Below are 57356 nucleotides of genomic sequence, written 5' to 3' on the forward strand. Positions count from 1 at the left end.
AGCGTAAGCTAGTAAGATCCCTGAAAGATGATCAGGTTGATAGGTCTGAGGTGGAAGCGCGGTGACGTGTGGAGCTGACAGATACTAATCGATCGAGGACTTAACCTAAATAGAAAAGCAGAAGAAGCTTAGCTTTTATCCATAGGGAATTGGAGCGATCGAGAAGAAGTCGTTCTTTGACTTCGTCCGAGAGAGTGAAATTACCGTAGGATTTGGCTTCTGGAGCTGGACAAATAAGCGAACGTCAGTGAATTGAATTGTAAAATCGTTATCTAGTTTTGAAGGAATATCCCTTCAAACTTAGTTTTTTATTTGGTGACGATAGCGAAGAGGTCACACCCGTTCCCATGCCGAACACGGAAGTTAAGCTCTTCAGCGCCGATGGTAGTTGGGGGTTTCCCCCTGTGAGAGTAGGACGTCGCCAAGTAATTAAGTTTACACTTAATTTAATCATTTTATATTGTCGCGGGGTGGAGCAGTCTGGTAGCTCGTCGGGCTCATAACCCGAAGGTCGCAGGTTCAAATCCTGTCCCCGCAACCAAATTTTCTTCGAAGTATTCACTTCGTTCTTAAGAAAAGTTCAAGGTTGTTTATTTTCACTTCTTTTTTCAAGATTAAGAGCAAGGATGTTTATTTTCACTTCGTGAAAAAAACTTGGTCCGGTAGTTCAGTTGGTTAGAATGCCTGCCTGTCACGCAGGAGGTCGCGGGTTCGAGTCCCGTCCGGACCGCCATACATATTTACACAACACGAAACATTGATGTTTCGTTTTTTTTATGTTCTTTTTTCTTTTAACCTATATAAAGATATCTATGATACGATAGAATGAATAAAACTTGGATAAACTATAATTATTAGTTAAACTTAATAGAGTTATTCCTTAGGAAATACATTCCTAAGGTTTTTTCATAAGAGTGTGTTTTTCATTTAAACACAATGGACTAAAAGAAATCGTTTCTCACCAAGGAGAAAAATATGGATGAATTTGATTTTATTAATAAAGTAAAGCCTAGTAAAACCTATCATAAACAAGTTGTGGTCGGAATTGGTGATGATGCTGCTGTTTATAAACCAACGGAATCCTTTAACCAAGTTATTTGTGTTGATACAATGGTAGAAGATGTTCATTTTTTAAAGCATTTATCATCACCAAAAGAAATTGGGTATAAAGCACTTGCGGTTAATCTTAGTGATCTTGCTGCAATGGGAGCTGTCCCCCTCTATTATCTTGTATCTATAGCGATTCCAACTACATGGACAGAATCAGAGTTAATAGAGTTGTATCTGGGAATGGATGAACTTGCTGAGTTATATCAGGTGGATTTAATTGGTGGAGATACCGTTTCTACATCTGCAAAGCTTATTATTACTGTCACTGTTATAGGTGAAGTTGAGGCTCATGTGAAGACGACGAGGAACTCAGCCAAGGATGGAGATATTGTTTTTGTTACTGGTACAATCGGTGATTCCTCAGCAGGATTATCTGTCTTGTTGGAAGAAATTGATCAAATCGATCCTACTATTGAAAACTATTTAATCAATCGTCATAAAAAGCCTACAGCTCGAATAGAGGTTGGTCGAATCATTTCTCAGCTAGAGCGAGCATCATTAAACGATATTAGTGATGGTTTAGCAAGTGAGCTAAATGAACTCTCTGAGGCAAGTGAGATCGGTATAATCATTAACGAAGAAGATCTTCCAATTAGTGAGGAGTTACTTTCACTACATGACCGATTTGATATTAAAAAATGGGCTTTATTCGGAGGAGAGGACTTCGAATTAGTTGGCACCACTTCTCAAGATGCATGGGAAAAACTAAAGCATAACTGTTTGGAATGTGGTATTAGCATTACAAAAATAGGATATGTAACGAAAAAACATGACAATGTTTTATTAAGGAATAAAAATGATCAAGTGATAGAATTAAAAAAATCTGGGTATAACCACTTCAAAGGTAAGTAAGGTGAATCAAGGTGGAACAATTTGAATTTATAACAAAAACAGCTGAAGAAACTTCAGCAATTGCCAGTAGCTTGTCTAAAAAAGTGATTGCGAGTGATGTGATTACTCTAGAAGGTGACTTAGGGGCAGGTAAAACGACATTTACAAAAGGACTTGCAAAGGGCTTAGGAATAAAGCGTAATGTGAATAGTCCTACTTTTACCATTATAAAAGAATATAAAGATGGAAGATTGCCATTATATCATATGGATGTGTATCGTGTAGAAGATGAGGGTGAAGATCTAGGTTTTGATGAGTATTTTCACGGAGATGGTATAACTGTAGTTGAGTGGGCTCATTTAATTAATGATCAACTACCATCAGAACGTTTAGATATTAAAATCTATTATGAAGATGAAACTACAAGGAAGATTACTATGACTCCTTATGGTTCTCATTATGTAGAAATATGTAAGGAGTTAATCAATGAAAGCATTAGCAATTGATACGACTAATAATGTACTTGGAATTGCATTAGTAGATGACAATAATGTCATTGGTGAATATATCACAAATTTAAAGAAAAACCACTCTGTTCGTGCCATGCCTGCTATCGAAAGATTATTACAGGATTGTGATACAGCTCCAAGTGAGCTAGATAAAATAATTGTTGCAACTGGTCCGGGATCATACACGGGTGTTCGTATAGGTGTCTCTATAGCAAAGACTTTAGCTTGGTCGTTAAACATACCGATTGTTGGTGTATCTAGCTTAGAGATTCTTGCTGCGAATGGAAGGTTCTTTAATGGTGTGATATCACCACTATTCGATGCAAGAAGAGGACAAATTTATACAGGTTTATTTCATTATAAAAATAAAGAGTTAGTTCGTATAGAAAATGATCAAAACCTATTATTAACTGATTGGTTAAATATGTTGAAAGAAAGAAATGAACATGTTTTATTTGTAGGTAATGATGTTAGTCTTCATAAGGAATTAATTATGGAAACATTAGGAGAAATGGCTGTATTCGGACAAGTCACATTACATAACCCCAGACCAAGTGAGTTAGCTCTACTTGGTTTAGTGAAGAACGAAACTGATGTTCATAGCCTTGTACCAAACTATATTCGTCTAGCTGAAGCAGAAGCAAAATGGCTAGAACAGCAAAAGTAAGATGGTGGCAAAATTGAATCAAAACCTTTCAATAAGAAGAATGCAAAAAGAAGATATCGATCAAGTGTATCAAATAGAATTACTCTCTTTTTCAGCTCCATGGTCTAAGGAGTCTTTGCTCTATGAATTAGAACAAAACTTATTTGCGAAATATTTAGTTGTAGAATCAGAGGAACAAATTGTAGGGTATTGTGGATTGTGGGTCATTATGGAGGATGCACAAATTACTAATATTGCTGTGCATCCTGAGTATAGAGGCTTACAAATTGGAGAGTCGCTTCTAAAGTTTGCGGTACAGTTAAGTAAAGAAATGAAGGCGAAAAGAATCACTCTAGAAGTACGTGTATCAAATCATGTAGCACAGTCGCTTTATAAAAAGGTTGGCTTTGTTACCGGTGGGATAAGAAAAAGGTATTATACAGATAATCAAGAAGATGCTTTAATAATGTGGGTGAATGTAGAATGAGTGAAAAAGATCAATATGTAATGGGTATTGAAACAAGTTGTGATGAAACAGCTGCAGCTATAATAAAAAATGGTCGAGAAATTGTTGCTAATGTTGTTGCTTCACAAATTGAAAGCCATAAACGTTTCGGTGGTGTTGTTCCTGAAATTGCTTCAAGACACCATGTAGAACAGTTAACAATTGTTTTTGACGAAGCGATGAAGGAAGCACAACTTGGATTTGAAAATTTATCAGCTATTGCTGTAACAGAAGGACCAGGACTAGTTGGAGCACTTTTAACAGGTGTCAATGCAGCAAAAGCATTAGCTTTTGCTCACAATATTCCCCTAGTCGGCGTTCATCATATTGCAGGTCATATTTATGCTAACCGACTGATTAAAGAACTGGAATTTCCACTACTGGCATTAGTCGTTTCTGGTGGTCATACAGAGCTTGTTTATATGCAAGACCATGGTAGCTTTGAAGTGATTGGTGAGACATTAGATGATGCTGCAGGTGAAGCGTATGATAAGGTAGCCAGAACATTGGGTCTTCCATATCCAGGTGGTCCTCATATCGATCGCTTAGCACATGAAGGAACTCCATCGATTGATTTACCAAGAGCTTGGCTTGGTGAGGGTTCATTTGATTTTAGTTTTAGTGGTCTTAAGTCTGCAGTTATTAACACTTTGCATAATGCAAAGCAAAAGGGTATTGAACTAGATCCCAAGGATATTGCTGCTAGCTTTCAAGAAAGTGTGATCGATGTATTAGTGACTAAAACTGGACATGCTGTGGATAAATATAAAGTAAAGCAGCTATTAGTTGCTGGTGGAGTTGCAGCAAATAAAGGTTTACGCACAGCGTTAGAAAAAGAATTTTCCACTAGAGAAGGGTTAGAGCTAATTATTCCACCTCTATCTCTTTGTACAGATAATGCAGCAATGATCGCAGCTGCTGGTAGTGTTTCATTTAATAAAGGTGTAAGAAGTGATCTTGCTTTAAATGCTAATCCTGGCCTTGAATTAACATCTTATTAACAGCTTTCGACTTGTCGAGGGCTTTTTTTATGGAGTAAAAGAGATTTTTTCGGGTATAAACATACTTATCCACAGAATATACACGATAATTGTAGAAATGTGTAAAAGTATAAAAAATGCTGTCATATCAATAAAAATTCGCCTGTGTATAAGTACTAAAAAAAAGCGTAAAATTGTGGACAATGTGCATAAGTCTGTTGATATGTTGGAAATAAAGGATTTCGATTGTGGATAAAGAACTGTTAAAAAATCTATTTTTGTGTAAATCTTACTATATAACTGATTAATATAAAAATGTGTCGAAATAACGTAGTCATTTTATTTCAACTCTATTTGTGCATGAAAAAAACAGCGAGATTTTCTCGCTGTTTTAATGTAACTGTTCCCATTCTGTCATTAAGTCTTCTAGCTTGGATTGAAGGAGCTCAGTTTCCGTATTTAGTTTTTGTACTTCTTCATGATTTTGATATACTTCAGGATCACATAGTAAGGCTTCGTTTTTTTCAATTTTTTCTTCGATTTCACTTATTTCATTTTCAATTTCTTCAATTCTGCGTTGTTTTTGTCTTTCAAGCTTTTTTAATTCTTTTTCTTGTTGGTAATTTAATTTTCCTTCTGCTTGAGTAACAACAGCTTTTTTTGAGGAAGAGCTTTCACGAGCGATTTGTTCCAGACGTTCATGCTCTAACTGTTCTTCTTGTTTTGTTAGATAATAATCATAATCACCGAGATATTCTGTTAATTGATGTTTTGAAAGCTCAAATACTTTTGTAGCAATTCTGTTAATAAAATAGCGATCATGTGAAACAAAAAGGATCGTTCCAGGATAATCTATTAAGGCATTTTCTAATATTTCTTTACTATCTAAATCTAAATGGTTCGTCGGTTCATCAAGAATGAGAAAGTTAGCATTTTGTAGCATAAGTTTTGATAAAGCAAGTCTGGCTTTTTCTCCACCGCTTAGTGTTGAAACGGGTTTTAACACATCATCACCAGAGAATAAAAAATTACCTAAGATGGTTCTAATTTCTTTTTCTGTTTTATGAGGATATTCATCCCAAAGCTCGTCCACAACTCGTTTATTAGAAGTAAGGTCGGCTTGTTGCTGGTCGTAATAGCCAATCTGTACATTCGATCCAAGGGCAAAAGTTCCAGTTAGCGAATCTAACTTTGAAACAACCGATTTCAATAGCGTTGATTTACCAATACCATTTGGTCCAACTAAAGCGATACTATCACCACGTGATATCGAGAATGATATATTTGAGATAATAGGTGAAGCCCCATCATAGGCAACGGAGATATTTTCCGCTTTTAAGACATCATTTCCACTTTGTCTTTCTATATCAAACTGAATATTTGCTGATTTTTCATCGCCTAGAGGTTTATGCATCAGATCCATTTTTTCTAACTTCTTTCGCCTGCTTTGGGCAAGCTTTGTTGTTGATGCACGTGCTAAATTTCGTGAAATAAAATCTTTAAGCTTTGCAACTTCCCCCTGTTGCTTGTCATAGGATTTCATTTCTTTTTCATAGTTTTCAGCTTTATGCTTTAAGTAGCTGCTGTAATTACCAGTGAATTTCATACTGGTATGTCGACTAATTTCGTAAACCTGTGATACAATTTTATCTAAAAAATAGCGATCATGTGATACGATTAAAATTGCACCAGGATAATTTTGTAAATATTGTTCAAGCCAAGTGAGTGTTTCGATATCTAGATGGTTTGTTGGTTCATCAAGAATGAGAAGGTCCGGACTTGTTAACAATAATTTTCCTAAAGCAAGTCTTGTTTTTTGACCACCACTTAAGGAAGATATCTTTGTGTTAGGATCAAATTTACTAAAACCTAACCCATGTAGAACCGAGCGGATATCTGCTTCATACTGATAGCCACCATTTTCTTTAAATCTCACCTGCAGACTATCATAATCTTTTAAAAGCTGCTCGAATGTTTGTGCGTCTTTATTTGGATCAACGGTCGCCATTTTTTGTTCGGTATTTCGCATTTCAACTTCCATTGATTTTAAGTCTTTAAAAACTAAATTCATTTCTTCCCAAATTGATAGTGTGGATTCTAACCCTGTATCTTGAGCTAGATAACCAATTGTTACATCTTTTGGTTTAATGATTTCACCAGAATCATATGACATGTAACCCGCTATTATTTTTAAAAGGGTAGATTTCCCTGCGCCATTACGACCGACAAGAGCGATCTTATCTCTTGTTTGTACTTCTAGCTTAATATTCGTTAAAATAGGATCAGCACCGAAAAACTTACTAAGTTGATTTAATTGTAGTAATATCATTTATTTCACCTCTACTAATGCTTTAAGTGTAGCTTAATAACTTCGTATGGGCAACAAAGAGACTGTGTGAGTTGGTGAATTTTATTAGGCTTTTTATATTACGTATCATGTGATTTTACTGAAAAGTAGCCAGTTACGGCTATTCAAATAATTGTCACAATAACAAAACAGACAGATGCTATAAAATAGTGTATAGTCTACATATAAGGGGACATGAGTATGTCAGAATTTACCCATTTTAATGATCAAGGCAGAGCGAAAATGGTTGATATCTCTGCAAAGGAAACGACTGTTAGAACAGCACTAGCTAAGACAAGTGTTGAATTAACAAAAGAAGTATATGATAAAATCACCAACCATGAAATTGGTAAAGGTGATGTTCTCTCTGTTGCTCAGGTGGCAGGTATAATGGCAGCTAAACAAACAGCAAATGTGATACCAATGTGCCACCCTATTCCTATTAAAGGAGTGGATATAGATTTTGAGTGGGACACTAGAGAGAATAAATACATTTTATTCATTTCAGCAACTGTTAAAACAAAAGGCAGTACAGGTGTTGAAATGGAAGCGTTAACGTCTGCAAGCATAGCAGCACTAACTGTTTATGATATGTGCAAAGCTGTTGATAAAGGGATGGTCGTTGGTCCTACTTACTTAGTAGAAAAAACAGGCGGTAAAAGTGGAGACTTTTTCCGAGATCATCGTAAATGAAATAAGGAAACAACAAACAAAGTTCAAAAGGTCCGTCGTACTTGGACATTAGGTTTTATGTCTATCTCTAAAGCACAGGACGTCACATATTTAAAGTGAGGGACTTTTTATAAGGCTTACGCTTTGCGTTTTGTATGAATGTGAGGGATAAGAGTGAATATAGAGCAATCAAAAATACCGCAGGCAACTGCTAAAAGATTACCGTTATATTATCGGTTTCTAAAGAATTTACATTCATCTGGAAAACAACGCGTTTCATCAGCTGAATTAAGTGATGCTGTTAAAGTAGATTCTGCTACGATTCGTAGAGATTTCTCATATTTTGGAGCACTAGGAAAAAAAGGGTATGGTTATAATGTGAATTATTTGTTATCCTTTTTTAGAAAAACATTAGATCAAGATGAAATCACAAAAGTTTGCTTGATTGGTGTAGGAAATTTAGGGACAGCTTTTCTTCATTATAATTTTACGAAGAATAATAATACGGTTATATCCATTGCTTATGATGTGGATAAAGACAAAATTGGAACAGAAATTGGTGGTGTACCTGTGTTGGATTTAAACCATCTCGAGGATACGATTGCTGATGATGTGACAGTCGCCATTTTAACCGTTCCAGCTCCAGTAGCTCAGGGCATAACTGATCGACTGATATCAAAAGGAATTAAAGGGATATTAAACTTTACTCCTGCTAGATTAAATGTTCCTGACGAAATTAGAATCCACCACATTGATTTGGCTGTAGAGCTTCAGTCATTGGTTTACTTTTTAAAACATTACCCTAATGAAGAAAAATAAATAGATATAACAAATATTAAAGCCCATTTAAGGAGGTGGATGTCGATGCCATCAGTAGGAATCGGTAGTCTATTATTAATCGTATTTGTTGCGTTACTTATTTTTGGACCAAAAAAATTACCAGAGCTAGGTAAAGCTGCTGGAAACACATTACGTGAATTCAAAAATGCAACAAAAGGTTTAGCAGATGATGACGATGATCAAGAAGCAAAAAAGAAAGAAACAAGGGAAGAAGTCAAGTAAGATAGGATGAATCCGATATGACACAAAATGAAATGTCGGTCATTGATCATATAACAGAGCTAAGAAAACGACTCGTGATTGTTGTCGTTTTCTTTTTCTTAGCTGTTATTGCAGGTTTTTTACTTTCAAGACCGATTATTATTTATCTACAGCATACAGAAGAAGCAAAATCGTTAACATTGAATTCTTTTAATTTAACTGATCCTTTGATGGTGTATATGAAATTTGCATTTATCATTGCCTTTGTTATTACATCACCAATTATTTTATATCAGTTTTGGTCATTCGTTAGCCCTGGTTTATATGAGAAGGAAAGAAAAGTAACATTAAGCTATATACCTATCTCTCTACTACTGTTTTTATTAGGTATTTCTTTTTCATATTTTATTCTTTTTCCATTTGTCGTTGAGTTTATGGAGAGAATTTCAAATGATTTAGATATCAATCAAGTTATAGGAATAAATGAATATTTCACCTTTTTATTACAAATCACGATGCCATTTGGTTTGTTATTTCAAATGCCAGTAGTCATCATGTTTTTGACACGATTGGGAATTGTCACACCGATGTTTTTAACAAAAGTAAGAAAGTATGCTTACTTTGTGTTGCTAGTTATTGCCGCACTCATTACACCACCTGAGATTACATCACATCTAATGGTGTCTATTCCAATGTTTATTTTATATGAAATTAGTATATGGATTTCGAGAATATCATATAGAAATGCACAAAAACTTCGTTTTGAAGAAGAAAATGCAAAAAAATGAGACTGATTTCAGTCTCATTTTTTATTGCTTTTCTTTTTTAATTTCTTTGATAAAGTGAACATCCTTATGGCTACACCGATATCAAAGGTTGCGATAAGCATGAGGATCATTGTTGGGAAGGTGAAAAGTCCTTCTGCTGCACTATTAATAGCTAAATAAGTAAATAATATTCCCATGATTAAGTAAAAAATCCCCATGGAAATTGGGTTGGCTCTCATCATAAAAATCCTCCAATAATCGCTTGCATTTGTTGCTCTAGCTGCATTTTTTCTAATATCTTCATCATTTCTTCAATCTTTTCCTTGAATACAGTTTGCATAATAACAACCATTGTATTCATTGCTACATGGGCGAAAATTGGGACAAGAATTCGTTTTGTTTTTACATAAAGAAATGCAAACGTAAAACCCATTGATGCATATAACAATAGATGCTGTGGCTCACCATGGAATAGTGAGAAGATTAATGAACTAATAATCCCTGCTATGAAGAAATTTGTTTTCTTATATAATACGCCGAAAAGGATTTTTCTAAAAACGATTTCCTCTAATATTGGTCCTAATATCGAAGTAACAATAATAACTAGTGGTGAAACTTCAATAATACGAATAATCATTTTTGTATTTTCAGAACCAGGTTCAACTCCGAAAAGGTTAATTTCGATATTAGCAGCAAGGGTTTGTGCAAAAATAGCTAAAAAGAAACCGATAATAGCCCAGACAACTGATTCACTAACAGAGGCTGGTTCTTCTCTAAAATCACTTTCCAGAGTACGTTCTTTTCTTAAAAGAAACAAAATAATAAGGAATGCTAATGTAAAGCTGAAGATGGTCCAGTAAGCAAATCTCTCTACAGTTGTTTCTCCTATATTGAGTAAAGAAAACAATCCAATTCCAACAATAGCAGAAAGCTGTAATAGCATATATGTAAGTAGAATCAGCCAGTAATGTTTTTTCATATAAGCCTCCTTTATCGTAAAGAGCAATAATCTATGTGGTCAAGCGGTTTGCTAATAACAACAAATTTTATTGTAACATAACTACTATTAGTTCTATGTATGATAAGGCTGTTTTAGTAAAGTTTGTTGATTCTAAAAATTTTGAGTAACTCTTGGGAAAATCATAATTCACCAATATACGACAATTTTGACTATAAAAGTGCTTATTTTTGATGTGAAAATAGAAAACAAGTTTAAAAATGAAATCTTTAACTAGAATAGAAAGAGAGAATCTAACATACTCTAAAAAGTCGAAGTGAGGAATAATAAAAAATTCTATAAAAAAGTGAACTTCATACTTGAAATTAAAAGAGAACTTATATAATATATAAATTGTGTTAGCACTCAAAGGTGTTGAGTGCTAATAAGGGAAAAATATCTAATTTTTAAGAATTTGAGGAGGTTGTTTCACTTGTTAAAGCCATTAGGTGATCGCGTTATTATCGAGTTAGTTGAATCAGAAGAAAAAACTGCTAGTGGTATCGTCCTTCCTGATAGTGCGAAAGAGAAGCCACAAGAAGGTAAGGTTGTAGCAGTTGGTACAGGCCGAGTTTTAGACAGTGGTGAAAAAGTAGCACTTGAAGTAGCAGAAGGCGATCGTATCATCTTCTCAAAATATGCTGGTACTGAAGTAAAGTATGAAGGCACTGAATACTTAATTTTACGTGAAAACGACATTTTAGCTGTTATCGGATAAGGTTGCAGCACACATATAATAGAATACTTTTTTAAAAACTTTGAGGAGGTTTTGTAAAAATGGCTAAAGATATTAAATTTAGTGAAGATGCTCGTCGTTCAATGCTTCGTGGTGTTGACGCATTAGCTGATGCTGTAAAAGTTACATTAGGACCAAAAGGACGTAACGTTGTTCTTGAAAAGAAATACGGTTCTCCACTTATTACAAATGATGGTGTAACAATTGCAAAAGAAATCGAATTAGAAGATGCTTTTGAAAACATGGGTGCTAAACTTGTTGCTGAAGTAGCTAGCAAAACAAATGATGTTGCTGGTGACGGAACAACAACTGCAACTGTATTAGCTCAAGCAATGATCCGCGAAGGATTAAAGAACGTAACAGCTGGTGCTAACCCAATGGTTCTTCGTAAAGGAATCGAAAAAGCGGTAACTGTTGCACTTGAAGAGTTACAAGCAATTTCTAAACCAATCGAAGGCAAAGAATCTATTGCACAAGTTGCAGCGATTTCTGCAGCTGATGATGAAGTAGGTCAATTGATCGCTGAAGCAATGGAGCGCGTTGGTAACGACGGAGTTATCACAATCGAAGAATCTAAAGGATTCTCTACTGAACTTGAAGTAGTAGAAGGTATGCAATTTGACCGTGGTTATGCATCTCCATATATGGTAACTGATTCTGACAAAATGGAAGCAGTTCTTGAAAACCCATATGTATTAATCACTGACAAAAAAATCACAAACATTCAAGAAATCTTACCAGTACTTGAGCAAGTTGTTCAACAAGGTAAGCCACTATTATTAATTGCTGAAGATGTTGAAGGCGAAGCATTAGCAACATTAGTTGTGAACAAACTTCGTGGAACATTCAATGCAGTTGCTGTTAAAGCTCCAGGCTTCGGTGACCGTCGTAAAGCAATGCTTGAAGACATCGCTATCTTAACTGGTGGTGAAGTAATCACTGAAGAGCTTGGTTTAGATCTTAAATCAGCTAACATCGATCAATTAGGCCGCGCTTCTAAAATTGTTGTAACAAAAGAAAACACAACAATCGTAGAAGGTGCTGGTCAAGCAGATCAAATCGCTGGTCGCGTAAGCCAAATCCGTACTCAATTAGAAGAAACAACTTCTGAGTTCGATAAAGAAAAATTACAAGAGCGTTTAGCGAAATTAGCAGGTGGAGTAGCAGTAATCAAAGTTGGTGCTGCAACTGAAACTGAACTAAAAGAACGCAAACTACGTATCGAAGATGCTCTTAACTCTACACGTGCTGCTGTAGAAGAAGGTATCGTTTCTGGTGGTGGTACGGCTCTAGTTAACGTATATAACAAAGTAGGCGCACTTCAAGAAGAAGGAGATACTCAAACAGGTATCAACATCATCTTACGTGCTCTTGAAGAGCCAGTTCGTCAAATCGCACACAACGCAGGCCTTGAAGGATCTGTCATCGTTGAGCGCCTGAAAAAAGAAGAAGTTGGCATTGGTTTCAATGCAGCTAACGGACAATGGGTAAACATGTTCGAAGCTGGTATCGTTGACCCAACAAAAGTAACTCGTTCTGCACTTCAAAACGCAGCATCTGTTGCAGCTATGTTCTTAACAACTGAAGCTGTAATCGCTGATAAGCCTGAAGAAGGCGGCGGCGGCATGCCTGATATGGGCGGCATGGGCGGAATGGGTGGAATGGGCGGCATGATGTAATAATCCGTCTCAACCCTTGATGTATAAGGATTCATATAGAATCTGCTAACAAAATGCTAACATTAGTATTATAAAAATAGGCTTCTCATGAGTTGGTTAAACTTATGAGAAGCCTTTTTCTTTTGCTCTGTTAAACTTTATGGTTGATTTCCAGTTACAGGCATTCGCTTTCCGCGAGCGGTCCGGAAGCCTCCTCGGCGCAAGCGCCTGGGGGGGCTCCCTTCGACACGCTTCTCCCACAGGAGTCTCATGCCTTTCACTCCAATCAACAAAGTTAAAAATCAACCTTAAGCTTTAACATAGCCTTTTCTTTTAGTGACGTTCAAAATGATGCGTATTAATAAAAATCACAATCACTCATTAGTCTGTGATTAGTGAGTGATTTATTCTAATAAATATAGAAAACTATAATTAGTTGCTTAGTTGCTGTACTGAAATGTTGAATTGAAATCAATTGCCTCCTTTAAAAATAATCTCTCTCTTTGTTCTCTCTATTCTTTATACAGTATAGTGAAATCTCGATCCAAACCTATTAATTATAGGTAATCCACATTTATACCTTATGTAATAACTGTTTGTGGAATCCCGCCTGTTGCTCCTACAAAAGCACTTAGAACGGTAATGAATTACTGGTTTTCCATTATTATTACTTTGATTTGATTGATGAATCAATGTAAAATTTCAGATGGTTTATAAAATTTTAGAAGTTGAAGAAGCTCTTGTTATAGCTTGTCAATATTATCTATGACTTCTCCACGTTCAAACACCGTGGCCTTTTATTTTTATTGTTGAGGGCTGAGCAAGTCCGTTCACTTAGTTAAAAGTGGGAAGCTAGAAACTGTGACAAGTAAATAATGAACTACAAAAAGAATTCCATAAATTAGAAGAGGTAAATACCATCTAAAAAAGGCTGCGTGAGTTATTGACCTTTTGAAAAGTGTTATGCTAGAATCATATATGAAAATGATAATTATTATCAATTGATATGTATAGTAAGTGGTATCTAGATGAATGTTTTTCTTAGAGCTAGATTGCTTTTTTTGTAATGATGAATTGAGCTAAAGTGTGTATGTTATCCGATAAAAAAGTATAACTAGCAAGAAATATGGATTAAGATACCGTGAAATTTCAGGTGTAGTATCTTAAAGATTTCGTTGTTGAAAACTAGAAAGTGTGACAGATACAGAAACTTTTTGAGCTAACAGATTTTCATACAAATGCAGAAGATAGTTAATTAGTGAAAGGGTGGAAATAAATGAAAAATATTGAGAAATATAGAAATGCATTTATCAATGTGCTGGACGTGAAAGAAGATGATCTAAGTGAAGATTTAGCTCTTGGAAAAGTTAGAGAATGGGATTCGATTGGACATATGGCACTTATTTCTGAGATTGAGGATGTTTTTGATGTCTCAATAGATTCAGAATGGATTACAGAATTCAACTCTTACCAGTCAGGAATTGAGCTCCTGGAACGCTTAGGAGTGGACTTTATTAATGAATAGTTTCCAAAAAATTGAGGAGTTTGGGAACCGCACCGCAGTATATGCTGGACGAAAATATTCTTACTCAGAAATGGTAGAAATCGCTGATGCTATCTGTGGTGAAGTAGGTGAGAGAACGCTCATTTTTTGCTTGTGTTCAAACAACAAAGAGTCTTTATTCGGCTACGTGGGTTTTATTAGAGGTGGTGTTGTTCCTGTACTTTTGGATGCAGCGATGCATTTTGATCGTCTGAGCAGATTGATTAACCTTTATAAGCCTACATATATCTGGGCAAGTAGTGAAAATCAAGACCTCTCAAAGATAATGGATCGTGCGTTTGTATTTGGTGACTACACATTATTTAGATGTCCTTCATTTTACAAACATGATCTTCATAAGCATCTTGCGCTACTTTTAACAACCTCTGGGAGTACTGGGAGTCCCAAATTTGTTCGTTTAAGTTATGAAAATATATTCACAAATGCTGAATCAATAGCAAAGTATCTTGACATTAATTCAGAGGATAAACCTATAACAACACTTCCAATTAATTACTCCTATGGTCTTTCTATCATTAATAGTCATCTTATATGTGGGGCTACAATAATTGTAACCGATGAATCTATCATGAAAAAAGAGTTTTGGGACTTATGTAGAGAGCAAGGAGTAACTACTTTTGGAGGAGTTCCCTTTGTGTATGAGATGCTCGATAGGCTGAAGTTTGAAGACTTTAATCTTCCAAGTCTAAAAAACCTAACTCAAGCAGGTGGGAAATTAAGCTCAAATCTATCGATTAAATTTGCTGAAGTATGTAATCAGAAAGGTATACAATTTTTTACCATGTATGGTCAAACTGAAGCAACAGCGCGGATGTCCTATCTACCTTATGAAAAAAACCTTGATAAAGTCGGGAGTATTGGCATTGCCATCCCAGGTGGAGAACTGATTTTGCAAGATGATAATGGCAACAAAATTACTACACCTAATGTTAGAGGTGAATTGATTTATAAAGGAGCAAATGTTTCTTTGGGGTATGCTGAGTCGTTATTCGATCTTTCGAAAGAAGATGAAAACAACGGTATATTGCGTACAGGTGATTTGGCTTACTTTGATCAGGATGGGTATTTTTTCATATCTGGCCGAATCAAAAGAATGATTAAAGTCTATGGAAACCGTATCAGCCTTGATGAAGTGGAAGGATTTTTAAATGAGCATGGTCATGATTGTATCTGCACTGGGGCTGATGAAAAAATGTATATTTACACATTAAAAGATGATTCTGATCAAATTAAAAATATAATTAAGGAAAAATTAAACTTAAAAGGCTTTAAGATTATGAGAATTGAGAGTATTCCACGTAACCATTTTGGTAAAATTCTCTATTCTGAGTTACCTAAAGATCGATAATGTATAGTCATCCGGATGAGTAACAGGATATAAATACTGAGTTCTGAAAACTGTGTTTAATTACTAGGTGAAACCTTGATAAACACGTTTTTTTGTGAGTTTTTCTCAAGCGTTACTTCAACCTGTTCTAGGTTTCAAGGCAACTCTGACATCGATAGGGTTGTCTCTTGATTTATATATGAAAATTAATTATTAGGTGATTGGATGACTTTTATATCAATTGAGTTTCTCCTATTTTTAGCAATAATTGTATTTACTTATTATTTAATCCCCCATCGATTCAGATGGTTTCTATTATTAATAGCAAGCTACGTTTTTTACGCGATCTTAAGTGTCCAATTTATACCTTTACTACTTACTAGCACGGCTTTTACTTATTTTACTGCAATTATAATCGAAAAACAGGAGACAAAAAAACAGAAGAAAAAAGTCCTCCTGGTTGGTCTTTCAGGATTATTGTTTTTTCTAGGTTGGTTTAAATATTTTAATTTTGTAAATGACTCACTTCAAGCAATTGCAAAATATATGGATTGGAATTATACCGTACCATACCAAGAGATTGTCCTGCCTTTAGCCATTTCTTTTTATACCTTTCAGGCAGTAAGTTACCTTGTGGATACCTACTATGGAAAACAAAAGGCAGAAAGACATTACGGCTATTTCTCAATCTATTTTGCTTTTTTTCCACAATTGGTTGCTGGTCCGATTGAACGTGCTAGGAAATTGCTTCCTCAATTTAAAAAGGAACAATCTTTAGACTATGAAAATCTAAATTACGGCATGAAACGAATTGCATGGGGGTTTTTTAAGAAGACCTTAATTGCAGATCGATTAGCTCCAATAGTATCTAGTGTATACGATAGTCCTAACCCGACTGGTTCAGAAATCGTATTAGCTACTATTCTGTTCTCAATCCAATTGTTCGCTGATTTTTCAGCATGCAGTGATATAGCCATTGGTTCTGCTAGAATGCTAGGGATTAAACTGACAGAAAACTTTAAACAACCTCACTTTGCCGTTTCGATATCCGATTTTTGGAGTAGATGGCATATCACGCTTTCTACATGGCTAAGAGACTATATCTTTGTTCCACTATGTAAGGGAAAAAAGAAGAGAAGTGAAATTTATGTAGCCATTGTGCTTACCTTTTTAGTTAGTGGGATTTGGCATGGAGCTGCTTGGACTTTTGTTATTTGGGGTCTCATTCATGGAATTTATCGAGTGTTTGGAGATTCTACAAAGTATTTCCGAGGAAAAATCGCTTCATTTATTAGATTGGATAGAACTCCAGAGTTGCATAAGTGGGTAAAAATTGCGATTACGTTTCTGCTGGTTTGCTTTTCAAGAGTGTTCTTTCGATCGGATTCAGTTACACATGCATTCGATAATGCTCAGCTCTTTTTAACCCTTAGTTCCTGGAGACCATCGGGAATAATAAAAGCATTTGAACTATTTTCTTTACTAGATTTAGTGATATTTATTTTATTTTTCATGATTGTACAACTATTTCACTATATCGAGAGAAAAAATGTTTCAGCATGGGAATTTCTATCAAAACGCTCGGCCTTTGCTAGATTTGCCTTTTATATTTTTATTATTTTCTCAGTCCTTGTATTCGGTGCAACGGGTAATGGGTTTGTTTATGGTGGATTTTAATCCATTCTCCAACCTTAAATTTGGTTGTTAGTTTTTGAGGCAAGAAGCATGCTAGTAATAGAAGCACTGTATGGAAAGGATTTACTATGAAACGTTTTTTTATTCAGGTAACAATGATCATACTTGTTGTGATCCTATTGTTTATACCAGTCAATCAATTTGTAAAAAACTCTTATGATTATAATATAGACCATGCCATACTGGTGTTTAAGAAGAATCCATATCCAGTTGATATTATTAATGTAGGTGCATCTCATTCCATGTATGGGTATTATTTTAAGCCCACTGGGTTGTCTCATCTGGATTTAGCACTTCCTGCTCAGACCATTCAATATGACTATAAATTGTTGAGAGAGTACGGTGAGTATCTTAAACCTGGTGGTGTAGTCATTGTTTCTGTCTCTCAAATTACGTTCACAAATTCTGAGGTCTATAACATTGGAAATTACTATAACATATTAGATCATACCGATATTGAACCGTTTCAACTTATGGATTATTACAGTTACTTGTACTTACCCGGGACAAATAGAGGGAGTCTGAATTCTGCAATCTCGGGTAAATTAAAAAACTTTAGGTGGAATGCTCATAAACCTTGGGCAAATAACGGTAAAAACTATTCGAGAAGAAAGTATGAGAGAGTAGATGCAGAATACAAAGAAGCGGTTGAAAGCAATAGCATTGAACGAAATGTGAAGCAATTAAAAGAGATTGTAGATTATTGTAACGAGAAAGGCTATCAAGTCATATTAACCATGGAGCCAGTGCATCAGTCTTATCAAGAATATTTTAATGAAGAAGTAATGAATAGACTTGTTTTTCAATACTTAAAAGCGCTTAATTTAGATGTTCAATTTTTAAATTATATGAGTGATCCTAGATTCATAGACAACAAAGAATATTTTATAGATCCCGATCATTTAAACAGTAAGGGAAGAAAACTGTACTCTTGGATAGTATATAAGGATCTTAAGAAATTAGGCTATTTTAGGTAAGGTAAACACTACTACGGCAATATCTGGAGTAAGTGAACAAATGAAAACAAACTATCTCCTAACATGCTAACATCATGCAAATAAAAAAACGAAAAACATTCGTTAAAGATTTCTATCAACAAGCACACTATTACAAATTTAAAAATTGACAACAATTATCATTAGCGCTTACAATGACAAACATAAGTGTTTGATAATGAATATCATTGTTAATTGCTTCATTTATTCATAGGGGGGAAAGTACATGAAGATATCTATGAAAGCCTTATTCGTTTCTTTAATGACAATTACAATCATCTTTATATCAGGTTGTGGGCAATCGAATGAAACTAAAACTGAATTTGCTACGGGGAAAAATGGAGCTGTAAACCTTTATACAAGTAGACATTATGATACAGATACTGCAATTTACAAAAAGTTTGAAGATCAAACAGGCATTAAAGTAAATGTCGTTCAAGGTAATGGCAGTGAATTAATGGAACGACTCGAGCGAGAAGGAGAAGCAACTGAAGCGGATGTGTTTTTAACATCTGATGCTGGTAATTTGGCTTATTTAAAGGAGAAGGGCTTAACACAATCCGTAACAAGTGAAGTATTAGCAACTAACATTCCTGAAAAACTGCGTGATATTGATAGTGAATGGTTTGGTTTAACAAAGCGGGCCCGCGTAATCGTATATGCGAAGGATCGTGTAAATCCAGCGGACCTATCAACATATGAAGCATTAACAGATGCTAAATGGGAAGGAAAAGTGCTAATTCGATCTTCCGAAAATATATACAATCAATCACTACTTGCTTCTTTCATTGAATTAAATGGTGAAGAAAAAGCGAAAGAATGGGCAGCTGGTGTAGTAGCGAACATGGCACGTGAGCCAAAAGGTGGGGATATCGATCAAGTGAAAGCGGTAGTTGCAGGTGAAGGAGATATTGCGATTTCCAATACCTATTATGTTGCGCGATTACTAAATTCAACGAACCCAGAAGATGCAAAGATTGGCGAGCAAGTAGGCATCTTTTTCCCTAACCAAGAGACGACGGGAACACACATCAACATAAGTGGGGCTGCAGTGACAAAGCATGCCAAAAACATGGATCAGGCTATTAAGTTCCTTGAATTCTTATCAGGTGAAGAAGCACAAGCAGCATTTGCAGAAGGAAATAATGAATATCCAGTAAACGAAGCTGTAGAGGCTTCTGAAACAATAAAGTCGTGGGGAGAGTTTAAGGAGCAGGACATTAACTTAACAATTCTAGGTGAAAACAATGCACGTGCTATCCAAATTTTCAATGAAGTTGGTTGGAAATAAAAGGTTGTAGAATGATGCCGTACTCTGAATATTAGAGTGCGGTTTATGTTTTAACCACTATTGGTGAACGATGTTGATTTTTTGCGGGTAGTCGATTTAAACACAAGACATCCCTAAAAATGCTTTGAATGTACGTAATCCTATAACGGAGTCAACAAACCCTTATTTTCAGGGTAGCTATGTTTTAAAATGACATGGAAAAGATTATATAAGATTGATAAAGGTCTATGAAGGTGGGTTAAAAATGAGGTTTGTTCATCAAGTGAAACGGCAACTTAATGTATGGGCAGTTCTTAGTTTTTTATTTGTTCTACTTATTTTGTTACCGAATCTTTTAATTGGTACACATTTCTTTACAACCCCCAATGAAAACTGGAAACATATAAAAGATTTTTTATTAAAAGATATCATAGTGAATACGTTAATTTTAATGAGCTTTACAGGATTTTTTACAACGATTATTGGGACGAGTTTAGCATGGATTGTTACTGCTTATCATTTTCCTTTTCGAAATTTTTTTAGATGGGGATTAATTTTACCCTTAGCCATTCCTCCATTTATTGGGGCTTATACATATCATGGAATCTTAAATTACACTGGAATTATTCAATCAACTTTAAGAAATCAATTTGATATAAAAGTGAACCAGGACTACTTCAATATAATGACGATACCAGGGGCTATATTTATTTTCACAATGTTTTTATTCCCTTACGTATTCGTTATATCCAAGAGCTTCTTTCAAAATCAATCATCTTCTATTGTCGAAAATGCGAAACTTTTAGGTGGGGGACCGTTTGAAATATTTTTCCGGGTCATCATACCGATTTCAAGAGCTGCTATTGTTGGTGGTGTAACGATTGTCATGCTAGAGGTCGTTAATGATTATGGAGTCGTTAAATATTATGGAATTCAAACATTTATCACCTCGATTTTTCAAACTTGGTTTGCGATGGATGATATTGATTCCGCCTTTAAGTTAGCTGGAACATTGATGATTGTGGTTATAGCCGTTCTTCTCTTAGAGAAATTCATAAGAGGAAGAAAAAGATTTAGTTATACTACTACAAAAATTAGACCGATACAACCCAAGGAGGTTCAAGGTTCCAAGGCTTGGCTGTTAACCGGTTACTGTTTATTGATTTTTACCTTTGCTTTTGCTATTCCGTTCGTACAACTCATTCATTGGGTTTTTATGACTTATGAAAGAATTATATCCATCGAATTTATCGAGTTAGTGAGAAATTCCTTTTTTGCTGGATCCATCTCAGCTGTTATGGTTGTTGTGATTGGACTAATTATCGCGAACTATACTCGTATACATAAGGGGATAGTTCCAAAGTTGTTCTCAAAAATAACGGTATTAGGTTATTCAGTTCCAGGAGCTATCATTGCAATAGGAATTATTACAATTTTCATAGCATTGGATCATTGGATCTACTCAATCTTTGCTTTTTTTGGTGGAAATCCTTTGATTGTTTTCCGAACAAGTATAGTGATGTTAATTTCTGCATATGTCATTCGATTTCTTACGGTTGGTTATAGTTCCATTGAAGCAGGGTTTGAGAAGATTGGTACTAATTTTACTGAAGCTTCGAGAACTTTAGGAGTATCAACTGTTAGAACCTTCTTTCGTGTAGATATTGTAATGATACGAGGGGCAATAGTGGGCGGATTTATCCTTGTCTTTGTAGATATTTTAAAAGAACTTCCCCTTACGCTGCTATTACAGCCCTTTAATTTTCATACATTAGCCACGAAAGCTTTTCAGTATGCGAATGATGAGATGATGAGTGAAGCGGCCTCTGCTTCCTTGATAATTATCTTCATCAGCGGAATTAGTATTTACTTCTTTCATAAAGTGCTTGATAAGGAGGGACAAAATTAGTGTTTGTAGATATAAAGAACTTAACATATAAGTATAAAAATACGAGCGAACCAACCATTAAGGATTTCTCCTTACAAATGAAAAAGGGAGACATTTTCTCGATTCTCGGTGAAAGTGGGAGTGGGAAAAGTACAATCTTACGATTAATTGCAGGGTTAGAAATTCCAATGAGTGGATCGATATCCATGAACAATCGAACGATTTTTGATGAACGGACGTATATACCACCTGAAAAAAGAGAAGTGGGTATGGTTTTTCAAGATTATGCACTATTTCCGCATATGACAGTTGCAAATAATATTAAGTATGGCTTACGAAAGATGAATAAAAAGGAAAAAATGGAAAAAATGGAAGAAATGCTGTCTTTAGTGAACTTATCCAAATATAAAGATCGCTACCCTTATGAGTTAAGTGGAGGACAGCAACAACGTGTTGCACTTGCAAGAGCATTAGCACCTGCTCCCACTTTATTAGTATTCGATGAACCATTTAGTAATCTTGATACATATCTCCAGATTAGAATAAGGGATGAGTTGAGAGAGATTTTAAAACAAACAGGGATTACATCTATTTTTGTAACTCATGATCAAGAAGATGCAAAAGTTCTTGCTGACGAAATAATCTATTTAGAAAATGGAAAAGTGATTTGGAAAGGCACTCCTGATGAATTACTTCCCTACTCACAAGGTAGCCATCTAAATCAAATGAAAGCAGAAAAGATGTATAACAGATAGAAAAAGTAGAAGAGTGTGCATAAGGTATACTCTTCTTTTATGAGGAGTTTAGGATAGGAATTTATAGTTCTTGATTACTTGGACAATGTGTTAATTATAACTGCCGTTAGTGTTGGTAAGCTTGCACGTATTTTAACGATTAAAGAATGACTTTATTAGTTAGTCGCAGGAGAAGTAGAAGGTCTAATAAATCATGTTTAAGTACAATAAATAGAAATGCTTAGTAAAAAACTGTAGAGTTGTCAGTAAGATCATTACACCAATCATCAGGTTAGCTACTATGCTAACATTTTGGTAACGCACTTCAATGAAAAGTGAAAAACGTTTGTTAAAGATGTTACAGACAGAATTTAACAAAACCCTGATATATCGCACTCTCCACACATCAGGTTAAAGATATTACACACTCTCACCTTAGGGGCGGCATGATGTAATGACGCCCTCAAACGCTTGATATGATTGGGTTTTAAAGTAAGATGAGAGTGGTTTGTTAACATTGAGGATTTTAATGGAGGCTTCTCATGAGTTCACCGAACTTTTGAGAGGCCTCTTTTTTCATTTCTTGGGTGACGTGTAGATACACATTTTTTGTAATCTGGTCATCAGTATGACCAAGACGGTCCATAATTTGTTCGAGTGAGACACGGGCTTCGGCAAGCAACGATGTATGAGTGTGCCTTAAACTATGGGGTGTTAAATCTTCATTTAGGCCAGCTATTTTAAGTAGCCTTTTCATGCGGTCTCGCACATTTTTTATGACGATGGGATAACCGAATTGGCGCTCTTTTTATGTTCTTTCAAAGCGTTGATAACATCTTCATCCACTACTTTTTCTATGGCTAAATATAACCACAATCGGTTTAAAGGAGGATAATCTTACTAATAGTAATTTAGTATGAGAAGTTGACTGAATATGTAGGAACAAGTATTATAAAATGGAAAAGTTGGTAATTAAAACCATAAAACTGGATAGATAGTCTATACAATGTAATATATTACTAGTTTTTATGTTTTTATTAAGAAATCTGAATCACATTAGATATGGAGTGCTAGAAGTTTTGAGATAATTGTAAAATTTTAAGATGAGCTTATTTATCCAAGTTTAGGGTAAAACCAACTTCTTCAAATAACTATTTAAGGGGTGTTTTAATGAAAAAACAATTTTCAAAAAAAGTTACATTGATATTTCTATCATTCATTTTATTGTTTTCTTATTCTTTTCCCTCATGGGGGATTGCAGAATCTAGTGCAAAAAGTAAAACCCAGCAGGTAGATGATATCAGTGAATATACAAAAACTTCTATCTCTAAAAAGATTGATACCCTACTCAGTAATGTAGAAAGTAACTACAATGAAGAAGATATTTTAAATATTACAACCGAAATAAAAGATTATATACCAGCTGAAAGCTATTTGGGGTTCAACCGTCTCAGTAGTCCTAAGCTTATAGAACTCATTAAACAATTAATACCATTACTAAAGGATAAGGAGGAAAAAAGAGAGTGGGCTTTAGTAGCGTTAGGCTTTAATAAAATTGTAACTGAGGATGTAGAAATCATTGTGTCAGGGACAACCTTAACAAAAAAGGCTCAGGCAGAACATTCACAGATAATTAAACAATACAAACAGGCAGTCAAACTTTACGAAGAACAAAATTATACAGCAACAATTAGTCATGTTAGGAACTCATTTTATAAATTCTTTGATATGTTATCTTCAATTAAGTTTGAATATAAATTAGACGGAGACAAAGACAAAGATGGCCTCTTAGAAATTGAAGAATTAACCTACAAAACCAATCCTCTAAAAGCAGATACTGATGGTGATGGACTATCAGATAGTTTTGAAATGCAGCAGTCTTATACCAATCCTCTAAAGATTGATTCTGATGGAAATGGAATAGGGGATGAGAGAGAAGATATAGACGGCGATAAACTCACCAATAAACAAGAACAAGAACTACATACGAATCCATTAAAGTCAGACACAGATGAAGATGGGTTATCTGATGGAGAAGAGGTAAAAGCAAGTACTAACCCAACAGAAGGAGATACGGATCAAGATAAACTGTTAGATGGAGAAGAACCGGCACTAGGTTTTCAACCAACTAACCAAGATACAGACGGTAATGGTATTATTGATGGCGATGAAATAGTAACGGTTACTACTCGACCAGAAAATGGCATACAAGATGAACTCGTTGTTCCTTCTGTCAAAATTAAATCATCAGCTACGGGTAGTAGTACAACTTCTATAACAAGTTTAAAAGAACGAAATACGTTTGTTAGTGAGGAAATACCTGGGTATATAGGGTCAGCTTATGAATTCGAAACAGAAGTAGAATTTGACGAAGCTGAAATGACGTTTGCTTATGACCGTTCAGTGGTAACGGAAGAATTCAGACCGGAGATATTTTATTATAATAAAAACACTCAACAATTAGAGCGGGTAGAAAATCAAACTCATGATTCCGATAATCATACAGTTACGGCAGATGTTACTCATTTTAGCACATATCTTTTGCTCAATGGAGTTGAATGGGATAAGGCATGGAGTAAAGAAGTAGGTTTACCTTCTGATAGAGATGAAGAAGATAATGGTGAAATCCAATATATTGATCTTGTATTTGCCATTGACTCATCAGGAAGTATGTCATGGAATGATCCAAATGAACTAAGAAAAACTGCTGTGAAGAATTTTATAGATACCTTGTTAGAAGAGGACAAAGGTGCTGTTGTTGATTTTGATAGTGATGCCAATATTGTAATCAGTCTCACTTCAGATAAACAAAAGTTAAAGGTGGCAGTAGATACTATAGATGATAGTGGTGGCACGAATATCTATAGCGCATTAACTACCTCACTAGATGAAGTACTAAAAGGTCAAAATAGTAAGAAATATGTAATACTGCTAACAGACGGTGACGGAACATGGCATGATTCTGCATTAAAAAGAGCAATTGATAATCAAGTTTCCGTTTATACAATTGGTCTGGGAAGTAGTATAGATATAAACTTATTAAAAAAGATAGCTAGTGAAACAGGCGGTAAATACTACCATGCATCTACTGCTAATGAATTAGGTGAACGTTTTGGTGAAGTAGCCGATGAAACTACTGGCAATGGGGATAAAGATTCTGATAATGATGGTCTGTCTGATTTACTAGAAACAAACGGCATTCGGGTAGGTAATGGTAAATTCATTAAAAGTGATCCGAATAACTCTGATACTGATGGTGACGGACTTTTAGATGGAGAAGAAATATTTATAGATAACTATAATAATAATCAGTATGGGTTAATGAGTTCCGAGCCGAATAAGCGGGATTCTGATAATGATGGCTTAGATGATTACACAGAAGTAGAGTTTGGTACAGATGCTTTCGATAGTGATACAGACGGTGACGGGTTAAATGATAGCAAAGAAATAAAGTCAGGATTTGACGCGTTGAATAACAACCCTGATAAAGATTCTTACCTTGATTCTGAGGAAATGAAGAATGGGACAGACCCATTCATTTATGACGCTACGACATGGGAATTTAGCCAAAATCTCTTACTTGGGGCTCTTTGGGGTGATGGTGGTAAAACTGCATTAGAATGGGGGATTATATCCTCAACAACCTATAATTCAATAGCGTTTTTAACTGGAAAAGTTCTTTCTGGTATAGTAGCAATTGGAGATATTAGAGATGCCGTTGGAAATTTAGTTGATGGAAACCCTTGGGGAGTAGTGCTTTCGCTTGTTGGTATTGTACCAGTAGTAGGTGATGGTACAAAGATAATTGCTGATATAGTTAGCTTTGCTAATAGGACAAGTAATAACTTAGATAAAGCAGTATATTTTGTAGACAAGATCCTAAGGAAGATAGATAATTCACTTGCTGATGAAGCACTATCTAAATTATTACGAACGTGTAATTGTTTTTCTGCAGGGACTAAGGTTTTAACGGATACAGGCCAAAAAAGTATTGAAGAAATCGATATAGGAGACCAAGTCCTTTCAAAAAATGATGAAACTGGGGAAACTGCATATAAGGAAGTCATAGGTTTATTTCAAAAGGATACAGATGAGATTTACTCATTGCAAATTGGTAATGAAAAGATGAAGGTGACTGCCGAGCATCCTTTTTGGTTAGATGAAAAAGGATGGACACAAGTTGAAGAACTTAAAATTGGTGATCTACTTGTTACGAGTGACGGCCAAAAACTACCAATCGAAAATATTACTAAAGAGAAAACAGAAGAAACTGTATATAATTTCGAGGTTGAAGGTTTCCGCTCATATTTTGTTACCAACTTAGGAATTTGGGTGCATAATTGTAATATTGGTACATTCGGTAGCAAAACAATCGAACATATTTTTCATGGACGTACAGATGGAGTAAAAGTATCAGGATATCACCATAAAAACATAAATTCTCCATATACACTATCTAATGTTAGCTCGCCAAATCAATTTGGTGTGTATAAGGCAAGAGTTACTTTTAATGGGCAATCTAAGTTTTCTACATTCTTTCCAGAAAATTGGAATAGAACAGATGTGCTTAATGCCATAAAAGAAGCAAAAACAAATGTAACTGTATCTGGACCAGGATGGTATGAAGGAACAACTCCTTCCGGTATGAAAATTAGAATGTGGATTAATAATAATGGGTTAATAGATACAGCTTTCCCAATTTATTAAGAAAGGTGCGATAATTTGAGATATAAATATTCAATCATTGAGGATCCTAAGAGTGAATATAAGAAGATTAAGCTACCAGATGAGCTAGCAGTTATTGAGTATCTTCTATATGATATGGAATCTTTTAGAGAAGCAATATTTTTAGAGAATATAGAAAATGTGTTACTAGGAAAATCAACTTCCGAATCAACAGGTGGTAACATTTGTACCCTTGAAATAAATAAAGAATATACAAAAGTGATAAATGATTATGTTCTAGAAGATGGACCTACTTCATGTATGATTGAGACTGAAGATTTAAAAAGTATAATTGAAATTTGGGTTATGGAAAACAAAGATGTCTTAAATAATAATTAGTCTTGAGGGATATGAATAGCAAAGCGGTGTTCAAAATCATCTGAAACGTTGATTTACCAACTATTTTCACTTAATGTTAACAATATTACACTCTCGCAGCTTACAGGTGGCATGATGTAATCATGCCCTCAAACCCTCGATATAAGGAAATTGAAGGATTTTGCTAACAAAAAGCTAACATAATGTTTAAATCTGAGACTTCTCATTTAGTTTTATAACTTTTGAGAAGTCTTTTTCTTGTGCTTAAGTGATAAGAAACATAATTTATAGCATTTCATTGATAACATATCGAAATCAAAAATTTTGCTAATTTTCGTAATAATTCTCTTCCTCTTTACATAAATTTCACCAAATTTCAACAGTTTTCCTACATTAATTTAACAAACATACCTTAAAGTGGAATTTGTATTTTGAAATTATAATAGAAAAGGAGAAATGACAGGTATGAAATTCATAAAGAAAATATCGATACTAGTACTACTTGCAGTACTAACTATGAATTCTTTTGAGCTTTCGATTTTGGCTGCTAGTCAAGATTCTGGTCAGGAGCCTTCAAAGCCTTCAAAGCCACAAGGGACTACTGGAGAAATAAATACAAATCCTTCTGAAGCTGAGCAACTATTTTCAGCAGTGGATAATGGCGGAAATGCTAGTGATTCGCACTTAAAGAATATAGCTGCGACTAATCCTTTTATTAGTATTTTAGATGGTTTTGATCAAGTCTGGTCTTTGAATCAACCAGATTGGAGAGACGGAACAGCGTTAACTGTACCAGGTGCAAATGGTAAGGTTGCTAAATACGGTGACGGACCTACCGTTTATTTTGATGGATATAAAAATGATAAAACAAAGGTAGTAGCGGATAAGAAAACATATGCTAACGAAGAAATTAGAGATTCAGAGACTTGGAGAGCTAATATTAAATATGTAGAAGACGTTACTAAAAACAGAACGGATGAAGAGGCGTTAGCGGCCTATTATGATGATCAAAGAGATAAGATATACAGTATGATGGAAGCTTATGGGCCTTTAGCGAACACTTATGTAGATATCGTTAAACCGATCACAAGTGTTGTCAGATCAAAAGAGGACATGAATGTAGTATTGGAAGAAGCGACTGTTGAGGATCAGAGTCAAGGAATGGGGCAATGGGAGGGGACTAAACTATCAGATGCAATGGATTTAGTTAGTTTAATTAGATTTAGAAATCCTTCTTCCTCAAATCCTTCTAAGTACTTTTTCTCATCTCCAAGACCTTACAGAATGAATTCAAATGGAGAAGTGAAAGAAGTTGTTGATGAGAATGGTTTACCTAAATGGGCGACAATTGGTAGTGGTGAAAGTAAAGTAGAAGAATTACCTTCAGGAGGAAATAAAGAAACGGGAGAAAAACATTACCAACAATACGAAACGAATGTAAAAGTCATTCCTGCATTAGAATATGTAAAAAGAAAAGCGGAAGACGGGCGAGGTAAAGACGGAGCTTTTCCAAGTGGACATACAAGTGCAGCTTATTTGTCAACATTCGGATTTGCATACGCAACCCCTGAAAGATTTGCTGAATTTTTAACTAGAGCAGCTCAAATGGGAGAAAATAGAATAGTGTCTGGTATGCACTCGCCACTTGATGTTATAGGAGCAAGAATACAATCAACTGCAATGACTGCCTACGCATACAACCTTACCGAAAACCAAGAGGTATTAGATAAGGCATATAAAAATGCTGGAGAAGTATTCGGTGAATTGGCTGCATCAAAAGGAATGAGCTTGTACGAATATGCACATACAGTAACAGAGGATTATACGTTTGAAAGTGCATACGATGAACAAAAATGGGAAGATCATGAAACAAATAAAGCATTCTACCGGGAGAAACTTACATACGGATTACCTCAAACTGGTGTAAAAGGTTTAGATCCTGTAGTACCTAAAGGGGCTGAAGTTTTATTGGAAACTCGCCAGCCATATTTAACTGATAAACAACGTAGAGAAGTATTGTATACGACAGAAATTGAATCAGGCTATCCTGTAATAGATGAATCAAATGGTTGGGGAAGAATTGATTTAGTAACAGCATCTGATGGATATGGTGCGTTTTTAAGCAATGTAACAGTGAACATGGATGCTTCAAAAGGAAGATTTAATGCCCATGATTGGTGGAGAAATGATATAACTGGCAGTGGTATGCTTACCAAGCAAGGGACAGGTACACTTACATTGACAGGAAGTAATAGTTATTCAGGGGGAACATTACTGCAAGGAGGAACGTTAGAAGCTACTTCTGCAACTGCTTTTGGTGAAGGCGATCTTTATGTAGAGAATGGTACAGTTTTAGTTAATGTAGAAGAACCTCTGAATTTAAATGGTAACTTAACAATGGAAGCTGGAAGCCTAGATATTGCAATGGATAATGACCAAACTCAACTAAGTGTAGATGGACTAGTATACCTTGATGGTGGGGATCTGAATTTAGATCTTTCTAATTATGAAATAGACAAGGCTACGGATATTACTTTAATGACTGCTGACAAGGTGGAAGGTAAATTCGATCATGTAACTGCAGATGATTACGAGGTATCGGTCACTTATAACAATAATAGTGTTGTTGCACATATCAAAGCAATCGGTACTTCTGATCCAGATTTACCAAATCCAGAAGATCCAGAAAGCCCTGTCAACCCGGAAAATCCTGTTGATCCTGAAGATCCCGAAAAACCTGTTAACCCGGAAGATCCTGAAGATCGAGAAAACTCTGTCGATCCAAAAGATCCAGAGGACTCAGAAGCTCCAAAGAAACAAACCAGTGTTGATTTAACGCAAAAGTCTGTAACGAATGATGGACAAAAACTACCGGAAACTGCCACTACGCACTATCAGTACTTATTAGCAGGGTTTTTACTGTTCTTAAGTGGCTTGTTCTTCCTCTTCATGAGAAAAAGAATAGCATAAGCGTTTAGGTAGTTAAACATATGAAAATATCAAACTGATTAGAAAACCAAATCTCGAATGATTTGGTTTTTTTTTATTTTGTATTCGTGTTAATCATTACCATATGAAATCAAAGATCAATCTATTTCTTGTGTTGATTGACGATCCTTTTCCTTATAAGGAACAACAGTCCTTTTTGTCAGTTCATCCTTTAACTTAATCTTTAACACATGCTAAATTCAATGGCTGTAGTGATAAAAACTATTTAGCTATCTTTAGAGCATTACGGAGAATCGATAGAATATTTTTAAGACTTAACCTTAGAGAGGGTTATCGTTAGAATAGTGTTTAGTTTGTAGTTAAAAAAGTTTTTCATAAGTTGACCAAACTTGTGGGAAGCTTTTTTTGCGAATATTCGACACTGTACAGATTATTCTACTTTCCATACAGAATGTATTAACTTAACTTATGTTTTTATAGGATAATTTTTTGGACTAGGTAGAAATGTTCAACATTAACAATGACTGTAAACCAGAGCTTCTTGATAGGTATATACTTTGAACAACATGTACTTACAAGTTAAAGGTAATGATAAACCGAGTTGTCATAATGAATAGTAAAATAATAGTTTTTGTTAAAGTTAATTATAAAGAGTTATTTATATTAATATGCAACAAAATTAGACATTTTTTTCACAATTTACAAATATTTAGAAAATGCTTGAAATTCAATATTTAGTTATTTATAATAAAAATGTAGTAACACATACGTACGAGTTATTGGTAAATGAGTTTTATATTTGTTCGTACAAAAAAACTTGTAATGATATTGGTACGTATGAAATGTTTCTTTGATGGGGTGTGTAAGCGTTACCAATAAATATATCTCGAAGGGGTGGTTAAATCTAATACAGCTATTATAACTAGCATGACATTCATATTTCTATTCTAGTACTCATTTCGATCTCGCTTTAAACTGTCTTTGATCCAAAATATCCAAGTATTTAATGTGAGTTTTTGGCATGCACTTAAGAGGTTTTAAGCTACTATGTATCAAAGGGAGGTTTTTAACATGTTACCTACTTCAAAGAATACATCACCTGAAATGACTGTAACAGCAAATAGACCAAATAAAGTGTTGAAATTTCTTAATTCTAAAAAAGTTGTACCTTATATTTTTGTTTCTCCTTTTATTCTTTCTTTTTTGGTTTTATCTTTATATCCTTCTATACAAGCAATCATCATGAGCTTTCAGCGAGTACTTCCAGGACAAACAACATATATAGGAATGTCTAATTATTCTAGGGTTCTTAATCCAACCTTTTATAAGGCACTTTCAAATACATCAATCTACGTTTTACTAACCGTTCTCATCTTAGTTATCACACCAATTATTCTAGCGGTATTGCTAGATTCTAAGCTTGTGAAATTTAAAACATTATTCCGTGCATCTTTGTTTTTACCTGCATTAGCTTCAACGATTGTAGCTGGTATGGTATTTAGACTCATGTTTGGTGAAACGGATACAGCTGTGGCTAACCAAATCTTAAATTGGATAGGTCTAGAGTCTGTTGATTGGAGGTATAACGCTTGGTCAGGTATGTTTCTAATGGTTCTTCTCTGTAGTTGGCGTTGGATGGGTGTGAACATTCTTTATTTCTTAGCTGCTCTTCAAAATGTTCCTAGAGAATTATACGAAGCAGCAGAAATGGATGGTGCATCAACGGTTAAGAAGTTCTTTTATGTCACATTACCATTTTTAAAGCCAGTGACCATCTTTGTAACAACCATTTCGGTTATTAATGGTTTTAGAATGTTTGAAGAAAGCTTTGTCTTCTGGGAAGCTGGTTCCCCAGGAAATATCGGATTAACTGTTGTTGGTTATTTATATCAGCAAGGAATTCAGCAAAATGATATGGGATTTGGCGCAGCAATCGGGGTTGTTTTAATGTTAATTATTTTTGCGGTTAGCTTCATCCAGCTTATTTTAACTGGAGCATTTAAGAAAGGGGATGAGTAAATGAAAAAGAAAAAAAATACACTAGTCGTTTGGTTAATTAACATAGGCTTTTGCATCATTTCATTTATTGCACTGTTCCCTATTTTAAATTTGTTAATTTCGTCACTTAGACCTTCTTCCGAATTAATGAGAAATGGAATTAGTTTGGTTTTTGATCCTAGTACATTAAGTTTTAATAACTACACGTATATTTTTACACAAGCTAGTAATTATTGGGGCTGGTACATGAACAGTTTGACCATTTCAGCAATTACGATTATTTTATCGTTATTTTTTTCTTCAATGGTCGGGTATGCACTTGCGTTATATGACTTTAAAGGAAGGAATGTCATTTTTGGGTTTGTGCTATTTATTTTAATGGTTCCTTTTGAAATTCTTATGCTTCCACTATTTCAATTAATGATTAGTTTAAATTTAATCAATACATACACAGCTGTTATTCTACCTGCTGTAGTTGCACCTGTAGCCGTATTCTTCTTCAGACAATATGCCATTGGTCTTCCTAAAGAATTAATGGATGCTGCAAGGATTGATGGAGCTACAGAGTATGGAATTTTCTTTAAGATTATGCTACCGCTAATGGGACCATCGATGGCAGCGATGGCAATTCTTCAAGGATTAGGAAGTTGGAACAATTTCTTGTGGCCATTAATTGTTTTAAGATCGAACGATATGTTTACATTACCGATCGGATTAGCAACGTTATTAACACCTTACGGGAATAATTATGATGTACTCATTGCAGGTTCTGTTATGACAATTATCCCAATCATTATTCTTTTTATCTTTTTCCAACGTTACTTTGTTGCAGGTCTTACAGTTGGTGGAGTTAAGGGGTAAATCTATTGCGATAAAAAGAGGTGGAATATTGATATGAATGGTAAAGAAATTGTATCAAAGTTGGATTTTATTCTTCAATGGATTTACCGCCTTGTCGTACTAAATGTAGTCTGGATTTTCTTTTCAGTTCTTGGATTATTTGTGGCAGGTATCTTTCCTTCCACTGCCGCTATGTTAAGTGTAGCTCGAAAGTGGATGTTGGGTGAACATGAGATTAAAATATTCCAAACATTTAAGAAAACGTATCGTCAAGAATTTGCTACAGCCAATATATTGGGATGGGTTTTAACGATGACCGGGGTTATTCTGTACTTTAATTATCAATTAATGAAGAACTCAGTAAGTGCATTCTCTATTGTAACTCCTTTCGCCTTTTACTTAATGGTTTTCTTCTATATGATTCTATTAATTTGGGCTTTTCCAATGCTCGTTCATTATAAGGCTACGTGGAAACAACATATTAAGAATGCTATTATTGTAGGTTTATCAAAAATCCATTATACCTTCATGTGCGGCTTGGCGATTTATTCAATATTGTATCTATCTTTAAGCTATCCAGGGATTATTCCGTTTTTCACGATTAGCACCTTAGGAATAGGAGTGATGTGGGTTACATTACGGGTTTTTCATAAAATGGATCAGGGACTAAAGGTGAAGTCGCTGTAAAATGTTTTAGTTCCTATTATTTCCTACCTGAAGTGAAAATGTGAAAATAAATTCAGCTAAGAGTATGCATAATTGTTAATTTGTAAGCGCTTATCCTATAGTTAGCGGACTTAAGGGAGGTGAATCTATCGAATTCAACTCATTATGAAAGAACTCTAGGCTTTTAAAAATGATAACCAAGGGGGAAGAAAATTGAAAAGGTCATTATCAGTATTTATAGGGTTACTTATGTGTTTTCTATTAGCAGCATGTAATGGAGGAGACTCAGCATCTGGTGAGGCAACTGAAAAGGAAGTTATAGGTGGAGATGTTGAAAATGCAACGGAATTAAAGTATTGGACATTTGTTGAATTGCACATGGATTTCTTTAAGGACGCAGTTCCACGATGGAATGAACTTCACCCAGATAAACCAATTAAGCTTGTTGCTGAAACATTCCCTTACGATCAAATGCACAACAACTTATTATTAGCGCTACAAGCTGGTAAAGGTGCACCTGATATTTCTGATATTGAAGTAGGTCGTTTTCCGAATTTTTTACAAGGCGAACCACAGCTTTTACCTATGAATGAATATGTAGAACCTGAGATGGATAATTTCATTCAATCAAGATTTGACATATATGCTAAAGATGGAAATTACTACGGTATGCCTACGCATGTTGGTGCTACTGTCATGTATTATAACAAAGAAATTATGGATCAAGCTGGCGTTGATATTGATTCAATCAAAACGTGGGATGACTATGTAGAAGCGGGTAAAAAAGTTGTTGAAAATACTGATGCTGTTATGACTACAGTTCATACTGGTGATGCAACTACTTTCCAACAAATGATCAGTCAACAAGGCTCTGATTTATTTGATGATGAGGGTAATTTAACAATAGATAGCCCTGAAAACATCAAAACACTATCTTTGTTAAATGATATGCTTACTACACATAAAATTGCTGAGTTAACACCTGGTGGTGAACCACATGCTGAAGAATTCTATGCATTTATGAATGAAGGAAAAGCAGCTTCTATCTCCATGCCGATGTGGTATATGGGACGTTTCACTGATTACATGCCTGACTTAAAAGGAAAAATGGTGATTCGACCAATGCCTGCTTGGGAAGAAGGTGGGGATCGCTCAGTAGGTATTGGTGGAACAGGTACAGTTGTCACAAATCAAACAGAGCATGCTGAGCTAGCTAAGGAATTCCTAGCATTTGCAAAACTTTCTAAGGAAGCAAATATTAAACTATGGACAGTTCTAGGGTTTGACCCACCTCGCTGGGATGTTTGGGAAGATCCTGCAGTTCAAGAGGATAACAAATTCTATCAATACTTCGGTACAGATATCTTTGATACATTACTAGAGGTCAAAGACGAAATTAGTGGAATTAACGTGACAGAACAATATCCAGATGTTCTAACAGAATTAAATACCAATACATTAAATAATGTACTAAGGCAGAAATCTGAATCTCCTGAAGAAGCTTTAAAGAAAGCGCAGGAAACAGTTAAAGCAAATATGCAGTAGTTAGTTTAAAGGGTTGAAACACTTTGTTTCAGCTCTTTTTTGTATGCCAGTATGTTCATCAACTAGACGGTGGAAGTCCGTTATCGGCGTTGGGATATGCGAACCTATTAGTCAAAAGCAAGGGTGTCCATGGTGACGTGGAATCTGAAGGAAGCTCTAGTCAAATCCTCGCTCTGAGGTATACGAACTATATTTGAGGTTTCTATTATTAGAAAGAACTTTTTTATACTACTCTCTCTGAAGGGCTATAAGGTCTCTCTTCTAATACAAAGGCTGAATTTAATTATTATAATATTTCTTATTATCACTCGACAAAATTATACAATTTACGGGGGGTGACAGGCACCAAAGAGAAGGCACCAAAGAGAAGTAGGGATTATCCCTACTCCTCTCCAATTTTAATAGCTTGATGGATTCGTATTCTTGAAATCATTCCAATTAAAATGCCTAATCCAACAAGAAGTAATATTCCAGCAAAAGAATAAACAAGCCACTCATCGCTTTGTTTGAAAACCATACGAAAAGGAAGCAATTGTCCTTGACTGCCTAGTGAGTTTTGCAGAAATGGAATGAACAACGTACTTGTTAGTTTACCGATCCATACTCCTAATATAACGGCCATTCCTGTTGTTAAGATTTGTTCCCAGAATAGCATGTTGAAGAGTTGGCGAGTTGACATTCCCATCGCTCTAAAAACACCATACTGCAATGTTCTGGATTTAAGTGATAGAACCCAGTATAACAGAAAGCCGATAAAGGTTATGACTAAAGCAATGAGAAAGCCTAGTGTTAACGAACCATTTAAGCCAGTTAAATAGGCATCGTTTTTTAAATGGATTAAATCGTCTTGAACATCTTGGAATCTCGTAAGTCGAAGTCTTTCTTCTTCAAATCTTGCCGATAGTTCTGCTCGGTCTGCATTGTCTTCTAGGCTAATCCATAATTGATAAGGTTCGATGGCCATTGAATTTTGAATATAAGAAAGATTTCCAACAACAAAGTATGGATGGGTATCAGGATTCCATGATGGCCAATAATCGATAATGTCATAGACAACAAAATGGGCTTGTTGGGCCCCATCCCATCCCATGGAAATGTATTCACCAGGGTGTACATCAAGTTTATCAGCTAGCCCTCTCGAGATCAGAACTGAACTGGTCTGGCTAGCCATTAAATTTAAGTAGTCAAACCAATGGCGATCAGGAGATAAGAGGGATGATCTAAAAGATACTGTTTCCCCAAACGATTTCGTATCAATTCCCATAAGTCGAGTTTCTTCGTACTTATTGGAATCAGCATCAGCGGAATTTGCTACATTGACTTGATTTCTCGTAAACACTCTTGATATTTGCTTAATGCCAGGCCACTCTTTTATATGTGAAGTATCAGGTTCATAGTATAAAGTTCTCACATTTTCTCTTCGTTCCTCTTCAGGAAGGAAGCCTCCAGCCTGAGTCAACTCGAATGGGACTTCTCTATCCCAATATTGTTGTAGGACAATATCAGCGCCAGCTTCATAACGAATTTGTTCCTCTAGGTTTTGATTCACGGTTTGAGCGGTATTGGCACTGAACAAACCAATAGAAATAGCCATTACTAGAAAAAGCATAAAAAACTGATATTGTTTGGAGGTACGTCCAATTTGTAATAAGGTTGTATACATATGAACAGGCCATATCTTTCGTCCAAGCCAAGTGATAAGAGCGATGATCCACGGGTAAATACGGAAACATAATAAGGTAAGTCCAATGATAAATAGACCCGGAATAAGTAACAAAAGAGGATCAATTGATATATTACCGTATGCGTCATTAACGATCGTACGATTTTGATGTAAGGTATACCAGCCATAGCCCGTAATTAACAGTAGAACGACATCAATAAACAACCTATGCCAAATCGCTTGTCCATTACCACGAGAACCTTGCCTTTTTAATGATACAATATTTGTTTTTGTAGCCATTAGTACTGGAACCATGACACTTATTAAACAAACTGCGGCAGCTAACCCAGCATACATATACGTATCTAGTGTGAGTTTTACAGGTAAAAGCTCGCGTTGTGTGAACTCCATAAAGCCAGTTGTAGAGCCTAACATTTTACTCATTAGTAAACCTAACAATGGTCCAATAAGAACAGCTATTCCGCACAGGAATAATGTTTCTATAAAGTAAATGAAGGCAATTTGTCGCTTACCTGCACCACGACTTCGTAGGACAGAAATTTCTGCATGTTGTCTTTCAACGATTAACCTTGAAATCATAAATAAGTAGATAAGCAACATGGTTAAAACAGGGATAAAGAGTGATAAAGTCATCAGACGAAATCGGTTTCCTTCTTGCAGAAGCTGATTAACAATTCCAATCATAGGACTGCTAATTTTCACTTTATTATTTTCCGTAATACGTGTAGATTCAATTCGTAACATACGTTCAACTGGCAATAGTTTTGATGCATCATTTATATTCAATCCAGTATAATCAAATGTGCTGTAAATAAGAACATTGTTAACTAGGTTATCCATATGAAGTAATTTTTCCCGGAACACTTTATCCTCAACGATAAACATGTTTTTAAAATGCTTAGGTGATTCTGGCCAATACAATTCTGAACCTTCAGCTGCTTTAAAGGTACCCACTGGACGGATAATAATGTCTTCATTCAATGTTTCTTGACTCAATCGGATTTCTTCTCCAAGAAGTATATCCAAATCAATTAACGTCTGATCTTGAAGATAGACTTCAATTACATCTTGATTGTCACTGTTTTCTGGCATTCTACCTTGTTCTAGAGTAATATTCTCCTCAAATCCTGAAAGGCTACCTAAAAAAACTCTACTCAAGTTAGCTTCCCCTGAATCACGCTTCCATTGAAGGGCAATGGATGTTAGCATTGTCCCTGATTCCACTTTAGGCATGATAACCTGGCGATTCAAAACATCTTCATTTTTTTCTTCTAACCGTTCTAATAGTTCTTCACGATCAAATTGGGGATTTAACTCTCTCCAATTCAACTCATGTTTAAACATTCCAGGGTAGGTTTCCGTTCTTTTTTGGTAGCGTTCTGACTCACCTACAACAAGGCTTTGTAAAGAACCATCTGTATAGATGGGGATGGAGGCGACTAATGTGATAGTAACCAAGATTCCGATAAACAAGCTGATAACTAACCAATAGTTTTTTAAAATTTTTCTGGCTATCATAGTTAAAATGTTCAAGGTAATACCCTCCTAACGCAAGATGATTTGATCGCCTTCTTCCAACCCACTGATGACTTCAACACGTTTATTTGCTTCCAAGCCAGTTTGAACACCAACCTCTGTTAAATTATCACCATCTAAAATACGAACAACCTGTTGTTCTTCATAGTTACGAATAGCACTTGATGGAATAGTGATTGCATTTTCGCGAATGTCAAATACAACTCTTATATCGGCTTGCTTTCCTAAATCTACTGATGAAGGAATATCTGTGACTTCAATGCTAATATTTTTTTCAGGTGCATTTTTGTCAGGTAGATCAAATATTTCGCCTGATAATTCTTGATTATCTATTGTCACAATAACTGCCATCCCGACGCTTAGTTCTTCTACTCTATCTTTTGGCTTCGAAACTAAACGCAACGAACTAGGATCAGAGATGGTGAGTAACGTATCAAAAGGTTCAATTGTATTGCCTGCTTTAAGGTCTGCTAAAGAAGTGATGATACCCGTTATAGGAGCAGTAATTTTAGTAGCATCTAGTTTTGCACGGTAATCATCCAATTGATTTTGTTGACGTTTTACGTTTAATTCCGCGAGTTGAATTTCTCGCTTTAGGTCAGATATATTTAATTTTTGTGGTTCCTTCATATTTATTTCTTGTTCGTTTTGCTGTTGCTCTTGTTCCAATGTAGCTAATGTAGCCTGTAGTTCTAATATTTTTTGTTCACTTGCTGTTTTCTTTAATTTATTGTTCATATTTTTAATTTCTTTATTTAACTTATCTTGTTCATCTTTTAGTTTGTTAATTTCAGATTGAAGTTTTTCTTGTTCATTTTTCCTTACGGTTGCACCTTCTACTTGAAGTTTAGCCTCGCTTAATGCAATTTGTTGCTGTTGTATTTGAAATGCAAGATCTCCTTGCTCCAGTTCTATTAATAAATCTCCTTTTTTTACACTTTGGTTTGGTTCAACATGCACTTCCTTGATTCGTTGACCAAGCTCACGGTAAAGCACGTCAACAGAATTTGTTGATTGGAATTCAGCTTTCCCCTCATAAGAATCAATTAAATCAATACGTTTCACTGTTTCTGTTTCGTATTTCGTTGCTGCTGGTTCGATTAATGGAGGAGCAAGTGCTTCTTGTTCCTTTGGTAGCAGTGCACATCCACCAAGTATAAGAACAGATCCAAAACATATGGATGTCAGTTTCAAATAGTTTGAAAGTTTCAAAGAGATTCCACCTTTCTTGTCAGTAATTATCCGTATTTAAGCATTTTTTTTAGATTGCTGAGGTTTGATGACAATTTGTCCATTTTCTTCTTCGATTTGTACAAGGTTCTTGGTGTTATCTTGTAGGTTTAATATATGGAGTAGGCCCTCTGGTATTTGTAAACGTCCTGCTTGATCAATAACTGTGTATTCTTTGTGTGTTTCATCTTCCGTAGGTTCTCCTTGTTTCATCTGATCTTCTATTTCTTCGGGTTGGATACGAAACATTTCAGTAGACGTTTTTCCATCTCGAATAGATACCACTCGATCGACCTTTTTCGTTAATTGAGTATCATGTGTAACGATCACAATTGTTGTATTTAATTTCTTGTTAATTTCACGAAAAACATTTAATAATTGATCACCCGTCTTTGTGTCGACACTTCCCGTCGGTTCATCTGCAAGCAACAGAGGAGGATCATTAGCCAATGCAATGGCTATGGCGACTCTTTGTTGTTCACCGCCAGATAGTTGATCTAATCGGTTATTCAAGCGGTGGCCAAGTCCGACCATATTTAGCAGTTCTTTCGCTTTATGAGATTGTGCTCTTCCTTTGAGGAGCATGGGTACCTCTACATTTTGTTGTGCGGTTAGATAGGGAATTAAATTTTTCGCTTGATTTTGCCAAACAAATCCGACGGTCAATCGTTTATACATAGTTAACTCTTTCTTGGTCATTCGTAGAAGGTTTTTTCCATCGACCAATAGTGATCCTGCTGAAGGACGCTCAAGTCCACCTAATAAATTGAGTAAGGTGGATTTTCCGCTTCCACTGCTTCCTATAATGGCCATGATTTCACCTTTTTCAATGGTAAGGTCCAACCCCTGCAAAGCGAATACTTCCAATTCATCTGCTTTATATATTTTGACAACGTTTTCACAAACGATCATGCTCACGGCTAATCCCTCCTTTTAAAGAACATCAAGAAACCACTTCAGAATCTAATAACTGACCATCCTTTAATTCAAAAATATGATCTGCCAGCTGTAAAACGCTAGGGTCATGTGTTGTTAAAATGATTGTCATGTCCTGTTCATCAACTAATGAACGAAACAAGCGCATGATTTGGAGTGTTCGCTTCGAATCAAGTTCTGCAGTTGGCTCATCAGCTAGAATTAATGATGGGCGATTGGCTATTGCTCTAGCTATCGCCACACGTTGTTGCTCACCACCCGATAACTCTGAAGGTCGGTGTTTCGCTCGTTTAGACAGACCAACCCATTCTAATGCTTCCGTCACTCGTTCGTCCCATTCTTTCGGTGGTTTTTCAGCAATACGAAGACCAAATTCTACATTTTCAGTTGCAGACATCATGGGTAATAAAGCAAATGCCTGAAAAATAAAACCGATGTGCTTTTTTCGAAACTCATCTGTTTCTTTTTGGCTAAGCTTAGCTAGGTCTTGTCCTAAAAATGTAATGGTTCCTTCTGTTGGTGTATCAAGCCCACCTAAAATATTCATTAATGTTGTTTTTCCTGAGCCAGACCTTCCTTTAAGGATCACTAATGAGTTTTTTTGAATGGTCATGTTAATGCCTTTTAAGGCGGAAACCGATTTCCTTCCATTGCCGAATGTTCTAGTAATATTGCTAGCCCGAAGTATCGGTTCTAACATTTTTTCATCACCTCTTATTTTGATTCTTTATTTTTGTTGATAATCTAAGTGCTTAACTTAATGAGGGTTTCTACTTATCATCACTTGAGATATGCCAACCATTATTGTTAGATAAATAGGTGCAGAAGAACGGTGAAGATATGTCTGTAGAAATAGTAGACCAGGAATAATGACAATCCTTTTTTGTTACTTTAGCGAAGAAATACTTGATTTTATACGCCGTTGTTCTTGCTTTAAATTGAAAAGAAAAAGTAGTTATTGAAATATTCCAAAAGTTTATAACGATAAAATTTCCTCATTTTTTTATATTATATAATAAACTTCTCTAATTTTGTTAGCTGTTAACAAAAATTGTATCGGTGCCTGTCACTACCCGAATAATGGCGAATTTTGTCGAGTGATAAAGATGAGCTTTCATTATTTTTGTAATTACCTTCTACGGCTTTCTCTAGTACTCTCAGGTATCTCTTCAATAAAAATAGACTAAACTTAATAAAAATGTTTCCTATGTTCACTCGACAAAATAATACAATTTCCGGGGCGTGACAGGCACCTGATGAATAACATAGATGATCCGTTGGATATGATAAGAGAAAAAAGGAAGTCTGAGTAATGCCTAACTATATCCCCTATCTGATTCTTGCTGTAGTAAGCATAACTATATTAATTACGGTCATTGTTCGCAAACGTCAATTTGGTCTCACTGTTCTTTTTCTGTGTTTTTCTGGAATAGTATATATAGGAGAATTAATTGTCATGATTGTCGGAAATAGTTACTTTTATGTTCCAGAAGTTTTTGAAGTAAGATATTACGATAACGCACTAGGGGCAATTGTCTCGAATTTGTTTGTCATTCCTGTCTTAGGAGTAGTAGTCGCGGTTTATCAGCTTCGATTTCGCTGGCTTGTACTTTTTGCATTGATTTTGATGGGATTAGGAGAGTTATTTGAATGGCTTGATATTTATTACACAAACTGGTGGAGAAGAGAATATACATTCATTTCTGTTATCATTTTCCTCTTGTTAAGTAAGTTCTGGATGCGGGCTCTTGAGTTAGGTAATAAATGGATAAGGTTTCTATCGTTGTGGATGCAAGGGTGGGGAGGTGCAGGTACTGTGATGTACATATTGTCCGTTCTTGCTATTCGACATTATGAATATGGTTTTTTTGAAAATGTTTATCGTGATAACATTTTTATTTCATCTATTATGGGCATGATGAAAGGGTTAATTTTCAGTGTGGCTATTATGTTTTCCCATAAGCTCCACTGGCGTTTATTAGCACCTGTTTTGGTTTTCGGAGTTGACTTACCATTGTATTACATAGGTGTATTAGTCATTGAAATACCTTTTTGGATCTATACTATTGTTTATCTAGTACTGGCAACTCTATTGCTCAGTTGGACACATTATTCCAACTCTTTTCTTACAAAAATAGCAAAGTAATAAAAAGTCACCTAATATTTACTAAGGTTGTCGGTAACATAGTAAAGAGGCTTCTTAAGAGAAGCCTCTTACTTTTGTGGAGTGTGATATTACACTTTTTTGTGTACAGTTACTCGCCTGACTCCACACCAAAAGCTTCCGGAATCATCGTAAATCCTTCAATCACAGTATCTTCTTCCACTTCGATCATTAGGTAACGTTTGTTGTTTAAGTTGACTTGTTTTACATATCTTAAATCTTGGGGACTGATTGAAATGTTCGCGATTTTTGTTTGGATTTTAATTGATTTTGATGTGAACTTCGGCAGTATGCTGCTTGCTTTTAGTTCGTATTTATCATCATCAATTATTTTTTTGAATGCAGATTCTACCTTTTCTGTGCTTATGTCTTCTAATCCACTCATTTTTAAAACACGTTGAACATCAGTGGAATCTAATTTTGGTTGTTCTTCCTCTTCATTTTCTTGAATCATCAAATTGATTTCCTCATAAACGTTGGAAAGAGTGGATGTATTTAATTGATCTCCTGTAACATCTTTGATGATTTCCTCGAAAACGATTTTATCATCTTTTGCTGTCATCGTCTCTTCACCATTTAGTACTTCTTCAATAAATTGGTGATCAGGTTCATGCACTTTTCCTGCTGAATAAAGAATGTGATTCACATCTGCTGCATGATCAGTAAAACACGGGAAGAGGAAGCCGGCGATTGGAGTAGTAAGGTTGATAATTGGATCAACAACAAAGCTGTACTTAAATTCCCTCTCAACATAATCAAAAAGCAATTCCTTTTTTGGCTCTTGTGTATTATTGATACTACATAAAATAAAGGGATGTGAATAAACAGTATCTCTGTCACTTTCCTCCGATTCTTCACTTCGACGCTTTGTTGGTTTTAAGTACTCTCCGCGAATAAAAGTGATCACAATATCCATCTCATATTGTCTGTTAGCTAACATTTTCTCTACAATTTGCAGCATTTGCTCTTTCCAGCCATCCACATCTTGACTAAGTAATCCTTGATGCAAAATAAGCTGACTGCTATTTTCGGCATCACGTTGAAATTTAAGCTCGAATAGTTTTTCATCTAAATGCCCTGCAAGTAGCTTCTTAAAGTTATTCATAAAAAGCTCTTGCTGATCTTGATCAAGCATTTCAAAAGGCTGACTTTGGTGATGATAAATTTCACTTGTTTCTTTCATAATATATACATTAAATATGTTGGAGATTTGGAGTAAATCATTATCTATTTTAAATTGCTTGCGAATTTGTGCTATGTCTTTTTTATTCACGTAAAACCTCTCCTAAACCACGATAATTTGAATTTACTAGATAATACATACTGATAGAAAATGGAGAAGATATGACAAAATTTAAGGTAACAGCCTTTTTAATGAATCTCCATTTTAACGGATTCTTTTATTTTAACACAATCTGTATTTTGTCATGAAAGTAATGAATTTATGAAAAACTCATAGTCTCAAGAAGAAGGCAATTTCTCGACATAAACTTCCTTTTAGTTTTTGCATTAGAAGTGGAAATTGTCAAAGTGAGATATAAAATATTGTGTGAAAAGTGAAATTCAAGAATAATCTTAAGATTTATTTTGTAATACATATTAAAAGGAGTGGTGAAAAAATAGCTTGTCTTGATTGAGAGAGAAAGAATGTATTACATCATAGTGGCTTTTTTATCTTATAAGAATAGGTTTTTCGACATTAAGTGACATGTTTCTAAATGGTAAACTAGTAAAATACTTGTTAAAAGGTCGGGGTTTTAAATATACATGTTGAACAGATCCTGTATTCGATGAAACCTTTCATGTGATCATTGCTGAAGAATTGTATGTAGAAAGTGATGATGTTCATTTTTGAGTAGCGAATGATACATTGTATCAAGCGATCGTTGAAAATCCAACCCTTGCTGCTGAATTAGGTTTCACACAATCTGATGTAGGGGCATTAGCTAACGGTTCAAACACCAGAAGGCTAGACTTGGCATCATCACGAGGAGCCTGGTACCCCATACAGTTAGTTGATGAAGAAGAACATGCCAATACGGCTCACACTGGTGGAAGAACGATTTGGGGTGACGGAAGTGAGTTTCGTTAAAGTATACATAGTACAATACCTATTACTTTAATGATTAATAATACACAAATGCGATAATCTTAATAATAAGATTTAGTAAACTTTGTTGCTTTGACATTCTTAAGGAAACAGGATTGTCTTAAGTCTTGTAGCATCTTTTCTGTAAGAATCGTACATTTTTATGCGATAAAAGGAATGATTTCAACAGATGATTAATTTATTTAACAACAATCTTGCAGAAAAGAGCCTATACAAATGATTTAAGATAGTAGAGTGGAAATTTCTGCAGAGAAGAGATACATTCTACTTTTACTCGAATTTTAGGAGGACGAACATGATAAAACAACCTAAAGCCATTTTTTTAGATATGGATGGTACGATTTTAAATCACCAAAATTTAGTTACTTTGAAAACAAAGGAAGTTATTGATCAGCTGCGTAGAAAAGGAATTCTTGTTTTTATCGCCACAGGAAGATCATTTGATGAAATTGAGGCTTTAGTGCCTGAAGGTTTCCAGGTTGATGGATTTATTAGCTCTAACGGAATGTCTGCTCATGTTGACGGTGTCGCTATTATGGAGCATTCGTTACCACTTGAGTTAGTAGAGAAAGTAATTGAGAAAGCAAGAAAGAATAAAGTTTACTATGAGCTTTTCCCAAATAAGGGATCAAGATTTACATTAAAAGAAGATCGTCATTATATTGAAGATGAAATACGTGAGCCAAGAGTGGAAACTGTCGGAATCAATGAATGGATGTCACGTAAAGAAGCGATCAAGAATGAAATTGAATGGAAAGATGTTATCGAAGGAGATAAGTTTTCTAAATTTTACTGTTTTAGTCGCTCTAAAGAACATATCAATGCGTGGAAAAAGGAGCTCGAGGAGTTGAAGAAGGAAATAGATTTTACCATGTCTATTTCATCAGAACATAATGTTGAAATCATGGTTGCAAATGTGAACAAAGCAACAGGTATTGAGTACATATTAAACAAGCATCACTTAACAGCAAACGATATTGTCGGGATTGGTGATAGTGATAACGATATTCCAATGCTTAAATTTGTTGGACATTCTGTTGCAATGAAAAATGCACCGAATCATATAAAAGAATTAGTTGATGATGTAACAGATTTCACTTGTGATGAAGATGGTGTTTCACAGTATCTTGAGAAGCATTTTTTTAAAGGCTCTTTTTGAAGGCTCTTTTCTGAAAGATTGTGGCTAATGTTACGAAAACCTCTTTTCTGAAAAAATGTTATTAATTAATTTAAATAGATGGTGTATTTGTATAAAAGTTTACTTAGCTTGAGTAGTAAGACTTTCTAAAAGTTCCTTGGACTTTGGGAAGTCTTTTTTTTGCACGGAAAAGAAACTTGAAACTATTTTATCACCCTAATCGTCAAATACGCGAAAAAATAGAAAACGTTGAAGGAAAGGAGACCAAATGGATAAACATGAAAAAGATAAACTGCTTGAACAAATAATGATTGACCATGGAAGTGAATTAGTACGATTGGCTTTTACATATGTAAAGGATAAAGAAACAGCGAAAGATATGGTGCAAAATGCATTTGTTAAGTGTTATGAAAATCTGGATGGATTTCGCCATGATGCCCAATTAAAAACATGGCTTTATCGGATTACAATTAACCAGTGTAAAGATTATCTTAAGAGCTGGCATTATAAAAAAGTAAAAACGTTACATTCTATACAAGAAACGGCAAAATCTTTTTTACCATCAACAGAAAATAAAGTAGTAGATTACTATGAAAAACAAGAAATATACGAACATGTTTCTTCGCTCCCTGATAAGTATCGCGAAGTTATTTACCTTTATTATTTTAAATCCTTAAAAATAGAGGAAATATCAGAAATGACAAATATTCAACTAAACACGGTGAAAACTCGTTTAAAAAGAGCAAAGAAAAAGCTGAAAATAAAATTAGAGGAGGCAGAGGTTTATGGATGAAAAAGAACTTAAGAACTCACTAATTTGGGCTAAAGACAATGATGATCTTGAGTTTACCAGTGAAGATCGGCAGAAAGTGTTTAATCGATTAGAGAATGATGACAAAAAAGAGCAACAGGAAAGAAAGCCCTTTTTAAGACATCATATGGTCCCTGCTTTAAGTCTAGTATTATTACTACTTGTTTTTACTAGTATATTATTACCTTCAATTCTTACAGGTAATAAAAATCAACATGCCGACTCGGTGAATGAAACAATTGTTAACCGGGATGAGGAAGTTCTCTCTATTTTGCTTATGGGTATTGATGCAAATAATCGAGCTGATGCAAATGTTTTACTAACATATAATCCCAAAAGCGATACTGTGAAGTTAACTTCCATTCCGCGTGATGCATATGTTTCGATCATTGATAAAGATGGGAAGGAAATAAAAAAGGACAAATTTACGCATGCCTACACATATGGTGGTGTGGAGTCTGCAGTTGAAACGGTTTCTAATTTCATGAATGTACCGATTGATTATTATGCTGTAGTGAATATGGAAGGGCTTATTTCAATCATTGATTCATTAGGTGGGATATCTTATCAGCTAAACGAGTCTGTTAGCTTAACACAAGCTAATGGAGGTACGAAAAAGATTGATAAAGGAGATCATCATTTTAACGGTGAGGAAATTCTAGCATTATTGAGAGAGAGAGTTTCCCGACCAGATGGTTCTTTAGGCAGAGAAAAGGAACATGCTAAATTTGTACATTCATTAATCAGTTTGGCAAAAAAAGGAATGTCACTTCAACAAGTGAAAGAATTGGCTCAATATGTTGATACAAACATGCCTTTGGATACATTATATTCGGTGGTATCTAAAGCGGAGGTATATTCTTTTCATACTCTGGATCTTTCAGAAAGTTCAGAGGGTGTTAACAAGGATGGGCAGTATTATTTGGAGCTTAATAGCTATATAGTAGAAGAGGTTTCTAATGAGTTTTTATCACATTTGGATGAGAATAAATATATGGAGAGCTTCTCACAATAGTGAGAGGTTTTTTTGTTTGGTATGTAGGTGGCGTGGTCGGGAGGGGTGGATTTTGTCGGAAATTGTCTAATCGCTGATAAATCCTGAAAATCGCTGATATTTTTCAAAAATCGAAGATAAAATTTTGTGACCCCTTCCGCAGTGTCTACTTTTGAGGGGAATTTCTAATTGAGTACGCTTTCAATCGTTGTTCATTATGATCATTCTCAAAAAAAGACAATCTTCCCTGTGCGCGCAGCCACTTCCTGAGGATAGCTGCCAATTTAGATACGCTTTCACGTACGGCCGGAACCAAAACCAAAACTAAAAAAAAGACTAGCAAAAGCTAGCCTTATTATATCAAAATATAGTGCATGCTAAGTTTTTAGCCACAAATCGTCGCTAAAACTTTTTGAACATCATAAATGCTACTATCTTTTTTGAATTGTTTTGCGACAGCGGGTGTTTGTGCGCCGGAAATCCAGATTTTAAGTTCAGCATCGAGGTCAAAGTGTCCTGCTGTTTCGATACTGAAGTGGGATATGCTTTTGAATGGAATTGAGTGGTATTCAACCTTTTTTCCTGATATCCCTTGTTTGTCTACTAATAGTAGGCGCTTGTTAGTAAATACAATTAAATCTCTCACTAATTTAAAGGCAACATCAACTTCCTCTCCGTGAGCTAAAAGTTGTTGTAACTCTTTTGTTACTTCTTCGTTTGACATTGTTGAAGCATTTCCTAATAGTCCGTCTAAAAAGCCCATACTTTTCTCCCCTTTCATTCCTCTTATTAACTCATTCTATAAAAGATAAACGTTCCCTTTCTTTTTATATTATTAAAATTTCAATATATTACTAAAATCAAGAGGATTTTGTTAAGTTAATCAGAATATTATAATGAGGAAGAAAGATAGAAATTCATCTCAGGAGGAAGATCATGTCTCAATACGAAGCAATGCATCCAAAACTCGGTCGAGTTATTAAAAATATTGAAAGTGTTATGGTTGGAAAAAGAGATGTTAGTTTATTAAGTCTTGTCGCGATCCTTGCGAATGGTCATGTTTTACTTGAAGACGTACCTGGTGTTGGGAAGACAATGATGGTTAAGGCGCTTGCTAAATCTGTAGGTGCTGAGTTTAAGCGAATTCAGTTTACGCCTGATTTACTTCCGTCTGATGTGACGGGTGTTTCAATATATAACCCTAAAGAATTACGATTTGAATTTCGGGAAGGGCCTCTTTTCGGCAATATTGTTTTAGCGGATGAAATTAATCGAACGTCTCCTAAAACCCAATCTGCTTTATTAGAAGGAATGGAAGAAGGAAGTGTGACGGTTGATGGTAATACAAGAATCCTCGCGAAACCATTTTTTGTTATGGCCACACAAAACCCCGTTGATTATGAAGGAACATACCCTTTACCTGAAGCACAGCTTGATCGTTTTTTATTTAAGTTAAGAATGGGATATCCAACTAAGGCTGAAGAATTTGATGTTCTAACATTAGCTGAAAAAGAAAGGCCGATTTATAAAATTGAAAGTGTCATTACAAAGGAAGAGCTAGCTGAGCTTCAGGATGAGATACAAAATGTATATGTTGATGAAACAATTAAGAACTATATTATTGAAATCACTAGTAAAACGAGAAAACATCCATCTGTTTATTTAGGTGCAAGTCCACGTGCTTCAATTGCTTTAATGAAAGCTGCTCAAGCTTATGCATTTATTTTAGGAAGAGATTATATTGTTCCTGATGATATTCAATATTTAGCAGTTTACACATTAGCACATCGTATTATCTTAAGATCTGAAGCTAAATTTGAGGGGAAATCACCGGAAGATCTTATTGGAGAGATTATCAGCCGAACATCCGTACCTGTTCAAAGGTCGTTAAGTAGCAAATGATCTCGTTTTTTAAAAGGTTTTCCGTTGGATGGAAGCTGTTTTCTCTCTTATTTCTTACACTTGCGGCATTTAGTTATGCGATGTTTCAAGGTGGCTTTGTAAGTTGGTTTCTTTTTTATAGTTTTTTACCGTTTGCCATTTATTCAATTTTATTAATGCTCTATCCGATTCGAGCGTTTCAGGTAACAAGGAAGGTCAATCAAGAACAGTTTACAGCTGGACAGAGGTTAATAGCGACGATCACCGTGAAAAGGTCATTCCCCTTTCCACTTTTTTATCTTTTAGTTGAGGATGAACTCAGTGAACGGATGAAAGGAGCTAAAAAGCTGGAAGAGCCGAAGAAACTATTTTTTCCTTGGTTTAAAAAATCTGTTACGTATAGTTATGCTTTGTTAAATATGCCTAGAGGAGAGCATCAATTTGGAGCGGTTCGAGTTCGAACGGGTGATTTATTTGGTTTAATTGAAAAGGAAATAACATTTAAAGTTGAAAATTACTTTTTAGTGTATCCATCACTTATAAATGTAGATTATCGTCCTAATGAGAAACAATATGAACAGGGATCTGCTTCAACACAAACGAAATATTGGAAAGATTCAACTATGGCAGTAGGAGTAAGAGAATATCAACCAGGAGATAAATTTGCTTGGATTGATTGGAAAGCTACTGCAAGAAGAGATTCGATTATGACAAAAGAATTTGAGCAATTGCAAAGTCGTGATGTTGTGGTGTTTTTAGATCGAACAAAATCTGCTTTATTTGAATCGGTTGTTACACATACTGCTTCATATATTAAAGCAATCGTGAAAAGTGGGGCAAGAGTAAGTCTTGTATCAATTGGATATGATCAACATGTGTTTGAACTACAATCAGGTGAACAACATATTAGAAGTATGTTTTATCATCTCGCAAAAGTAGAATGTGATAGTCATAAACCTTTTTCGGCATCTCTAGATAGTCCTCGGTTAAAAACAGATATGAGGCAAGTCACTAATATTATCTTTACTAGTAACTTGAATCTAGATTTAGTTAGAAAACTCGAAGGACTTGTAGGGCAGCAACAAACCTATAAAGTGTTTGTGGTTAAGACTTATTATGACCAGTTAGCGAAAGAAGAGAGTGTATTGATCGAAAGGCTCAAAAACCGACAAGTTAGCGTGGAGATTTTACAAAATCGAGATGCTGAAAATGGATTAAAAGAGGTGAGCAGTTCGTGAAACATCAACCAGAAAATGATGGGAAAACAATTGCTTTTATCTACTATATCTTTGCTTTTATTTTGTTATGGGAATGGCTAAGACCCTTAAATGATTATACAGATACAGCAAATACTTTTATCTTTAGCTTTTTTATAGCTATTTGCTTTTTGCTCATCTTTTTCAAAATAAGATGGTTTTACACATATCCTATAAAGCTTTTTATTATAGCTTTTATGCTACACGGATTATATTTTGATGGCGTGTTTTTTAGCTTTATTTGGCTTAAGGATTTAGGGAGGGACATCTATTTCAACCTAGGATTAATTCCTAATGCAGATTGGTTGAATATGACGTCATCGTTTCGATCGCTTTTGTTTTTTACATTGCTATGGCTATTAGTTTATTTGATTCATTATTGGATTTTGTTTCAGCGCAGAATTATGTTTTTCTTTGTTTTAACACTGCTGTATATTACGATATTGGATACATTTACAGCATATGATGCGACATTTGCGATCGTTAGAACTGTGTTAATTGGCTTCTTTATGCTTGGGTTGCTTTATTTTGATCGATTAAAAAGGCTTGAGAACTTAAAGGTAAAGAAGGTTGCATCACTTCGTTGGATTTTACCACTTGTTGCGTTTATTATGGTTTCGATGGTTCTTGCGATTCTGGCACCAAAGGCTTCCCCGCAATGGCCTGATCCTGTTCCATACATTACTGCAGTTGGTCGGGAAGATGATGAAGGTGGACCAAAGAAAATTGGTTATAGTCAAAATGATGAAAAGCTAGGTGGAGGATTTGTCGGGGATGATACCGAGGTTCTCACACATATCTCATCTGATAGACATTATTGGCGAGTTGAAACAAAAGATGTTTACACAGGTAAAGGCTGGCAGGCGTCAGATCCTGATGCTGTAAAAGAAGAAATAACAAACATTCAAGAGGAGTTTAATTGGGTAGATGAAAGAGTGGAAACAAAGCAGCTTTCATCCTCCATTACGATTAACGAAAGGTATAAATATCTTCATCTTATTTATCCTTTAGGCTTAACATCTGTTGATACGGAAAATGATCTACCACTTTATGTGAATAAAAATATAGAGCAAATTTCCCCTTTTCCAGATGATGAAGGGACCAGAGAAGAGTTTTTAGCGTATACCATCGATTACGAAATTCCGTTATATCCTATAAATGAAATGAAGAAGGAACAAACATTTTCAAATGTACCTGAAGGCTTTATTGAAAGATACACTCAATTGCCTGAGGATTTACCACAACGGATTAGAGAATTAGCAGAGAAAATTACCGAAGAAGAAGAAAATCAATTTGATCGCGCGAAAGCAATTGAAGAATATTTAGGTTCTGTAGCCTTTTCTTATGAAAAAGAAGATATAGCGATTCCAGAAGGAAATCAAGATTATGTTGATCAATTTTTATTTGAAACGTTAACAGGATATTGCGATAATTTTTCAACATCCATGATTGTATTATTACGTTCAATTGATATCCCAGCAAGATGGGTGAAAGGCTACACAGAAGGTGATTTTGTTAGAGCGACCTCTAATGTGAGTAAAGAATACAGAATCACGAATAATAATGCCCACTCATGGGTGGAAATTTATTTTGAAGGTGTAGGTTGGGTACCGTTTGAACCAACACCAGGGTTTGTCAATCCTTATGAATTAACAAGTGATTATAAAGATACGGATAAAACGAAAGAGCAAGATGAACAAGCAGATCCTGTTGCTAAAGAAGAAGAACCGAAAGAAACACCTGAAAAACCTGTACAGGAAGAGCAAGATGAAAGCTCAACAACTTCAAAAAGTAAATTTGCATTAGACATTCGACTTGGTAGCTATGGACTTTATGGCATTTTGCTAGCGGTTGTTGTTATAGGATTTATTATCTATAAAACGAGAATAAAGTGGTTAGGTAAACTACTTCTATTAAAATACAGTAATCGAAGAGATGAAGATGTGTTTTTTCTGGCTTATGAATCGTTATTGAAGCAGTTTGAAAGAATGGGGATAAAGAAGAAGCCTGATCAAACTTTGCGCGAATTTGCTCATTATATTGATCGCTATTTTCAAATGGTCCATATGACTGCTTTAACGAAAAGTTATGAAAGAGCATTATATCGTCGTGATAGTTCAAGCGAAGAATGGCAGAAGTCAAATGAATTGTGGGAAAATTTAATTAAAAAAACATCATCTTGACCTTTTATGCAATAGACTGATAGAATAGAAAAAATTATATTGTCCCTTCATATATCCTCGATAATAAGGATCGAGAGTCTCTACCGGGTAACCGTAAATAACCTGACTATGAAGGCAGAATAAAGTTCGTTATGTAACTAGCATTCTGCCTTCTTTTTTAAATAGAAGGACAGAAGTCTAGTTTTTTTGCTGTTTTAGATAATATTTCCTGGGTTATGAAGACTAGTTTGGAAAGTAGAAATGGCTTCATTTTCAAATTTTACGCTTAAAACTATTTCATTTGGACACAGAATCTTACATGAAATATGAGTAAGCAAGGCTTGTTTTAGTATAATAGAGATATAGTAGTTAAAAAACGATGAGGTGACGATGTTGGCGAACATTCATGAAATGGTAGTAGTATTGGACTTTGGTAGCCAGTACAATCAATTAATTACAAGACGTATCCGTGAGTTTGGAGTGTATAGTGAACTACACCCACACACACTAACAGCAGAAGAAATTAAGAAATTAAACCCAAAAGGTGTTATTTTATCTGGTGGACCTAACAGTGTATATGGAGAAAATGCATTTGACTGTGATGAAGCAATTTTTGATTTAGGCATCCCAGTTTTAGGGATTTGCTACGGAATGCAGCTTATGACACATAAGCTAGGTGGAAAAGTAGAATCAGCAAGTCATCGTGAATATGGTAAAGCAACCATTAATATTAATGGAAAGCCAAGTTTATTCAATGATTTACCAGAACAACAAGTTGTATGGATGAGCCATGGAGATCTTGTTAGAGACATTCCTGAAGGCTTTACTGTAGACGCTACAAGCACGTCATGTCCATATGCGGCAATGAGTAATGAAGACCGCAAATTCTATGGTGTTCAATTTCATCCAGAGGTAAGACATTCTGAATATGGTAATGATTTATTGAAAAACTTTGTTTTTGGCATTTGTGAATGTGCTGGTAATTGGTCAATGGAAAACTTCATTGAAATGGAAACGGACAAGCTTAAAGCAAAAGTAGGCAATAAAAAAGTTCTTTGTGCATTAAGTGGTGGAGTTGATTCATCTGTTGTTGCTGTGCTAATTCATAAAGCAATCGGCGATCAATTAACTTGTATCTTTGTTGATCACGGACTGTTGCGTAAAAATGAAGCGGAAAGTGTCATGAAAACATTCACAGAAGGCTTCAACATGAATGTTATTAAAGTGGACGCAAAAGATCGTTTCTTAGATAAATTAAAAGGTGTATCAGATCCTGAGAAAAAACGAAAAATCATCGGTAACGAATTTATTTATGTATTTGATGATGAATCAGCTAAGCTTGAAGGTATTGAATTCTTAGCACAAGGTACGTTATATACAGATATTATCGAAAGCGGGACTGCAACTGCACAAACGATTAAATCTCATCATAATGTAGGTGGCCTTCCTGAAGATATGCAATTCCAACTGATCGAGCCATTAAGCACATTATTCAAAGATGAAGTTCGAGCATTAGGCTCAGAGTTAGGTATTCCGGATGAAATCGTTTGGAGACAGCCATTCCCAGGTCCTGGTCTTGGTATCCGAGTACTAGGAGAAATTACGGAAGAAAAACTTGAAATTGTTCGTGAATCTGACCATATCTTACGTGATGAAATTAAAAAAGCTGGGCTTGATCGTGATATTTGGCAATACTTCACAGTTCTACCTGATATCAGAAGTGTAGGAGTTATGGGTGATGCAAGAACATATGATTACACAATTGGTATTCGTGCAGTAACATCAATAGACGGTATGACATCAGATTGGGCAAGAATTCCATGGGAAGTACTAGAAGTGATTTCAACTAGAATCGTAAATGAAGTAAACCATATAAATCGTGTTGTGTATGATATTACAAGCAAACCACCAGCAACAATTGAGTGGGAGTAAAACACGAACGAAACGAACATTATGTAAAATAATGTTCGTTTTTTTATTGACGAATTAAGAATGTGCTGATAAAATGAAGATATAACAAAATAAGTCGAAATACGTCGTATAATGTTGGGGATATGGCCCAGAAGTTTCTACCAAGCTACCGTAAATTGCTTGACTACGAGGTATTACTAGATAGATGTTTCTTTATATCTACTATTAATATTCTCATAGTCAAGCGCTCATGTTCCTTCATGGGCGCTTTTGTTTTTCGGTGGATTTCTTATTATTTGAACTTATTTTCTATTATTTTACATCCCTTCATTATACGACGTTTTAACTAACTTAGGAGGAACACCCATTATGAAGAAGTTTTTTCAATTCGATGAATTAGGTACTAATTATCGTCGTGAGTTTATCGGAGGATTAACAACATTTTTATCTATGGCTTACATCTTATTTGTTAATCCAAGTATATTGTCTATGGAGTCAATTCCGGATTTACCAGCTGACATGAGAATGGATTCAGGAGCGATATTCACAGCTACAGCAATTGCGGCTGCAGTTGGTTCGTTACTAATGGGTCTCATAGCTAAATATCCAATTGCACTTGCACCTGGTATGGGCTTAAATGCATTTTTCTCATTCACAGTTGTATTAACAATGGGTGTACCTTGGCAAACAGCTTTATCAGGGGTTTTAGTTTCAGGTTTAATTTTTATTCTTCTTACTTTATCGGGCTTACGTGAAAAAATTATAAATTCTATTCCTGCAGAACTTAAGTTTGCTGTTGGAGCCGGTATTGGTTTATTTATCACTTTCGTAGGATTCCAAAATGCTGGAATTATTGTTGGTAATGAATCAACACTTGTAAGTTTAGGAGATTTAACAAATCCACAGACGCTGCTTGCGATCTTCGGTGTTTTTGTAACAGTTATCTTAATGACACGTGGTGTTAAGGGTGGCATTTTCTACGGAATGCTTATTACTGCAGTAGTAGGAATGATCGTCGGACAAATTTCAGCACCAACTTCTATCGTAGGTGCTGTACCAAGTTTAGCTCCAACTTTCGGGCAAGCATTATTTAACTTAGATCAAATCTTTACTATTCAAATGATTGTTGTTATCTTAACTTTCTTGTTTGTTGACTTCTTTGATACTGCTGGGACACTAGTAGCGGTTGCTAACCAAGCAGGTTTAATGAAAGAGAATAAATTACCAAGAGCAGGTAAAGCGTTATTTGCAGACTCAGCTGCAACAGTTGTTGGATCAATCCTAGGAACATCAACAACAACTTCTTATATCGAATCATCTGCAGGTGTTGCTGCAGGAGCAAGATCTGGATTTGCTTCAGTCGTTACTGCAGCATTATTCCTATTAGCATTATTCTTCTCACCGTTATTAGGAGTTGTTACACCAGCAGTTACTGCACCTGCATTAATTATTGTTGGGATCTTAATGGTTTCATCATTAGGTAAAATCGACTGGAATCGTTTTGAAATAGCTGTTCCGGCATTCTTAACAATCATTGCGATGCCATTATCATATAGTATTGCTACAGGTATTGCGATCGGATTTATCTTCTATCCAATAACAATGGCAATGAAGGGTAAAGCGAAAGAAATTCACCCGATTATGTATGGGTTGTTTGTAGTCTTTGTTCTATACTTTATATTCTTAGCTTAAATATTTGAAAGGAGGGATGTGCTAAGTAGTGCATCCTTCTTTTTTTATTTAGAAAGATCTACTTAAGAACATCTATCTTGCTATTGTAGATAGATGCTTCCTTCTATATAGAAATAAAAAAACTTTAAGAAGTTAACTATTTCTTTCTATAGTAATGAACTTTTTCTCTGTAAAAAACAACAATATATTTGTTTGACAACAGATAAATTTACTGGTATATTTATAAAAGTCATTTACGAGGTGTTAATTACTTATAAGTGATTAAAAAAAGTTTTTAAAAAATGTTGACGTGATGATGTCAACGTGGTACACTAATTAAGTTGCTTCAAACGAGCGACAGAAAATGATCTTTGAAAACTAAACAAAACCAAGCGTGCCAACGTTAATTTCGATTAACAAAACGTACTATATAATAGTACAAAACGAAACAAACTATGAGCAAGTCAAACACTACTTTATTGGAGAGTTTGATCCTGGCTCAGGACGAACGCTGGCGGCGTGCCTAATACATGCAAGTCGAGCGAATTGATGGGAGCTT

General features: G+C 35.2%; 44 protein-coding genes, 2 tRNA genes, 3 rRNA genes, 1 pseudogene and 2 riboswitches. Of the genes and pseudogenes, 40 read left to right on the forward strand and 10 right to left on the reverse strand.

Translation table 11 applies throughout. The annotated features are described in order from the left end of the window. The 9 genes from LC076_RS22065 to tsaD form a co-directional block, all read left to right on the forward strand. Positions 1-108 (forward strand): 23S ribosomal RNA (locus tag LC076_RS22065); the annotation flags it as partial. 203 nt (positions 109-311) lie between these two features. Continuing rightward, positions 312-427 (forward strand): 5S ribosomal RNA (gene rrf, locus LC076_RS22070). Positions 428-464: 37 nt separating this feature from the next. Beyond that, positions 465-541: transfer RNA gene (locus tag LC076_RS22075), tRNA-Met, on the forward strand. A gap of 115 nt (positions 542-656) precedes the next feature. Next, positions 657-733, forward strand: a tRNA-Asp gene (locus tag LC076_RS22080). Positions 734-975: 242 nt separating this feature from the next. Beyond that, complete coding sequence (gene thiL, locus LC076_RS22085; protein ID WP_226671306.1) at positions 976-1962, forward strand: thiamine-phosphate kinase; 987 nt, start codon at positions 976-978, stop codon at positions 1960-1962. Between the two features lie 11 nt (positions 1963-1973). Continuing rightward, positions 1974-2447 (forward strand): tRNA (adenosine(37)-N6)-threonylcarbamoyltransferase complex ATPase subunit type 1 TsaE, encoded by a 474-nt coding sequence (gene tsaE / locus LC076_RS22090; RefSeq protein WP_226671307.1) that lies wholly within the window; start codon positions 1974-1976, stop codon positions 2445-2447. Next, positions 2428-3117 (forward strand): tRNA (adenosine(37)-N6)-threonylcarbamoyltransferase complex dimerization subunit type 1 TsaB, encoded by a 690-nt coding sequence (gene tsaB, locus LC076_RS22095; protein ID WP_226671308.1) that lies wholly within the window; start codon positions 2428-2430, stop codon positions 3115-3117. The genes tsaE and tsaB overlap by 20 nt, the downstream gene beginning before the upstream one ends. Positions 3118-3130: 13 nt before the next feature. Next, positions 3131-3583, forward strand: a complete 453-nt coding sequence (rimI, locus tag LC076_RS22100) for a ribosomal protein S18-alanine N-acetyltransferase (protein ID WP_413466020.1) — start codon at positions 3131-3133, stop codon at positions 3581-3583. Further along, on the forward strand, positions 3580-4602 hold the full coding sequence (tsaD, locus tag LC076_RS22105; RefSeq protein ID WP_226671309.1) for a tRNA (adenosine(37)-N6)-threonylcarbamoyltransferase complex transferase subunit TsaD: 1023 nt from the start codon (positions 3580-3582) through the stop codon (positions 4600-4602). The genes rimI and tsaD overlap by 4 nt, the downstream gene beginning before the upstream one ends. A 370-nt stretch (positions 4603-4972) precedes the next feature. Here tsaD and LC076_RS22110 read toward each other — a convergent pair whose 3' ends face one another. After that, positions 4973-6910, reverse strand: coding sequence for an ATP-binding cassette domain-containing protein (locus tag LC076_RS22110; protein ID WP_226671310.1), 1938 nt, complete (start codon positions 6908-6910; stop codon positions 4973-4975). Between the two features lie 219 nt (positions 6911-7129). Between LC076_RS22110 and moaC the strand changes: the two genes are divergently transcribed. From moaC to tatC, 4 genes are all read left to right on the forward strand, one after another. Further along, on the forward strand, positions 7130-7621 hold the full coding sequence (gene moaC / locus LC076_RS22115; protein ID WP_226671311.1) for a cyclic pyranopterin monophosphate synthase MoaC: 492 nt from the start codon (positions 7130-7132) through the stop codon (positions 7619-7621). A gap of 153 nt (positions 7622-7774) precedes the next feature. Further along, a complete protein-coding gene (locus LC076_RS22120; protein WP_226671312.1) occupies positions 7775-8419 on the forward strand; it encodes a redox-sensing transcriptional repressor Rex in 645 nt (214 codons plus the stop codon). 45 nt (positions 8420-8464) lie between these two features. Next, a complete protein-coding gene (locus LC076_RS22125; protein ID WP_226671313.1) occupies positions 8465-8662 on the forward strand; it encodes a twin-arginine translocase TatA/TatE family subunit in 198 nt (65 codons plus the stop codon). 17 nt (positions 8663-8679) lie between these two features. Next, positions 8680-9429, forward strand: a complete 750-nt coding sequence (gene tatC / locus LC076_RS22130; protein ID WP_226671314.1) for a twin-arginine translocase subunit TatC — start codon at positions 8680-8682, stop codon at positions 9427-9429. A 14-nt stretch (positions 9430-9443) separates the two neighbouring features. On the opposite strand, the gene LC076_RS22135 is transcribed toward tatC, so the two are convergent. Both LC076_RS22135 and LC076_RS22140 read right to left on the reverse strand, forming a co-directional pair. Continuing rightward, positions 9444-9650, reverse strand: coding sequence for a DUF4305 domain-containing protein (locus tag LC076_RS22135; RefSeq protein ID WP_226671315.1), 207 nt, complete (start codon positions 9648-9650; stop codon positions 9444-9446). Further along, a complete protein-coding gene (locus LC076_RS22140; protein ID WP_226671316.1) occupies positions 9647-10387 on the reverse strand; it encodes a CPBP family intramembrane glutamic endopeptidase in 741 nt (246 codons plus the stop codon). Before LC076_RS22140 ends, LC076_RS22135 begins: the two co-directional genes overlap by 4 nt. Positions 10388-10838: 451 nt before the next feature. Here LC076_RS22140 and groES point away from each other — a divergent pair, with 451 nt between their 5' ends. The 9 genes from groES (at position 10839) to LC076_RS22185 (ending at position 22293) form a co-directional block, all read left to right on the forward strand. After that, positions 10839-11123 carry a co-chaperone GroES gene (gene groES, locus LC076_RS22145; RefSeq protein ID WP_026561982.1) on the forward strand — a complete coding sequence of 95 codons (285 nt, stop codon included), beginning with the start codon at positions 10839-10841 and terminating at the stop codon, positions 11121-11123. Positions 11124-11182: 59 nt separating this feature from the next. Then, entirely contained in the window at positions 11183-12820 is a 1638-nt protein-coding gene (groL, locus tag LC076_RS22150) for a chaperonin GroEL (protein WP_226671317.1), read from the forward strand. A gap of 1255 nt (positions 12821-14075) precedes the next feature. Further along, positions 14076-14324, forward strand: coding sequence for an acyl carrier protein (locus LC076_RS22155; protein ID WP_226671318.1), 249 nt, complete (start codon positions 14076-14078; stop codon positions 14322-14324). Then, positions 14317-15711, forward strand: a complete 1395-nt coding sequence (locus tag LC076_RS22160; RefSeq protein ID WP_226671319.1) for an AMP-binding protein — start codon at positions 14317-14319, stop codon at positions 15709-15711. Before LC076_RS22155 ends, LC076_RS22160 begins: the two co-directional genes overlap by 8 nt. A gap of 204 nt (positions 15712-15915) precedes the next feature. Next, the gene (locus LC076_RS22165; RefSeq protein WP_226671320.1) at positions 15916-17367 is read left to right on the forward strand and encodes an MBOAT family O-acyltransferase; all 1452 of its coding nucleotides are present in this window, start codon (positions 15916-15918) and stop codon (positions 17365-17367) included. Positions 17368-17453: 86 nt separating this feature from the next. Beyond that, positions 17454-18362 carry a hypothetical protein gene (locus LC076_RS22170; protein ID WP_226671321.1) on the forward strand — a complete coding sequence of 303 codons (909 nt, stop codon included), beginning with the start codon at positions 17454-17456 and terminating at the stop codon, positions 18360-18362. Between the two features lie 244 nt (positions 18363-18606). Then, positions 18607-19671 (forward strand): Fe(3+) ABC transporter substrate-binding protein, encoded by a 1065-nt coding sequence (locus tag LC076_RS22175; RefSeq protein ID WP_226671322.1) that lies wholly within the window; start codon positions 18607-18609, stop codon positions 19669-19671. A 244-nt stretch (positions 19672-19915) separates the two neighbouring features. Further along, the gene (locus tag LC076_RS22180) at positions 19916-21559 is read left to right on the forward strand and encodes an ABC transporter permease (RefSeq protein WP_226671323.1); all 1644 of its coding nucleotides are present in this window, start codon (positions 19916-19918) and stop codon (positions 21557-21559) included. Next, positions 21559-22293, forward strand: coding sequence for an ABC transporter ATP-binding protein (locus LC076_RS22185; RefSeq protein WP_226671324.1), 735 nt, complete (start codon positions 21559-21561; stop codon positions 22291-22293). The genes LC076_RS22180 and LC076_RS22185 overlap by 1 nt, the downstream gene beginning before the upstream one ends. Positions 22294-22798: 505 nt before the next feature. Here the strand turns inward: LC076_RS22185 and LC076_RS22190 are convergent. Next, positions 22799-23065, reverse strand: a pseudogene (locus LC076_RS22190) (tyrosine-type recombinase/integrase); the annotation flags it as partial. 377 nt (positions 23066-23442) lie between these two features. Between LC076_RS22190 and LC076_RS22195 the strand changes: the two are divergent. The 7 genes from LC076_RS22195 to LC076_RS22225 all read left to right on the forward strand — a co-directional run bounded on the left by LC076_RS22195 (position 23443) and on the right by LC076_RS22225 (position 35313). Then, a complete protein-coding gene (locus LC076_RS22195; RefSeq protein ID WP_226671325.1) occupies positions 23443-26979 on the forward strand; it encodes a polymorphic toxin-type HINT domain-containing protein in 3537 nt (1178 codons plus the stop codon). Positions 26980-26994: 15 nt separating this feature from the next. Further along, complete coding sequence (locus LC076_RS22200; protein WP_226671326.1) at positions 26995-27336, forward strand: hypothetical protein; 342 nt, start codon at positions 26995-26997, stop codon at positions 27334-27336. A 444-nt stretch (positions 27337-27780) separates the two neighbouring features. Next, a complete protein-coding gene (locus LC076_RS22205; protein WP_226671327.1) occupies positions 27781-30285 on the forward strand; it encodes a phosphatase PAP2 family protein in 2505 nt (834 codons plus the stop codon). 1050 nt (positions 30286-31335) lie between these two features. Further along, complete coding sequence (locus LC076_RS22210) at positions 31336-32283, forward strand: carbohydrate ABC transporter permease (RefSeq protein ID WP_413466021.1); 948 nt, start codon at positions 31336-31338, stop codon at positions 32281-32283. Further along, complete coding sequence (locus LC076_RS22215; protein WP_226671328.1) at positions 32284-33123, forward strand: carbohydrate ABC transporter permease; 840 nt, start codon at positions 32284-32286, stop codon at positions 33121-33123. A gap of 33 nt (positions 33124-33156) precedes the next feature. Then, positions 33157-33789 carry a YesL family protein gene (locus tag LC076_RS22220; RefSeq protein ID WP_226671329.1) on the forward strand — a complete coding sequence of 211 codons (633 nt, stop codon included), beginning with the start codon at positions 33157-33159 and terminating at the stop codon, positions 33787-33789. Positions 33790-33981: 192 nt separating this feature from the next. Then, on the forward strand, positions 33982-35313 hold the full coding sequence (locus LC076_RS22225; RefSeq protein WP_413466022.1) for an ABC transporter substrate-binding protein: 1332 nt from the start codon (positions 33982-33984) through the stop codon (positions 35311-35313). Positions 35314-35695: 382 nt separating this feature from the next. Here LC076_RS22225 and LC076_RS22230 read toward each other — a convergent pair whose 3' ends face one another. Genes LC076_RS22230 through LC076_RS22245 form a run of 4 tightly spaced genes read right to left on the reverse strand, consistent with a single transcriptional unit; the run spans position 35696 to position 41399 of the window. Then, entirely contained in the window at positions 35696-38530 is a 2835-nt protein-coding gene (locus tag LC076_RS22230) for an ABC transporter permease (protein ID WP_226671330.1), read from the reverse strand. A gap of 12 nt (positions 38531-38542) precedes the next feature. Next, entirely contained in the window at positions 38543-39745 is a 1203-nt protein-coding gene (locus LC076_RS22235; RefSeq protein WP_226671331.1) for an efflux RND transporter periplasmic adaptor subunit, read from the reverse strand. 36 nt (positions 39746-39781) lie between these two features. Then, a complete protein-coding gene (locus tag LC076_RS22240; protein ID WP_226671349.1) occupies positions 39782-40675 on the reverse strand; it encodes an ABC transporter ATP-binding protein in 894 nt (297 codons plus the stop codon). A gap of 31 nt (positions 40676-40706) precedes the next feature. Then, on the reverse strand, positions 40707-41399 hold the full coding sequence (locus tag LC076_RS22245; RefSeq protein WP_226671332.1) for an ABC transporter ATP-binding protein: 693 nt from the start codon (positions 41397-41399) through the stop codon (positions 40707-40709). A gap of 612 nt (positions 41400-42011) precedes the next feature. Here LC076_RS22245 and LC076_RS22250 point away from each other — a divergent pair. After that, on the forward strand, positions 42012-42845 hold the full coding sequence (locus tag LC076_RS22250) for a hypothetical protein (RefSeq protein WP_226671333.1): 834 nt from the start codon (positions 42012-42014) through the stop codon (positions 42843-42845). A 109-nt stretch (positions 42846-42954) separates the two neighbouring features. On the opposite strand, the gene LC076_RS22255 is transcribed toward LC076_RS22250, so the two are convergent. Beyond that, positions 42955-44136: a DUF4317 domain-containing protein gene (locus LC076_RS22255; RefSeq protein ID WP_226671334.1), complete on the reverse strand. Its 1182-nt coding sequence runs from the start codon at positions 44134-44136 to the stop codon at positions 42955-42957. 597 nt (positions 44137-44733) lie between these two features. Between LC076_RS22255 and LC076_RS22260 the strand changes: the two genes are divergently transcribed. The 4 genes from LC076_RS22260 (at position 44734) to LC076_RS22275 (ending at position 47937) form a co-directional block, all read left to right on the forward strand. Next, positions 44734-44955 carry an HNH endonuclease gene (locus LC076_RS22260; RefSeq protein ID WP_226671335.1) on the forward strand — a complete coding sequence of 74 codons (222 nt, stop codon included), beginning with the start codon at positions 44734-44736 and terminating at the stop codon, positions 44953-44955. Positions 44956-45268: 313 nt separating this feature from the next. Beyond that, complete coding sequence (locus LC076_RS22265) at positions 45269-46132, forward strand: Cof-type HAD-IIB family hydrolase (RefSeq protein ID WP_226671336.1); 864 nt, start codon at positions 45269-45271, stop codon at positions 46130-46132. Between the two features lie 247 nt (positions 46133-46379). Next, complete coding sequence (locus tag LC076_RS22270; protein WP_226671337.1) at positions 46380-46904, forward strand: sigma-70 family RNA polymerase sigma factor; 525 nt, start codon at positions 46380-46382, stop codon at positions 46902-46904. Next, positions 46897-47937 carry an LCP family protein gene (locus LC076_RS22275; RefSeq protein ID WP_226671338.1) on the forward strand — a complete coding sequence of 347 codons (1041 nt, stop codon included), beginning with the start codon at positions 46897-46899 and terminating at the stop codon, positions 47935-47937. Before LC076_RS22270 ends, LC076_RS22275 begins: the two co-directional genes overlap by 8 nt. 364 nt (positions 47938-48301) lie before the next feature. Here the strand turns inward: LC076_RS22275 and LC076_RS22280 are convergent, their stop codons facing one another. After that, the gene (locus LC076_RS22280) at positions 48302-48679 is read right to left on the reverse strand and encodes a PH domain-containing protein (protein WP_226671339.1); all 378 of its coding nucleotides are present in this window, start codon (positions 48677-48679) and stop codon (positions 48302-48304) included. A 173-nt stretch (positions 48680-48852) separates the two neighbouring features. Between LC076_RS22280 and LC076_RS22285 the strand changes: the two genes are divergently transcribed. The 6 genes from LC076_RS22285 to LC076_RS22310 all read left to right on the forward strand — a co-directional run. Further along, the gene (locus LC076_RS22285; RefSeq protein ID WP_226671340.1) at positions 48853-49818 is read left to right on the forward strand and encodes an AAA family ATPase; all 966 of its coding nucleotides are present in this window, start codon (positions 48853-48855) and stop codon (positions 49816-49818) included. Next, entirely contained in the window at positions 49815-51035 is a 1221-nt protein-coding gene (locus LC076_RS22290) for a DUF58 domain-containing protein (RefSeq protein ID WP_226671341.1), read from the forward strand. Before LC076_RS22285 ends, LC076_RS22290 begins: the two co-directional genes overlap by 4 nt. After that, positions 51032-53236, forward strand: a complete 2205-nt coding sequence (locus LC076_RS22295) for a transglutaminaseTgpA domain-containing protein (RefSeq protein WP_226671342.1) — start codon at positions 51032-51034, stop codon at positions 53234-53236. The genes LC076_RS22290 and LC076_RS22295 overlap by 4 nt, the downstream gene beginning before the upstream one ends. Positions 53237-53263: 27 nt before the next feature. After that, positions 53264-53365, forward strand: a riboswitch (purine riboswitch). Positions 53366-53605: 240 nt separating this feature from the next. Further along, on the forward strand, positions 53606-55147 hold the full coding sequence (gene guaA, locus LC076_RS22300) for a glutamine-hydrolyzing GMP synthase (RefSeq protein WP_226671343.1): 1542 nt from the start codon (positions 53606-53608) through the stop codon (positions 55145-55147). Positions 55148-55231: 84 nt separating this feature from the next. Then, positions 55232-55333, forward strand: a riboswitch (purine riboswitch). A gap of 162 nt (positions 55334-55495) precedes the next feature. Next, a complete protein-coding gene (locus tag LC076_RS22305; RefSeq protein ID WP_226671344.1) occupies positions 55496-56818 on the forward strand; it encodes an NCS2 family permease in 1323 nt (440 codons plus the stop codon). 455 nt (positions 56819-57273) lie between these two features. Next, positions 57274-57356 (forward strand): 16S ribosomal RNA (locus tag LC076_RS22310); the annotation flags it as partial.

Origin of the sequence: Metabacillus litoralis (genome assembly GCF_020524045.1) — a bacterium.
GTDB classification, from domain to species: Bacteria; Bacillota; Bacilli; order Bacillales; family Bacillaceae; genus Metabacillus; species Metabacillus litoralis_C.

Coding starts and splice junctions, on each gene's coding strand:
- LC076_RS22205 (WP_226671327.1), top strand. CDS start 27,781: ATGAAATTCATAAAGAAAATATCGATACTAGTACTACTTGCAGTACTA.
- groL (WP_226671317.1), top strand. CDS start 11,183: ATGGCTAAAGATATTAAATTTAGTGAAGATGCTCGTCGTTCAATGCTT.
- moaC (WP_226671311.1), top strand. CDS start 7,130: ATGTCAGAATTTACCCATTTTAATGATCAAGGCAGAGCGAAAATGGTT.
- LC076_RS22215 (WP_226671328.1), top strand. CDS start 32,284: ATGAAAAAGAAAAAAAATACACTAGTCGTTTGGTTAATTAACATAGGC.
- LC076_RS22305 (WP_226671344.1), top strand. CDS start 55,496: ATGAAGAAGTTTTTTCAATTCGATGAATTAGGTACTAATTATCGTCGT.
- LC076_RS22110 (WP_226671310.1), bottom strand. CDS start 6,910: ATGATATTACTACAATTAAATCAACTTAGTAAGTTTTTCGGTGCTGAT.
- tsaD (WP_226671309.1), top strand. CDS start 3,580: ATGAGTGAAAAAGATCAATATGTAATGGGTATTGAAACAAGTTGTGAT.
- LC076_RS22250 (WP_226671333.1), top strand. CDS start 42,012: ATGCCTAACTATATCCCCTATCTGATTCTTGCTGTAGTAAGCATAACT.
- guaA (WP_226671343.1), top strand. CDS start 53,606: ATGTTGGCGAACATTCATGAAATGGTAGTAGTATTGGACTTTGGTAGC.
- LC076_RS22245 (WP_226671332.1), bottom strand. CDS start 41,399: ATGTTAGAACCGATACTTCGGGCTAGCAATATTACTAGAACATTCGGC.
- LC076_RS22125 (WP_226671313.1), top strand. CDS start 8,465: ATGCCATCAGTAGGAATCGGTAGTCTATTATTAATCGTATTTGTTGCG.
- LC076_RS22180 (WP_226671323.1), top strand. CDS start 19,916: ATGAGGTTTGTTCATCAAGTGAAACGGCAACTTAATGTATGGGCAGTT.
- LC076_RS22155 (WP_226671318.1), top strand. CDS start 14,076: ATGAAAAATATTGAGAAATATAGAAATGCATTTATCAATGTGCTGGAC.
- LC076_RS22170 (WP_226671321.1), top strand. CDS start 17,454: ATGAAACGTTTTTTTATTCAGGTAACAATGATCATACTTGTTGTGATC.
- LC076_RS22195 (WP_226671325.1), top strand. CDS start 23,443: ATGAAAAAACAATTTTCAAAAAAAGTTACATTGATATTTCTATCATTC.
- LC076_RS22165 (WP_226671320.1), top strand. CDS start 15,916: ATGACTTTTATATCAATTGAGTTTCTCCTATTTTTAGCAATAATTGTA.
- LC076_RS22290 (WP_226671341.1), top strand. CDS start 49,815: ATGATCTCGTTTTTTAAAAGGTTTTCCGTTGGATGGAAGCTGTTTTCT.
- LC076_RS22135 (WP_226671315.1), bottom strand. CDS start 9,650: ATGATGAGAGCCAACCCAATTTCCATGGGGATTTTTTACTTAATCATG.
- LC076_RS22140 (WP_226671316.1), bottom strand. CDS start 10,387: ATGAAAAAACATTACTGGCTGATTCTACTTACATATATGCTATTACAG.
- LC076_RS22175 (WP_226671322.1), top strand. CDS start 18,607: ATGAAGATATCTATGAAAGCCTTATTCGTTTCTTTAATGACAATTACA.
- LC076_RS22220 (WP_226671329.1), top strand. CDS start 33,157: ATGAATGGTAAAGAAATTGTATCAAAGTTGGATTTTATTCTTCAATGG.
- LC076_RS22270 (WP_226671337.1), top strand. CDS start 46,380: ATGGATAAACATGAAAAAGATAAACTGCTTGAACAAATAATGATTGAC.
- LC076_RS22280 (WP_226671339.1), bottom strand. CDS start 48,679: ATGGGCTTTTTAGACGGACTATTAGGAAATGCTTCAACAATGTCAAAC.
- thiL (WP_226671306.1), top strand. CDS start 976: ATGGATGAATTTGATTTTATTAATAAAGTAAAGCCTAGTAAAACCTAT.
- tsaB (WP_226671308.1), top strand. CDS start 2,428: ATGAAAGCATTAGCAATTGATACGACTAATAATGTACTTGGAATTGCA.
- LC076_RS22240 (WP_226671349.1), bottom strand. CDS start 40,675: ATGATCGTTTGTGAAAACGTTGTCAAAATATATAAAGCAGATGAATTG.
- LC076_RS22265 (WP_226671336.1), top strand. CDS start 45,269: ATGATAAAACAACCTAAAGCCATTTTTTTAGATATGGATGGTACGATT.
- LC076_RS22285 (WP_226671340.1), top strand. CDS start 48,853: ATGTCTCAATACGAAGCAATGCATCCAAAACTCGGTCGAGTTATTAAA.
- LC076_RS22160 (WP_226671319.1), top strand. CDS start 14,317: ATGAATAGTTTCCAAAAAATTGAGGAGTTTGGGAACCGCACCGCAGTA.
- LC076_RS22210 (WP_413466021.1), top strand. CDS start 31,336: ATGTTACCTACTTCAAAGAATACATCACCTGAAATGACTGTAACAGCA.
- LC076_RS22275 (WP_226671338.1), top strand. CDS start 46,897: ATGGATGAAAAAGAACTTAAGAACTCACTAATTTGGGCTAAAGACAAT.
- tatC (WP_226671314.1), top strand. CDS start 8,680: ATGACACAAAATGAAATGTCGGTCATTGATCATATAACAGAGCTAAGA.